General features: G+C 29.7%; 51 protein-coding genes, 1 tRNA gene and 1 rRNA gene (1 of these 53 running past the window's edge). 44 read left to right on the top strand and 9 right to left on the bottom strand.

Annotated elements, in window-relative coordinates; all coding sequences use genetic code 11:
• The first annotated feature begins 14 nt into the window (after positions 1-14).
• From rrf to fusA, 3 genes are all read left to right on the top strand, one after another.
• Positions 15-131 (top strand): 5S ribosomal RNA (rrf, locus tag OXH55_RS13455).
• A gap of 6 nt (positions 132-137) precedes the next feature.
• A tRNA-Asn gene (locus OXH55_RS13450) sits at positions 138-212 on the top strand.
• Positions 213-481: 269 nt separating this feature from the next.
• Positions 482-2554 (top strand): elongation factor G, encoded by a 2073-nt coding sequence (gene fusA / locus OXH55_RS13445; protein WP_268050492.1) that lies wholly within the window; start codon positions 482-484, stop codon positions 2552-2554.
• Positions 2555-2605: 51 nt separating this feature from the next.
• Here fusA and rbr read toward each other — a convergent pair whose 3' ends face one another.
• Positions 2606-3190 (bottom strand): rubrerythrin, encoded by a 585-nt coding sequence (gene rbr, locus OXH55_RS13440; protein WP_268050491.1) that lies wholly within the window; start codon positions 3188-3190, stop codon positions 2606-2608.
• Between the two features lie 411 nt (positions 3191-3601).
• On the opposite strand from rbr, the gene OXH55_RS13435 reads away from it, so the two are divergent.
• The 15 genes from OXH55_RS13435 (at position 3602) to OXH55_RS13365 (ending at position 16667) form a co-directional block, all read left to right on the top strand.
• Entirely contained in the window at positions 3602-3811 is a 210-nt protein-coding gene (locus OXH55_RS13435; protein WP_268050490.1) for a hypothetical protein, read from the top strand.
• A 156-nt stretch (positions 3812-3967) separates the two neighbouring features.
• Positions 3968-5233 (top strand): ATP phosphoribosyltransferase regulatory subunit, encoded by a 1266-nt coding sequence (locus OXH55_RS13430; RefSeq protein WP_268050489.1) that lies wholly within the window; start codon positions 3968-3970, stop codon positions 5231-5233.
• A 27-nt stretch (positions 5234-5260) separates the two neighbouring features.
• On the top strand, positions 5261-5899 hold the full coding sequence (gene hisG, locus OXH55_RS13425; RefSeq protein WP_418921841.1) for an ATP phosphoribosyltransferase: 639 nt from the start codon (positions 5261-5263) through the stop codon (positions 5897-5899).
• 56 nt (positions 5900-5955) lie between these two features.
• Positions 5956-7248 carry a histidinol dehydrogenase gene (gene hisD / locus OXH55_RS13420; protein ID WP_268050487.1) on the top strand — a complete coding sequence of 431 codons (1293 nt, stop codon included), beginning with the start codon at positions 5956-5958 and terminating at the stop codon, positions 7246-7248.
• Complete coding sequence (hisC, locus tag OXH55_RS13415; protein WP_268050486.1) at positions 7248-8300, top strand: histidinol-phosphate transaminase; 1053 nt, start codon at positions 7248-7250, stop codon at positions 8298-8300. Before hisD ends, hisC begins: the two co-directional genes overlap by 1 nt.
• 5 nt (positions 8301-8305) lie before the next feature.
• Complete coding sequence (gene hisB, locus OXH55_RS13410) at positions 8306-8893, top strand: imidazoleglycerol-phosphate dehydratase HisB (RefSeq protein ID WP_268050485.1); 588 nt, start codon at positions 8306-8308, stop codon at positions 8891-8893.
• A gap of 63 nt (positions 8894-8956) precedes the next feature.
• Positions 8957-9562 (top strand): imidazole glycerol phosphate synthase subunit HisH, encoded by a 606-nt coding sequence (gene hisH / locus OXH55_RS13405; protein WP_268050484.1) that lies wholly within the window; start codon positions 8957-8959, stop codon positions 9560-9562.
• Entirely contained in the window at positions 9559-10275 is a 717-nt protein-coding gene (gene hisA, locus OXH55_RS13400; protein ID WP_268050483.1) for a 1-(5-phosphoribosyl)-5-[(5-phosphoribosylamino)methylideneamino]imidazole-4-carboxamide isomerase, read from the top strand. The genes hisH and hisA overlap by 4 nt, the downstream gene beginning before the upstream one ends.
• A gap of 11 nt (positions 10276-10286) precedes the next feature.
• Positions 10287-11048: an imidazole glycerol phosphate synthase subunit HisF gene (hisF, locus tag OXH55_RS13395; protein WP_268050482.1), complete on the top strand. Its 762-nt coding sequence runs from the start codon at positions 10287-10289 to the stop codon at positions 11046-11048.
• Between the two features lie 33 nt (positions 11049-11081).
• Positions 11082-11426 carry a phosphoribosyl-AMP cyclohydrolase gene (hisI, locus tag OXH55_RS13390; protein WP_268050481.1) on the top strand — a complete coding sequence of 115 codons (345 nt, stop codon included), beginning with the start codon at positions 11082-11084 and terminating at the stop codon, positions 11424-11426.
• 3 nt (positions 11427-11429) lie between these two features.
• Complete coding sequence (gene hisE, locus OXH55_RS13385; protein ID WP_268050480.1) at positions 11430-11762, top strand: phosphoribosyl-ATP diphosphatase; 333 nt, start codon at positions 11430-11432, stop codon at positions 11760-11762.
• Positions 11763-11947: 185 nt separating this feature from the next.
• A complete protein-coding gene (locus tag OXH55_RS13380; protein ID WP_268050479.1) occupies positions 11948-12628 on the top strand; it encodes a GntR family transcriptional regulator in 681 nt (226 codons plus the stop codon).
• A gap of 340 nt (positions 12629-12968) precedes the next feature.
• The gene (locus OXH55_RS13375) at positions 12969-14093 is read left to right on the top strand and encodes a mandelate racemase/muconate lactonizing enzyme family protein (protein ID WP_268050478.1); all 1125 of its coding nucleotides are present in this window, start codon (positions 12969-12971) and stop codon (positions 14091-14093) included.
• 84 nt (positions 14094-14177) lie between these two features.
• Positions 14178-15506: an FAD-dependent oxidoreductase gene (locus OXH55_RS13370; RefSeq protein ID WP_272509063.1), complete on the top strand. Its 1329-nt coding sequence runs from the start codon at positions 14178-14180 to the stop codon at positions 15504-15506.
• 222 nt (positions 15507-15728) lie between these two features.
• Positions 15729-16667: a nitronate monooxygenase gene (locus OXH55_RS13365; protein WP_268050477.1), complete on the top strand. Its 939-nt coding sequence runs from the start codon at positions 15729-15731 to the stop codon at positions 16665-16667.
• 108 nt (positions 16668-16775) lie between these two features.
• Here the strand turns inward: OXH55_RS13365 and cls are convergent, their stop codons facing one another.
• Complete coding sequence (gene cls, locus OXH55_RS13360) at positions 16776-18218, bottom strand: cardiolipin synthase (protein WP_268050476.1); 1443 nt, start codon at positions 18216-18218, stop codon at positions 16776-16778.
• 246 nt (positions 18219-18464) lie between these two features.
• Between cls and OXH55_RS13355 the strand changes: the two genes are divergently transcribed.
• Complete coding sequence (locus OXH55_RS13355; RefSeq protein ID WP_268050475.1) at positions 18465-20492, top strand: methyl-accepting chemotaxis protein; 2028 nt, start codon at positions 18465-18467, stop codon at positions 20490-20492.
• A gap of 72 nt (positions 20493-20564) precedes the next feature.
• Here OXH55_RS13355 and OXH55_RS13350 read toward each other — a convergent pair whose 3' ends face one another.
• Positions 20565-20915 carry a hypothetical protein gene (locus tag OXH55_RS13350; protein ID WP_268050474.1) on the bottom strand — a complete coding sequence of 117 codons (351 nt, stop codon included), beginning with the start codon at positions 20913-20915 and terminating at the stop codon, positions 20565-20567.
• A gap of 172 nt (positions 20916-21087) precedes the next feature.
• Here OXH55_RS13350 and OXH55_RS13345 point away from each other — a divergent pair, with 172 nt between their 5' ends.
• Positions 21088-21504: a hypothetical protein gene (locus OXH55_RS13345; RefSeq protein WP_268050473.1), complete on the top strand. Its 417-nt coding sequence runs from the start codon at positions 21088-21090 to the stop codon at positions 21502-21504.
• A gap of 133 nt (positions 21505-21637) precedes the next feature.
• Positions 21638-22018, top strand: a complete 381-nt coding sequence (locus OXH55_RS13340; RefSeq protein ID WP_268050472.1) for a carbonic anhydrase — start codon at positions 21638-21640, stop codon at positions 22016-22018.
• Here OXH55_RS13340 and OXH55_RS13335 read toward each other — a convergent pair.
• A complete protein-coding gene (locus OXH55_RS13335; RefSeq protein WP_268050471.1) occupies positions 22002-22187 on the bottom strand; it encodes a uracil-DNA glycosylase in 186 nt (61 codons plus the stop codon). The genes OXH55_RS13340 and OXH55_RS13335 overlap by 17 nt on opposite strands.
• Positions 22188-22423: 236 nt before the next feature.
• Here OXH55_RS13335 and OXH55_RS13330 point away from each other — a divergent pair, with 236 nt between their 5' ends.
• Positions 22424-23335 (top strand): WG repeat-containing protein, encoded by a 912-nt coding sequence (locus OXH55_RS13330; RefSeq protein WP_268050470.1) that lies wholly within the window; start codon positions 22424-22426, stop codon positions 23333-23335.
• A gap of 14 nt (positions 23336-23349) precedes the next feature.
• Here the strand turns inward: OXH55_RS13330 and OXH55_RS13325 are convergent, their stop codons facing one another.
• The gene (locus tag OXH55_RS13325) at positions 23350-23487 is read right to left on the bottom strand and encodes a hypothetical protein (protein WP_268050469.1); all 138 of its coding nucleotides are present in this window, start codon (positions 23485-23487) and stop codon (positions 23350-23352) included.
• A gap of 303 nt (positions 23488-23790) precedes the next feature.
• On the opposite strand from OXH55_RS13325, the gene OXH55_RS13320 reads away from it, so the two are divergent.
• Positions 23791-23967, top strand: a complete 177-nt coding sequence (locus tag OXH55_RS13320) for a small, acid-soluble spore protein, alpha/beta type (protein WP_268050468.1) — start codon at positions 23791-23793, stop codon at positions 23965-23967.
• A 40-nt stretch (positions 23968-24007) separates the two neighbouring features.
• Here OXH55_RS13320 and OXH55_RS13315 read toward each other — a convergent pair whose 3' ends face one another.
• A complete protein-coding gene (locus tag OXH55_RS13315) occupies positions 24008-24760 on the bottom strand; it encodes a tetratricopeptide repeat protein (RefSeq protein WP_268050467.1) in 753 nt (250 codons plus the stop codon).
• A gap of 164 nt (positions 24761-24924) precedes the next feature.
• On the opposite strand from OXH55_RS13315, the gene pepV reads away from it, so the two are divergent.
• The 16 genes from pepV (at position 24925) to OXH55_RS13235 (ending at position 45924) form a co-directional block, all read left to right on the top strand.
• Complete coding sequence (gene pepV, locus OXH55_RS13310) at positions 24925-26313, top strand: dipeptidase PepV (protein ID WP_268050466.1); 1389 nt, start codon at positions 24925-24927, stop codon at positions 26311-26313.
• Between the two features lie 50 nt (positions 26314-26363).
• Positions 26364-27632 carry an MDR family MFS transporter gene (locus OXH55_RS13305; RefSeq protein ID WP_268050465.1) on the top strand — a complete coding sequence of 423 codons (1269 nt, stop codon included), beginning with the start codon at positions 26364-26366 and terminating at the stop codon, positions 27630-27632.
• A 145-nt stretch (positions 27633-27777) separates the two neighbouring features.
• A complete protein-coding gene (locus tag OXH55_RS13300) occupies positions 27778-28374 on the top strand; it encodes an ECF transporter S component (RefSeq protein ID WP_268050464.1) in 597 nt (198 codons plus the stop codon).
• Between the two features lie 136 nt (positions 28375-28510).
• Positions 28511-29473, top strand: a complete 963-nt coding sequence (locus tag OXH55_RS13295) for a P1 family peptidase (RefSeq protein ID WP_268050463.1) — start codon at positions 28511-28513, stop codon at positions 29471-29473.
• 338 nt (positions 29474-29811) lie between these two features.
• Positions 29812-31125: a sodium-dependent transporter gene (locus tag OXH55_RS13290; RefSeq protein ID WP_268050462.1), complete on the top strand. Its 1314-nt coding sequence runs from the start codon at positions 29812-29814 to the stop codon at positions 31123-31125.
• Between the two features lie 318 nt (positions 31126-31443).
• Positions 31444-31992, top strand: a complete 549-nt coding sequence (locus tag OXH55_RS13285) for an NADH peroxidase (protein ID WP_268050461.1) — start codon at positions 31444-31446, stop codon at positions 31990-31992.
• 230 nt (positions 31993-32222) lie between these two features.
• Positions 32223-32834 (top strand): hypothetical protein, encoded by a 612-nt coding sequence (locus OXH55_RS13280; protein WP_268050460.1) that lies wholly within the window; start codon positions 32223-32225, stop codon positions 32832-32834.
• A 207-nt stretch (positions 32835-33041) separates the two neighbouring features.
• Positions 33042-33494 carry a helix-turn-helix transcriptional regulator gene (locus OXH55_RS13275; RefSeq protein ID WP_268050459.1) on the top strand — a complete coding sequence of 151 codons (453 nt, stop codon included), beginning with the start codon at positions 33042-33044 and terminating at the stop codon, positions 33492-33494.
• Between the two features lie 108 nt (positions 33495-33602).
• On the top strand, positions 33603-36017 hold the full coding sequence (locus tag OXH55_RS13270; RefSeq protein WP_268050458.1) for a hypothetical protein: 2415 nt from the start codon (positions 33603-33605) through the stop codon (positions 36015-36017).
• Complete coding sequence (locus OXH55_RS13265; RefSeq protein ID WP_268050457.1) at positions 36017-36946, top strand: ABC transporter ATP-binding protein; 930 nt, start codon at positions 36017-36019, stop codon at positions 36944-36946. The genes OXH55_RS13270 and OXH55_RS13265 overlap by 1 nt, the downstream gene beginning before the upstream one ends.
• On the top strand, positions 36943-37833 hold the full coding sequence (locus OXH55_RS13260) for an ABC transporter permease (protein WP_268050456.1): 891 nt from the start codon (positions 36943-36945) through the stop codon (positions 37831-37833). Before OXH55_RS13265 ends, OXH55_RS13260 begins: the two co-directional genes overlap by 4 nt.
• A gap of 24 nt (positions 37834-37857) precedes the next feature.
• Positions 37858-39399, top strand: a complete 1542-nt coding sequence (locus OXH55_RS13255; RefSeq protein WP_268050455.1) for a hypothetical protein — start codon at positions 37858-37860, stop codon at positions 39397-39399.
• Positions 39400-39414: 15 nt separating this feature from the next.
• A complete protein-coding gene (locus OXH55_RS13250) occupies positions 39415-40401 on the top strand; it encodes an AAA family ATPase (protein ID WP_268050454.1) in 987 nt (328 codons plus the stop codon).
• 23 nt (positions 40402-40424) lie between these two features.
• Positions 40425-41300 (top strand): DUF58 domain-containing protein, encoded by an 876-nt coding sequence (locus OXH55_RS13245; RefSeq protein ID WP_268050453.1) that lies wholly within the window; start codon positions 40425-40427, stop codon positions 41298-41300.
• Positions 41301-41310: 10 nt separating this feature from the next.
• Positions 41311-43119: a vWA domain-containing protein gene (locus OXH55_RS13240; protein WP_268050452.1), complete on the top strand. Its 1809-nt coding sequence runs from the start codon at positions 41311-41313 to the stop codon at positions 43117-43119.
• Positions 43120-43179: 60 nt separating this feature from the next.
• Positions 43180-45924 (top strand): VWA domain-containing protein, encoded by a 2745-nt coding sequence (locus OXH55_RS13235; RefSeq protein WP_268050451.1) that lies wholly within the window; start codon positions 43180-43182, stop codon positions 45922-45924.
• A 42-nt stretch (positions 45925-45966) separates the two neighbouring features.
• Here OXH55_RS13235 and OXH55_RS13230 read toward each other — a convergent pair whose 3' ends face one another.
• From OXH55_RS13230 to OXH55_RS13220, 3 genes are all read right to left on the bottom strand, one after another.
• Positions 45967-46317, bottom strand: coding sequence for a hypothetical protein (locus tag OXH55_RS13230; protein ID WP_268050450.1), 351 nt, complete (start codon positions 46315-46317; stop codon positions 45967-45969).
• A 41-nt stretch (positions 46318-46358) separates the two neighbouring features.
• Positions 46359-47732 carry a PLP-dependent cysteine synthase family protein gene (locus OXH55_RS13225; protein ID WP_268050449.1) on the bottom strand — a complete coding sequence of 458 codons (1374 nt, stop codon included), beginning with the start codon at positions 47730-47732 and terminating at the stop codon, positions 46359-46361.
• Positions 47733-47890: 158 nt separating this feature from the next.
• Positions 47891-48349: a hypothetical protein gene (locus tag OXH55_RS13220; protein ID WP_268050448.1), complete on the bottom strand. Its 459-nt coding sequence runs from the start codon at positions 48347-48349 to the stop codon at positions 47891-47893.
• A 350-nt stretch (positions 48350-48699) separates the two neighbouring features.
• On the opposite strand from OXH55_RS13220, the gene OXH55_RS13215 reads away from it, so the two are divergent.
• The 5 genes from OXH55_RS13215 to radA all read left to right on the top strand — a co-directional run.
• Positions 48700-49158: a CtsR family transcriptional regulator gene (locus tag OXH55_RS13215; protein ID WP_268050447.1), complete on the top strand. Its 459-nt coding sequence runs from the start codon at positions 48700-48702 to the stop codon at positions 49156-49158.
• A 106-nt stretch (positions 49159-49264) separates the two neighbouring features.
• Positions 49265-49795, top strand: coding sequence for a UvrB/UvrC motif-containing protein (locus OXH55_RS13210; protein ID WP_268050446.1), 531 nt, complete (start codon positions 49265-49267; stop codon positions 49793-49795).
• Between the two features lie 15 nt (positions 49796-49810).
• On the top strand, positions 49811-50845 hold the full coding sequence (locus tag OXH55_RS13205; RefSeq protein ID WP_268050445.1) for a protein arginine kinase: 1035 nt from the start codon (positions 49811-49813) through the stop codon (positions 50843-50845).
• A gap of 20 nt (positions 50846-50865) precedes the next feature.
• A complete protein-coding gene (locus OXH55_RS13200; protein WP_268050444.1) occupies positions 50866-53310 on the top strand; it encodes an ATP-dependent Clp protease ATP-binding subunit in 2445 nt (814 codons plus the stop codon).
• Between the two features lie 184 nt (positions 53311-53494).
• Positions 53495-54709 carry the 5' portion of a DNA repair protein RadA gene (radA, locus tag OXH55_RS13195; RefSeq protein WP_268050443.1) on the top strand. It continues 144 nt past the right edge of the window, so the window shows 1215 of its 1359 coding nt (coding positions 1-1215); it begins with the start codon at positions 53495-53497; the stop codon falls past the right edge of the window.

Raw genomic sequence — 54709 nt, 5'->3', positions numbered from 1 at the left:
CAAGAACTATAGCATCTGGTGGTTATGGCTTGAAGGTAACACCCGTTCCCATACCGAACACGAAGGTTAAGCTTCAAAGCGCCGATGGTACTGCACTGGAGACGGTGTGGAAGAGTAGGTCGCCGCCAGGTAAATATTCCGCGATAGCTCAACGGTGGAGCACTCGGCTGTTAACCGATAGGTTGAAGGTTCGAATCCTTTTCGCGGAGCCATTTTTATTTTTTGAGTAAATTATTGGATTATTAAATATTGAATAATAAAAAAATCACCTTGTACTTATTTAAAGTACAAGGTGATTTTTTATTTGCATGAATAAGATTGGTAGTATATGAGTAATATATACATATGAGATAAAAATAGCTGGTTAAGTCAAATAATTCTGAATATTTAGCTTAATCAAGAGGAATTTTAAATTTAAAATAGAATATATTTATTAACCAATAAAAACCAATAAAGTTATACAAAATAAGGGGGAATTATTATGAAAAAATACAGGACCCAAAATTTAAGAAACATAGGCTTTATAGGACATAGTGGTGCAGGAAAAACTACACTTACAGAGGCATTATTGTATTATACAAAGAATAGTGACAGATTTGGAAAAGTTGAAGAAGGAACTACAATTAGTGATTACGATTCAGAAGAAAAGAAGAGAAAAATTTCTATATCTACAACAATATTACCGTGTGAATGGAATGACATAAAAATTAATATGGTTGATATACCTGGATATTTTGATTTTATAGGAGAAATGGTTGAGGGATTAAGTGCAGTTGATATGTCAATAATTGCCGTATCAGGAAAATCAGGAATACAAGTTGGTACAGAAAAAGCATGGAAATATGTAAATGAACATAATATGCCTAAGGCATTTTTTATAAATAAATTAGATAGAGAAAATAGTAATTTTGATAAAGTATTATCGCAATTGAAAGAGCAATTTGGAATTTCAGTAGTACCGATTCAATATCCTATAGGGAAAGAAAATGATTTCCGAGGAGTAGTAAATGTTATTTCTAAGAAAGCAAGAATATTCAATCCTAAAACTCATCAAATGGAAGAAGATGAAATTCCAAAAGAGTTATTAGAAAAAGTTGATGAGTGTAAAAATATGATAATGGAGGCTGTTGCAGAAACTGATGAAGTTCTATTAGAAAAATATTTTGCAGATGGTGAATTAGGTGATGAGGAAATATATGAAGGATTAATAAGAGGAGCAGAAGAAGGTGATATTGCACCTGTAATGTGTGGTTCTGCTTACCTTGGAATAGGTTTAGAAACATTTTTAGAAGATATATTAGAATGTTTCCCATCACCAAATGATGCAAAGCCTATAAAAGCTATAGATTTACAAAACAAAAAAGAAATAGAATTAAAGGTAGATGAAAAATCTAAGTTTTCAGCTTTTGTATTTAAAACAGTAGCTGATCCTTTTGTTGGTAAGTTATCTATGTTTAGGGTTATGACAGGAAAGATTAAAGCTGATAGTGTAATATATAATGCTAACAAAGAAAAACAAGAGAAAATTGGTTCAATGTATTTCTTAAAGGGTAAGGAACAAATATCTACTTCAGAAATAGTAGCAGGAGATATTGGTGCTGTTTCAAAATTACAATATACTTGCACAGGTGATACATTGTGTGAGATGTCAGCTCCTGTAGCTTTCGAAGAAATTAAATTTCCAAAGCCTTCAATGTCCATGGCGGTAGTTACTAAATCAAAAGGAGATGAGGATAAAATATCTTCAGGATTAAGTAAACTTTTAGATGAAGATCCTACTTTTAAAGTTAATAGGGATAAGGAAAATGCTGATACTATTATTTCAGGAATGGGTGCTACACATCTCGAAATAATTGCAAATAAATTAAAAAATAAATTTGGTGTTGAAGTAGCACTTCAGATTCCCAAAGTACCTTATAGAGAAACAATAAAAAAACAATCAGATGTTCAAGGGAAGCATAAAAAACAAAGTGGAGGACATGGTCAATACGGAGATGTAAAAATAAAGTTTGAGCCAAGAAATGATGGAGAAAATGATTTACTTTTTGTAGATAAAATAGTTGGAGGGGTTGTACCTAGACAATATATACCAGCGGTAGAAAAAGGATTAAGAGAATGTATGCATCATGGGGTTTTAGCTGGATATCCAGTTATAGGACTAAAGGCAACACTTCATGATGGGTCATATCATCCAGTAGATTCTTCAGAAATGGCTTTTAAGGTGGCAGCTTCCTTGGCATTTAAAAAGGGAATGGAAATGGCTGAGTCCGTTTTATTAGAACCAATTATGCATGTTGAAATACAAATTCCTGATGAGTATATGGGGGATATAATAGGAGATATAAATAAAAAGAGAGGTAGAGTTCTAGGAATGGAACCAGTTAAGGATGGTCAAAATGTTATAGCAGAAGTTCCAATGGTAGAAATGTTTAAATATGCTACAGATTTAAAATCAATGACTGGTGCTAGAGGTAGTTTTGAAATGAGAGTTGAAAGGTATGAAGAAGTACCTCCTAACGAAGCTCAAAAAATAATTAGTGAAGTTAACAAATAAAATTTAGTTATAATAAAAAACTCTGACTTTTTAAAAAGTCAGAGTTTTTTATTAATAATTTTCAATAAATAATTCAAAGTAGCTTTGAGGATGAGCACAGGCAGGACAAACTTTAGGAGCTTCAGTTCCTTCATGGATATATCCACAGTTGCCACATTTCCATAAAGTTTTAGCTTCTTTTTTGAATACACTATCATTTTCTATGTTTTCTAGTAGTTTTTTATATCTTAATTCATGTCTTTCTTCTACTTTAGCAATATTTATAAATACAGCAGCTATTTCTGAAAAACCTTCTTGTTCGGCAATCTTTGCAAATGCTGGATATAAGTCTGTCCATTCTTCATTTTCACCACCAGCAGCAGCACGTAAATTGGACTTTGTATCACCAAGTTGAACTGGATATGAAGCTGTAATTTCTAATGCTTCCCCATTTAAATCTTCCTTTAAAAATTTAAAAAATCTTTTAGCATGTTCCTTTTCATTTCTGGCTGTTTCAGAAAAAATATCGGATATTTGAACATAACCATCTTTTTTTGCTTGAGATGCATAATAATCATATCTAGTTCTTGCTTGACATTCCCCAGCAAAAGCTTTCATTAGGTTTTTAGCAGTTTTGGTATTTTTTAAACTTTTCATTTTATATTTCCTCCAATCTATATAGTAATATTTCCTCCAATCTATATAGTAATATTTACCAATAGTGTAACATTAATAGTTTGAAATATCAATTATTAAAAATGTTATTTAATTAATTATAATTATTGTTTAATAGAAGTCTATGTATACTAATGAATATTTTAAGCAAAAGTGCAAAAAATAAATATAAATAAACCGAAAGGGAGGTTATTATGTCAGAGTACCACTTAGATATTGTGGAGGATATTAATTTAAGTGATTATAGTAAAATACATGATTATCTAGGAATAGTAGGGTTAGATGACACATTCACAATAACATTAAGTAATAAAAGCATAAAAAATTCAGACATTATATACAACATGTTAGAAGATAACAATTTTATTATTAACTCTAAAGGAGGAAAGGAAAATGGCAAATTATGCATCTCAGCCTCAAGACACAAAAGGTAGTTCAATAAATATTCCTCACTTTTATCAAAATGAGGAAGCAAATGCAGTACAATATGGAGAGACTTTACAAGAAAATGCTGGACAGATTCCAACCCTTCATTCGGTTGCTCAAACTTATGAACAAAACCAAAAATTAAAGGAAATATTTAATGATAATGTATTAAAGTAAAAAAATATATATAACAAAAAGAAAATAAAGTCCTATAAATTTTATTAGGATTTTATTTTCTTTTTATGTTGACAATAGTAATAAGCGAATGATATTATTTATATAAATAATTTAATGAATTAAAGTGTTAAATCAATGAAGTGAAGGGTGTATGCGATGAGTAAATGGAAGAGATATATACCAGAAGGAATGAAAGATATATTATTTGATGAATGCAGTACTAAATTATTTATAGAAGAAAAGCTAAGAAAAATTTATAAATTTAGTGGATTTTCAGAAATAATTTCTCCTACTTTAGAGTTTTATGATGTTTTTAATTCTGAAAATCAGCCTATTTCTCAAGAAAAAATGTATAAACTATTTGATAATACAGGAAGAATATTAGTGTTACGACCAGATATGACAACTCCAATAGCTAGGATCACATCAACAAAAATCAAAGATACGACTTACCCATTAAAACTTTCTTATACTTCAAATATTTTTAGAATTAATGAAAATTTGAACGGAAAAATGAGCGAAATTACTCAATCAGGAGTAGAAATTATAGGAACTAATAATCTAAAGGCTGATGCTGAAATCATAATAACGGCAATAAAATCCCTTAAAGAGTTAGGAATTAAAAATTTTAAAGTAGAGTTAGGGCAAGCAAATTTTTTCAAAGCTCTAATAGAAGAAATACAGATAAATGATGAAGAGGCGGAAAAGCTTAGAAGATTAATTGAAAACAAGAATTATATTTCACTTGGCAATTTTTTAAGAGATAAAGAAGCTTATGTTTATAAAGAAAATATAGATATTTTAGAAAAGCTTCCACAATTATTTGGAGACATAAATATTATTAATAAGGCAAGAAGTCTTACTAGAAATTGTAAAGCATTAGAAGCGTTAGACAATATTTATGATATCTATAAAATTATTGAGAAAATAGGACTAAGCTCGTATATATCAATTGACTTAGGAATGGTTCAGAATATTGATTATTATACGGGTATAATTTTTAAAGCTTATGTAGATGAAGTTGGAGAATACATCTTAAGTGGTGGTAGATATGATAATTTGATAGAAGAATTTGGCCCTAAGCTTCCAGCTACAGGTTTTGCTATCAATGTTGATAACACAATGGTAGCACTTAAAAAGCAAGGTAAATTTAAGATAAGGGCTTATAAAAAGGTTTTGATATTCTATAGAGAAAATTTTTTACAAGATGCTTATAAATTGATGGATATTATTCATAGTAAAAACATGATATGTCAACTTAGTTTATATAAAGATGAAGAAGAATCTTTAGAATATGCAAGAAATAGTGAAATGGATAAGATGATAAGTATTATTGATGAAAAAAATATAAAAGTTTTTAGAGTAGACACAGGTGAATATATGATAGTAGGGTTTGAGAAGTTTATTAAGATGCTTAATTAGGGCTTAATAAAAAGCGGGGTGTGTGATGTGAAGAATATAAAGATAGCATTGACAAAGGGAAGATTGGAGAAGGCTGCAGTTAAAATCTTTGAATCCATGGGTGTAGATACAAAAGAACTTGAAGATAAAGGTAGAAAGCTTATTTTTCATTGTGAAAATGATTTATATAATATAGACTTTTTCCTTGTGAAGGCACCTGATGTTACAACCTATGTAGAGTATGGGGCTGCTGATATTGGTATTGTAGGAAAGGATACTTTACTTGAAAAAAATAAAGAATTTTATGAGGTGCTAGATTTAGAAATTGGTAAATGCAGATTTGCTCTTGCAGCTCTTAAAGGCTTTAAAATGGATGAAGGATATAGTAGAAAGAAAATAGCAACAAAATATCCTAATGTAGCAAGAGAATTTTTTAGAAGAAAAGAGCAGGATATTGAACTTATAAAAATAGAAGGTTCAGTAGAATTGGCACCTATAGTAGGACTTGCAGATGCTATAGTTGATATTGTTGAAACTGGGTCAACACTAAAAGAAAATGGATTAGTTATTATAGAAGAAATATGTGATATAAGTGCAAGAATGATAGTAAATAAAGCAAGTATGAAAACTAAAAGAGAAGAGGTTATGAAAATAATAGAGGAAACTAGCAAAATTATTAACAAGTAAATTTAAGTTATGAACTTATAAATTAGAAGGAAAAGCTAAAAAGGGGTGCTATTGAAATGATTGATATAGTTAGATTAGATGAGAATAATAAAAGCTATTATGTTGAAAACTTAAAAAATAGAGCAGAAGCTGTTCAAAGAGATGTTATTATCTCAGTAGAAAATATATTAGATGATGTAAGGCAAAATGGGGACATTGCTTTAATTAAATATACTAATAAGTTTGATAGTGAAAATATTAATTCACAAAATGTCAAAGTAACTGTGGATGAAATTAAAAAAGCATATGAAGTTGTGGATAAAAAATTTATAGATGCTATTAAGTTAGCTAAAGAAAATATATGGTTTTACCATGAAAAGCAGAAGCAAAAGGCATGGATGACAACAAAGGAGGATGGAATAATTCTTGGACAACAAGTAAGAGCATTAGAAAGTGTAGGAATTTATGTGCCAGGGGGAACGGCTGCATATCCTTCGTCTGTACTTATGAATACAATTCCAGCAAAAGTAGCGGGAGTTAGGAAAGTTGTAATGGTAACCCCTCCTTCAGAGGATGGAAGTATAAATCCTAATATTTTAGTGGCAGCAGATATAGCTAAAGTTGATGAGATTTATAAAGCAGGAGGAGCACAGGCAGTTGCTGCACTTGCATATGGGACAGAATCTATTCCTAAAGTTGATAAGATTGTAGGACCTGGAAACATATATGTAGCAATGGCAAAGAGAAGTGTTTATGGATTTGTTGATATAGATATGATAGCAGGACCATCTGAAATATTAGTTATAGCAGATAAAACAGGAGATGCAAAATATATTGCAGCAGATTTAATGTCACAAGCAGAGCATGATATTCTTGCCTCTTCTATTCTAGTTACTACATCTCAAGAGCTTGCGAAGAAGGTTAAAGAGGAACTAGAAAAACAAGTACAGTGCTTAGAGAGAAAAGATATTATATTATCATCTTTAAAGAACTATGGAGGTATTATAGTTGTAGATAATATAAAAGAAGCAATAGAAATGGCAAATATTATAGCACCGGAACATCTTGAAGTCATGGTAGATGAACCATTTTTATTATTAGGAGAAATTAAAAATGCTGGTTCAATATTCTTAGGAAAATATTCACCAGAACCTCTCGGAGATTACATTGCAGGGCCAAATCATGTTTTGCCAACAAGCGGAAGCGCTAAATTTTTCTCACCATTATCAGTAGATGATTATATAAAAAAATCTAGCTTTATATATTACTCACAACAAGGCTTAGCTAAAGTTAAAGATGAAGTTGTTACAATTGCAGAAACAGAAGGTCTTACAGCACATGCAAATTCAATTAAAGTGAGGTTTCAATAATGATTCAAAGCTTATTTAGAGAAGATATTAAAGACTTTATACCTTATGAAGTGGGAGAACAAAATTATAAGGTTAGATTAGATGCAAATGAAAGCTTTATAGGTTTTAGTGAAGAATTAAAAAATAAGATATGTTTAGCGGTAAGAAATATTGATTTTAATAGATATCCTGATCCAGATTCTAAGAAATTATGTAGTTTTTATAGTGATTATTGTGGTGTAAGTAAAGAGTATATGATGGCGGGAAATGGTTCAGATGAACTTATACAAATTATAGTAAATGCATTTTTAAATAAGGATGATAAGATAGCTGTAATAAATCCAGATTTTACAATGTATAAGGTTTATACAGAGGTTAGAGGAGGAAAAGTTATAACTCTATCTTCAAATGAAAATTTTAATTTAGATGTAGATTCTATAATTGAAAAAGTTAATAATAAAAAACCAAAGATTTTGATACTTTCAAATCCTAATAATCCTACTGGGGCAGTAATACCTAAAAAAGATATATTGAAAATAGTAGAAAAGTGCAAATGTATAGTTGTTATAGATGAAGCTTATGTTGATTTCTATGGAAAGACAGTAATAGATCAAATATCAAACTATGAAAATTTAATAGTTTTAAGAACTTGTTCCAAAGCATTAGGAAGTGCTGCACTTAGACTTGGTTTTTTAATAACAAATAAGCTTTTGTTGAAAGAGATAAAAAAGGTTAAACCACCTTTTAATGTTAACTCTGTAAGTCAGACTATTGGAGAAGTTATTTTAAAGAATAAAAAATATATAAAGGAATGTATTAATAGAATTATTCAAGAAAGAGACTATCTTTATGAAGTGCTGAGTAAAATTGACGGATTAAAGGTTTATCCTACAGAAGCTAACTTTGTTTTATTTGAAAGTGAAAATGCTGAAGAGATAAATAGATATTTACTAGAGAAAGGGATAAAAATTAGAAAGTTTAAAGATGGACGACTAAAGAATTGTTTAAGAATAACAGCAGGTACTAGAGAAGAGAATAGAGTTGTGATTAAAGAAATAGAAGAAAGAGGGTAAGTAAGGTGAAGAGGGAGGCAAAGGTAGTTCGAAGAACTGGGGAAACAGATATAGAAATAAGCTTATGTTTAGATGGTGAAGGAAATTATGATATTAGTACAGGAATAGGCTTTTTTGATCATATGCTAAATTTAATGACAAAACACGGACTACTTGATATTGCAGTAAAAGCTCAAGGAGATTTAGAAGTAGATGCTCACCATACAGTAGAAGATGTAGGAATAGTATTAGGTCAGTGTATGAATAAAGCTTTAGGAGAGAAAAAAGGCATAAAGAGGTATGGAACTTCCTTTGTACCTATGGATGAAACTTTAGCTTCCGTATCTTTAGATATTAGTGGAAGACCTTATATTGTGTGTAAATGTGAATTTACTGTGGATAAAGTAGGAAAGATGGATACGGAACTTGTGGAAGAATTTTTAAGGGCTTTTGCTTTTAATGCTGGTATAACTCTTCATGCAAGAATTATATACGGTAAGAATAATCACCATATGATAGAAGCTGTATTTAAAGCATTGGGCAGAGCAATTAGAGAAGCTGTAGGTATTGATGAAAGGATAAGCGGTGTTATGTCTACGAAAGGACTACTTTAGCACAATAATGGTCAGTAAATGAAAGCTGATGGATAAGTGCTAATGTTGAAAGGATGAGATTATATGATTGCAATTGTAGACTATGGAATGGGGAATTTGAAAAGTGTGGAAAATGCTTTAGATTTACTAGAGTTTAATTCAATTATAACATCAGATAGAGAGACTATATTAAATAGTGACGGAATTATACTTCCAGGGGTAGGAGCTTTTCCAGATGCTATAGATAATATTAAAGAAGCAGGTTTAGATAAAGTATTAATACAAGCAGTTGAAAAAGAAAAACCCTTACTTGGAATTTGTCTTGGTATGCAGCTATTATTTGAAGAAAGTGATGAAGGAAGATTGAGTAAGGGACTTGGATTTTTAAAGGGAAGAGTTGAAAAATTAAATGTGGATTTAAAGATACCTCATATGGGATGGAATAGTTTGAAGAGTGAAAAAGAAAGCCCTATACTAAATGGAATTGAAGAAGGAAGTTATGTATATTTTGTTCATTCATACTATGCTGTAACAGGAGAAGAAGGAATATTGAATGCTTATGCAGATTATGGAGTTAAAGTTCCAGGGGTTGTTAGCAAAAGAAATGTGTATGGTATGCAATTTCATCCAGAAAAGAGTGGTGACGTGGGATTAAAAATGCTAAAGAATTTTGGGGAGATGATAAAATGATAATTTTACCTGCCATAGATTTAAGAGACGGAAAATGTGTAAGACTGTATAAAGGAGATTTTAATAAGTCACAAGTTGTGGCAGAAAGTGCTGTAGATACTGCTAGAAGTTTTAAAGAAGCAGGAGCAGAATATATTCACATGGTAGATTTAGATGGAGCACTTAAAGGAAAAGGAGTAAATATAGATATAGTTTCAAAGGTTATAGAAGAAGTAAAAGTACCAGTTGAGCTTGGGGGAGGAGTAAGAGATTTACAAACGATAGGTTATCTCATAGAAAAAGGGATAGATAGAGTAATCCTAGGTACAGCAGCATTAAATAATCCAGAGTTTGTTAAAGAGGCTGTAAAAAAGTACAGTGAAAAAATTGCAGTAGGCATAGATGCTAAAAATGGATATGTTGCAGTAGATGGATGGCTTAATGTAAGTGAAGTTAATTATATAGATTTTGCGATGAAGATGGAGGATATAGGAGTTAAAAATATTATATTTACAGATATAAGTCGTGATGGAACACTAAAAGGACCTAATTTAGATGCGCTTAGAAAACTGAAAGAAAGAGTAACATGTGATATTACAGCTTCAGGTGGAATTAAAGATATTGATGATGTAAAAAAGATTAAAGAGCTGAATTTATATGGTGTTATTATTGGAAAGGCAATTTATTCTAAGACTATAGATTTAAAAGAAACAGTAGATTTGAGTAAAGAATAAGAGGTGATAATATGCTCACTAAAAGAATAATTCCTTGTCTGGATGTAGATATGGGCAGGGTAGTTAAAGGAGTTAATTTTATAAATCTAAAAGATGTAGGAGATCCTGTTGAAATAGCTGAATTTTATAATAAAGAAGGAGCAGATGAACTAGTTTTTCTAGACATTACTGCTACTCATGAAGGAAGAGCTACAATGATAGATGTAGTTAGAAGAACAGCAGAAAAAGTATTTATACCTCTTACAGTAGGTGGCGGAATTAAGACTCTTGATGATTTTAAGGAAATATTAAGGGCTGGAGCTGATAAAGTATCGGTTAATTCAGCAGCTATAAGAGAGCCTAAATTAGTAAAAAAAGCAGCAGAGAAGTTTGGGAATCAATGTGTGGTAGTTGCTATTGATGGAAAAAGAAGAGAAGATGGATCGGGGTGGAATGTATATATAAATGGAGGAAGAATTGATACAGGACTGGATGCTTTAGAATGGGCTAGGAAAGTAAAAGCTTTAGGTGCAGGAGAAATATTGTTAACTAGTATGAATGCAGATGGAACAAAAAAGGGATATGATATTGAGTTTACACAAGCTGTGTGTAAAGCTGTGGATATTCCTGTAATAGCATCAGGGGGCTGTGGAAAAATAGAGCACTTTGCAGAAGTGTTCAAGAAAAGTGAAGCAGATGCCGCACTTGCAGCTAGTCTTTTCCATTTTAAAGAGCTTACGATAAGAGAAGTTAAGAATTATCTACGGAAAAAAGGAATAGAAGTTAGAATTTAAAGAAGTTTATTAAGGTAATTAGGTGGTGAATTCATGAATAAGGAAGAACTTATTAAGAAAGTGAACTTTGATAAAGGTAATGGTTTAGTTCCTACTATTGTACAAGATTATGAAAATGGAGAAGTACTTATGATGGCTTATATGAATGAGCAATCTCTTAAAAGAACAATAGAGAGTGGAACTACATGGTTTTGGAGTAGATCAAGAAATGAGTTTTGGAACAAAGGTGCTACTTCAGGACATTTTCAATTTGTTAAGAGTATAAGTATAGACTGTGATTGTGATACTTTACTAATTAAAGTTAATCAAATAGGAGCGGCATGCCATACGGGAAATAGAAGCTGCTTTTATAGAAAAATAGAAATTAAAGGAGAATAGTATATGAGTAGAGTGGATGTTATTAAAGAGCTGTATTGTGTTATACAGGATAGAAAAGAAAATCCTGTTGAAGGTTCTTATACTAATTATTTATTCGAAAAAGGTTTAGATAAAATCTTGAAAAAAGTTGGAGAAGAGAGTACAGAAGTTATTATAGCAGCTAAAAACAAAGATAATGAAGAAATTACTAATGAGATTTGTGATTTGACATATCACCTTTTAGTTCTTATGGCTCAAAATGGAGTTAGTATAGAAAAAGTAAGAGAAGAGCTTGAAAAAAGAAGAGAAAAGATAGGCAACAAAAAGAAAGAGAGAAGAGAGATTGAACAGTTATAGGAGATGCTTATGTATCTCTTTTTTATTTGAGGAAATAATATTTTATTTTATGGTTATATTTACAGTATAACAAAGGGTATTATATACTAGATTATGTTGATATATTACAAATATATCACAAGCTATAGTAGCAAATGTTAGTTAGAGAATTTATAATAAATACAAAGATAGAAAGGAAAATATAAATGAAATTTGAAGGTAAAAAAAATACAGAAAGTCTTTCAGATATAGCATATAAAAAGTTAGAAACGATGATTATAACTCTTCAATTAAAACCGGGAAGTTTATGGTCTGAAAAAGAACTTAGTGAGCTATTGGGAATAGGAAGAATGCCAGTAAGAGAAGCGATTAAAAAACTAGATGCAGCTCATTTAGTTACTATAATGCCTCGAAGAGGAATAATGATAACAGAGTTTAAAGCGGAAGACTTCTTTCTACAGATAGAGGTATGTAGATTACTTGAAAGATTAATAGCTACTCGTGCAGCTAAATTTGCAACACCAGATGAAAGAACCAGATTTTTAGAATTAGCTGATGAATACGAAAAAGCTACTATTGAAAATAATGAGATGGAAGCAATTAAAATAGATAATGAATTTAATGAATTAGTGGCAGACGCAGGTCGTAATCCATATGCATCTAGTGCTGTTGCACCATTACATGCGTTGGCTAGAAGATTGTATTATATGCAATATAAAGCAGATACGGAGCTTACTAAGGATATAAATTATGCGCATTGTGATCTGATGAGAGCAATAGCATCTGGAAATGAAGAATTAGCAGCAGAAAAATCTGATTATTTGATAGATTGTGTTACAAAGCTTAATAGATTAAAGTTCGATGTATATTTTCAAGGAAAAATGTAAACATACATTCTAGTTAGAATTTTATATATAAATAAAGGTATTGTAGATATAATTTCTTACAATACTTTTATTTTTTATAAAAGTGATAAATTTATAAGGTATTTTCAAATAATATATAATAAAATTAAATTTTAAGAAAGCAAAAAAATTACAAAATGTGTTGAATAAAGGTGGAGTTGAGGTTATAATATACCCATGATATACAACTGATATATCAGTTGTATATCAACAAAGTGTTTGGAGGAAGTTTGAAGTTTGAAGTTTATTATTAATATATTTTATTTTAATGATATGTAAAGGTTTACTATATTTTTAAATATGTAAAAAGAGGTGGGGAAATATGAAACCATTAGAAATATCTAAAATTGAGGTTTTTATTACTGGAGATGAAAAACAGGAGAGACCTAGATGGGCAAAATACTTGGAGGAAATTTTTACAACTAACACTATTGTAAGGATTACTACAAAAGATGGCTATATAGGAATTGGTGGAACAATAACTTATACAGAAAATCATTTTGATAAATCAATTGGTGAAACTATAAGATTATATGTTCCTAATTTAATTGGAAAGTCAGCTCTTAATACTGAAAAAATATGGAGTTGGATGAGTAAAAGACCAACTGTAATTGCAAAGCCTGCTATGTCAGTAATTGATATTGCTCTTTGGGATTTAAGAGCTAAGTATGCAGGAATGCCTTTATATCAGATGCTAGGAGGAGCTAGGGATAAGATTTTATCATATGCTTCCACACCACTTTTAGATTCAAATCAAGAGTATATGGAATTTATCGATAGATGCATTGCTGAGGGATTCAGAGCTATTAAGATTCATCCATATGCAGTATTCAAGGATGACTATCCACTTGTTAAGGAGATTCAAAAAAAATACAGAGATTCTGGAATTAGGTTCAGCTTCGATCCTGATCAGCAGTATAGCAGAGAAGAAGCTTATAAAATGGCTAAGCTTTTAGAAGAATATGATTGGGATTGGTTTGAAGCTCCTTTACCTGATACAGATTTAGAAGGATATGTAAACTTAAAGAAAAAAACCAATATACCTATATCATGTGGTGGAAACCATTATTTATCACTTGCTGAAATACAACACGGAATTAAACTAGGAGCTTGGACGGATATTAGAGTAGATACTACTGTTTGTGGAGGAATAACTCCAATGAGAAAGCTTGTTGCACTTGCTGAAGCAAATAATATGAGAATAGAAATTCAGTCATGGGGAATGACTCTTACTCAAGCAGCGAACCTTCATATTATGCTTTCTACAAATGCTTGTACTTATTTTGAACAAGCGTATCCTTATAAACCTTTTGAAGTAGGGGCTTTAGATGTGATTAGAACGGATGAAAATGGATATGTACATGCACCAGAAGGGAACGGATTAGGTGTGAGAATGGATTGGGATGCTATAGAGAACATTACAATAGAAAAATTTGAGTATAAATAGAATTATGGAAAATGGATGTTTAATCTTTTTAAAAAGATTAAATAAAAATATGGTATTATAAAATATTTGCTAAGGAGGGATATCATGAATTTTAATATTTATAAAGAAATGACAAAAGAAATTCCAATAATCAAAGAAATAGATGTAGTAGTTGTAGGGGGAGGTCCAGCTGGAGTTGCTGCTGCAGTAACCTCCGCTGAACAAGGAATGAAAACTTTAATTATAGAAAGATATGGTTTCTTTGGAGGAGCAAATGTTGCAGGATTTTCTGCTACAATAGGAGGATTATATAGTTCTACAGAAAATGGGGAAGTAGAACAAATAGTACAAGGATTTGCAGGAAGATTTACTGATTTATTAAGAGCAAAAGGTGGCTTAATTGGACCAGTAAAATTTGGACATACTGCCTTAGCTCCACATGACCCATTTATTTGGAAGGAAACCGCTGATGAATTAATTAAAGGTGCTAATGTTGAAGTATTATTCCATACATCTTTTGTTGATGTAATTATGGAAGATAATAAGATTGTTGGAGTAGTTATAGAAAATAAAGATGGACGTAGTGCAATTAAGGGAAAAGTATTCATAGATGCTACAGGTGATGGAGATGTAGCGGCTAAAGCAGGAGCGCCATATGTTTATGGTAAAGATGGAGTTATTCAATCTACTACTATGACTTTCAGAATGGGTAATGTAAATTGGGACAAGGCATCTAAATATTCTTTAGAAGATATTTGGGAAAAGGCTGAAGAAGCTGATACAACGGGAAAATATAATTTACCCCGTAAACATCCATTTATTTTCCCAGCACCACGCAAAGAACAGGCAATTATGAATGCAACTAGTATTATAGCAACAGATAATAGAGTACTATATCCAACAAAGACAGAAGATTTAACTTACTGTGAGTTTGCTGGAAGAGAGCAAATTAGAGAGTACGAAAAATTTGTAAAAGATTATATTCCAGGATTCGAAAATGCATATATTATTGATAATGCTCCGCAGATAGGAATTAGACAATCGCGTACAATAGAAGGAGAATATACATTAACTAATGAAGATGTAGTTAATGCACGAAAATTTGATACAGCAATTGCACGTAGTGCATGGCCAATAGAAATACATGGTGGAGCAGATGGAGTAAAGGTAGTTAATCTAGATGATGACTATTATGAAATTCCGTTTGAAGTAATGCTTCCAAAGAATGTGGAAGGTATTATGACAGCAGGCAGATGTGTTTCATGTGAACATGAAGCTTTAGCTTCAGCTAGAGTAGTAGCTCAGTGTTTTGAAGAAGGTTCTGCAGCAGGTTTTGCAGCAGCATTAGCTATAAAAGAAGGCATAATGCCAAAGCAGGTAGATGTTAAAAAAGTACGAGAATGTATGATTAAAAACGGGAGTATTTTATATTAGGTGATTAAATGAGTTAAAAAAATTATTGGAGTGTGTTTTGTTATATTATCCATATTTATAATTACTTTTAATTCTTCATCAATAGAAAAAATACCAAGTACGAAAGAGAGATTAAGAAAAATATCTTAAGGTAAATATTGTGAGTATTATAGGTAATAATATATAATTAATATTATTATTTGTAAAATTAACACAAAATTACACGAAATATGGAGGGTTAAAATGAAAACTAAATTAACAGAACTACTTAATATTAAGTATCCAATAATTCAAGGAGCTATGGCTTGGGTATCAGAATCTAATTTAACTGCAGCTGTATCTAATGCAGGCGGTGCTGGAACTATAGCATCAGGAGGAAGAACTGCGGAGTGGGTAAAAGAAGAAATACAAAAAACAAAAAAGCTTACAAATAAGTCTTTTGGAGTAAATATAGCCATAATAGAGGGGAATTGTGATGAAATTATAAAGGTTATTTGTGAAGCTAGAGTAGCTTATGTTACAACAGGTGCAGGAAATCCTATTCCATATTTTGAAAAGTTACATAAAGCAGGAATAAAAGTAATACCTGTTGTTCCTAATTTAAAATTAGCAAAAAGAGTTGCTGAAAAGGGGGCAGATGCAGTTATTATAGAAGGTATGGAATCCGGAGGCCACATCGGAACTATATCATCAATGGCACTTATGACTCAAGTTATACCACAAGTAGATATTCCTGTTATTGCAGCAGGAGGTTTTTCAGATGGAAGAGGATTAGCGGCAGCTTTAACTATGGGAGCAGCAGGAGTTCAAATAGGAACAAGATTTTATGCATCAAAAGAATGTACTGCTCATATTGATGTAAAACAAAGAATTGTTGATGCCATAGATACAGATACAGTAGTTACAGGAAAGTCAATTGGGCATAGAGTAAGAACTTTAAGTAACAAACTTTCAGATAAATATTTAGAACTTGAAAAGAATGGTGTATCAGAAGAAGAACTTATCAATTTAGTAACAGGAACATCCCAAAAAGCACCTCAAGAAGGGGATGTAGAATTTGGATCAGTTTATGCAGGACAAAGTATTACTGTTATAGATAAAATTGAAAGTTGCCAATCAATAATAGAAAAAATTATAACTGATGCAAAAGAAGCTATCCAATATACACAAAAGTATATATAATGTAAAAAATAAACTTCAACAATAAAAAACTTGTATATGTTGAAGTTTATTTTGTGCTTTGTTATAAAGTTTAGTGATTAAAATTTACACTTTTTTATTACAACACAATTATAATACAGGAGAAAGCAATCTAGATATAGATTCTTTGAACTTTATTATATGTGATCTTTTTTCATAGAATTCTTTAGTTATTTCTGTACAGTTTAAGATATCTTGTTCAAATATTTTTTCAAGTTCTTGTGCAATAGTACTATCATATAAAAAGGCATTTACCTCGAAGTTCAATTTAAAGCTTCGTACATCCATATTTGCTGTACCCACAGAGGCGACGTTACTATCAATAACTACCATTTTACTGTGAAGAAAACCTTTATTATAAGTGTAACATTTAACACCTGCTTTTAGTAATTCACCTACATAAGATAAAGATGCCCAATATACAAATGGATGGTCGGGTTTATTAGGAATCATAATTCTTACATCAACTCCAGATAGAGAAGCTATTTTTAAAGCTTCAGTTATACTATCATCAGGAACTAAGTAAGGACTATGAATATAAACATTTTTTTTAGCAGATTGAATCATTTTAAGGTATCCATTTTTAATCTGTTCCCATTCAGAGTCGGGACCACTAGATACTATTTGAGTGCCCACTCCTTTGTAAAGAGGTTTACTTGGAAAATATTTTTTATCAAAGGTTATTTTTTCATTCGATGCATGGCGCCAATCAAGTAAAAATCTCTGCTGAAGAGAATCAACAGCACTTCCCACAATTTTTAAATGAGTATCTCTCCAATAACCAAATTTTTTACTTTTGCCTAAATATTCATCTCCTATATTAAATCCTCCTATAAAGGCTTCCTTCCCATCAATTACTGCTATTTTTCTATGATTTCTAAAATTAATTCTAATATTTACGTGGGGAAGTACAGAAGGAAAGAAAATAGCTACTTTACCACCAACCTTTTTTAAATCATTGAAAAAACGTTTAGGTAATTTTCTACATCCCATTTCATCATATAAAAATCTTACTTCTACTCCTTCAGATGCTTTTTTTATAAGAGCATTTAATATTTTATTTCCTAGGGTATCATTTTTTACAATATAATAAACCATATGAATATGATCTTGAGCATTTTCAATGGAATGAAGTATAGAATCAAAAGTAGAATCGCCATGCGTATAAATTTTAACATTATTATCTTGGGTAAAAATAGCTTGACTGTTATTAAGATGCAGATACATCATATCTTTATACTTTACCATTTCCTTATCATGAAAATCTATATGATTTTCCGTCAGTTGTTTTCCCTGAGATAACAATTCTTTATGAAATCTATCTTCCTCAGCTTTTAAATCAAATATTTTTTCTCTACTAAGATTTTGACCTAAAAGTAAATATAAAACAAAGCCAATACCAGGAATGAGAACTAAAACCATTAACCAAGCCCAAGTAGTAGAAGCGTTTTTCCTTTCAAAGAATATTACTGCTAGGGCAAATAGAATATTAATATAGGATAATATCCTAAATATTTCAAATAGACGTTCCATAGATTATATATCCTCCCTGTAATATAAAATCTTCATTTGTTTATATTACAATTTTATATTTTTAATCTTATTATACAAATATGCATATATCAATAGTTTGGTCAAAAGATTAATAATTAAGTTGTTTGATTTCAGGACAAAATGTATTATATTATATATAAAGGAAGTTTTATAAAAAGTTTAAATGAATTATATATTTCATAAAAATATATGATTTGATAATCAATAAAACTTAGGAGGAATAATATGAAAAAGGCAAAAGAGGTTAAAGGGCAATTATCATTAAAATTAAAAATCGCAATTACATCTTTAATGGTATTATTTGCTGCTCTATTAGTTTTTTCAACTGTTTCATTAAAAATTGTCAATAAAAAAATTGAACAACAAATGAAAACAGATGGAAATATGATAGTAGAGCAAATTAGAGATCAAATATCGACTAATTTTGTAATTGAACAGGAAATTGAGAAGGTTTTAGAGGATAAAATAGTAGGTACGGCATATTTGCTAGGAAAAATACCTAATATTTCAAATGCATATCTAACACAAATTTCAGAAGAACTTGGTGTGGAAGAAATAAATATTTCTGATTCAAATGGGACTATTATTTATTCTAATTTATCAGAGAACATAAACTATAAATACCCAAATAAGCATATGGTTCAGAGTATTCTAAAAAATAAAGAGAGTAAAATAGTTGAGGATATTCGAGAAAGTAGTGTTAAAAAAGGAGAATTTTATAAATATGGAGCAGTTGCCATGAGCAACGGAGGATTTGTACAAGTAGGAATACTTGCAACAAACATAAATAAAGTATTACATAATGTGAATACCCAAACTATTATTGATAAATTAGGAGAAAATGAAAATCTGGTATATGCTCTAACAATAGGAAAAGATGTAAAGGTAAATACTCATACAGATAAGGCGAGAATAGGAAAAGTTTTAGACGATGCAGGAAGTATAGCAGCTGCAAGAGATGGTAAAGTATATTCATCAACGTATACATATAAGGGAGAAGAAGTATATGATGTGTTATTACCTACATATAAAGGAGACAAGCATATTGGTGCTGTTAACATAGGGCTTTCAATGAAGAATGTAAGAGCAGCTAAAAAAGATTTGATGTTTAATTCTATATTTATAATAGTAATATCATTTATTATAGGGGCAACCTTATTGATTTACTTAATTTCAAAGCTTATGAAACCTTTAAAAGAATTAGAGATGGTTGCTAAAGAAGTAGCACAAGGGGATTTAACTAAAAAAGTAAACATTAATAGCAATGATGAAATTGGAATATTGGCCCATAGTTTTAATGAAATGATAAATAATCTTAAAAATATCACTGGTAAAATAAATAGTATTTCAGAGCAGCTATTAACTTCTTCAGAAACTTTATTGCAGTCAACAGAACAATCATCAGCAGTTTCACAAGAAATTGCAACAGCAACTCAAGAACTTGCTGAAGGAAGTGAAAAGCAAGTAAAAGCTACAGAAAAAATATCATTTAATTCTACTGAATTAGTGAATAATATGGGAGATATATATGAAGAGGTAAAAAGTGTTGTAAAAATGGCAGATGAGACTAATTATCTTGCCAAAGATGGAAAAAATAAAATGAATGATATGGTTAGACAAATAAATGTTATAAAGGATAAGGTTATTTATTCAAATAATGTGATAGAAGAGCTGCAGGTGACTTCATCACAAATTGGTAATATAGTAGAGATAATAGATAGCATAGCAAGTCAAACAAATCTTTTAGCTTTAAATGCATCTATTGAAGCAGCACGTGCAGGAGAAGCTGGTAAAGGTTTTGTGGTTGTAGCAGAAGAAGTTAGAAAGCTTGCAGAAGAAACAATGAATTCTTCTAATAGCATTAAAGAACTTATAGAAACTACTCAAAGTAATACTAGGTTGGCTATAGAGGCAATACATGAAGGGACTGAAGAAACTGACAAAGGAGAAGCTACCGTTCAAAATGTAGAGCTATCTTTAGGTCAAATATTAGAAGGATTTGAGTTAACAAAAAATAGGCTAGATATAGTAAATAAGAAAATAACAAATTCTAACGAAAAAATAGAATATATGGCTAAGTATGTTGATAATGTTGCCGCTATATCTGAGGAATCAGCAGCGTCTACAGAAGAAGTTACAGCTTCAATTGAAGAACAAACAACTACAATAGAGGAAATTTCTTTTGCTGTTAAGGATTTAAAACAAATGGCTGAAGAACTTCAACAAAGTGTAAAAATATTTAGGTTATCATAGATAATATATACAAGGATAGTGGAAGAAAAATATTAAAAGAGCAAGCTAATAAAAAATCTATTAGCTTGCTCTTTAGTGTTTACATCCGTTACATCCTCCATGACAGCTAGAGCAATTATTAGAAGGAGGGTTTAGTGGAATGGTCTTTATCATAAAATTAGAATTTTTATAAATTAGTTCAACTTTTTTTATATTTTCTATAACTTTATTATTATATATAAATGTAATATCTTTAAAGTTTTGAGTTGTATATCCTTTTTTATTTTCAAAATCATCTAGAAATATTTCTATACCAGGAGTCTTACAGCAAGTTCTATTATAAGAAAGTTTTATACATGAGTACTCATCACTGTGAGATGAAAGTAATGTTTTTAGTTTATTATAAGCAGTATCTGATATTTTTATTTCAAGTTTATTATCCAAATTATCACCTTCTTAATATTTGATTATTATGATTTAAATTTTATTAGTATATATTATTATAAGCTATTTTAATTTTAAATTATACTAAAAGTTTAAACCGATTATTTAACAAATTAAGATTGTATGCATAATATATAAAGTGAGTTAACAAGGTATAATATTAGGAGGTTCTATGTATAATATGTATTGCATGTATTGCATGCCTATGATGGCAATGGAATGTATGGAAGAAGATGACAGAGAATTAAAGAAAATGTATCCTAAAATTTATTACAAAATACATCCTTGGATAAAATATCACTGCCATACAATGGAAAGAGAATATGGAGAAATGTATATTCCTACAGAAAAAGAGTTAGATGCAATGTGTAAAGATATCTATGATAAAATAAAAGATGAATTAGAAGAAGAGGATGAAGAGAATAGAGATGGAACAAGAAGACGACCTTATGGGAGAAGAGATACTGTAGATGATTTATTAAAGATATTACTTATAAGAGAGGTAAGACGTAGAAGAAGAAGGCGTAGAAGAATACGTAGAAGGAGAAGAAGACCATATTACGATTACGGATATTATTATTATTATTAAAATAAAAGTCAATGAAGCTTTAGAATAGGGCTTCATTGACTTTATTTATAACTTGTAATGTGAGGAATATATAGATATAATTTTTACTAACTAATTAATAAATAATAGATATAAATTAAGGAGGAGAAGTGAAATGAAGAAGAAGTTTGCTGCTGCTATTAATTGTATGGATGGTAGAGTTCAAATTCCTGTTATTCAATATATTACAAAGAAGTATCATGTAAAATATGTTGATATGATAACAGAAGCAGGTCCCAATAAAATATTAGCAGAAAATAAAGATAGTGAGACTGTAGATTCTATTAAAAAAAGAGTGGAGATTTCTATAGATAAGCATGATTCAGATCTAGTTGCAATAGTGGGACATTATGACTGTGCTGGAAATCCTGTGGATGAAGAAAAACAGATAGAAGATATTAAGCTTGCAATTAAAACTGTTGAAGCATGGAATCTAGACGTAAAAATTATAGGATTATATGTTAATGAAAAGTGGAGTGTTAAGAAGATTTGTTAGTGTTTTTTTCATTAAAGTATAAACAATTTTTACCTGTTGATTGAAACACTACAAGAGAAGGCATTAGTTTTGTCTTAAATCCCATTGCTCTACAACCATAAGGAGATTTTGCATCCCAAGTAATATAAAAATATTTACATTTTCTACAATTTATTTTTTTAGTATCCATTATATACACAAGTCCTTTCAGTATAGTTTATTTTCAAGCTTATTTTAACATAATATATATTAAACTATTAATTTAATAATGTAAACAGCTGTTTATATTAGCAAATAACTAGCAAAAATTGAAAAAAAGATATAGCAATGTTATATTATAAACATGTAATATAAGAGTTTAGGAATTCATTTACAAAGAATTAATAACCAGCAATAGATTATTAGATTATAAAGGAGAAGATTAGTATGAGTAAGGAAAGTACGCTTTATCCAGTAGTAGTAAAAGGTAAATATGGATATATTGATAGGAATGGTGATTTAATTATAGATACACAATTTGATTATGCAGAAGATTTTAGTGATGAACTTGCTATAATAGGCATTAAAGGCACATATGGATTTATAAATAAAAATGGAGAAGTTGTTATAGAACCAAAGTATAAAGAAGTAAATTCTTTTAAGGAAGGATTAGCTGCGGTTCAAAGAGGATATAGCTGGGGTTATATAGATAAAAAAGGCAATGAAGTAATTCCGCTTACTTTTTTAGATGCCTATGATTTTAATGATGGAGTAGCTTTAGTTCAAATTGGTGGTAAACAAGGGTATATAAATAAAGAAGGTAAGATTATTATTGAACCAAAATATGATTATGCCCATAGTTTTAGTGAAGGATTAGCAGGAGTAGATTTGAATGGTAAATATGGATATATAGATAAGGACGGTAATTTGATAATACAACCAAAGTATATTGCTGTTAGTGATTTTTCAGAAGGATTAGCAGCTGTAGAAGTAAAAAATGGCTGGGGATATATAGATAAACAAGGAGACATGGTTATAGCTCCTAAATATGAAGAAGCAGATGATTTTTATGATGAATATGCAGTAGTAGGAAAAGATGAAGTGTACGGATATATAGATAAAGAAGGAAAAGAAATAATTCCTATAAAATATAGTAACATAGACATTATTGCAGGAGACTTAATAGGTGTTGAAGCTGGAAATAAATGGGGATATATAAATATGAACGGAGAAATGGTTATAGAACCTAAATTTAGTGAGGCTTATGAGTTCAATGATGGTATAGCTGCTGTAGAGATAGGAAGTAAATTAGGTTATATAAATACAAAAGGAGAATATATTTGGAAACCTCAAAAGTAATTTTGAGGTTTCTTTTATCCAAAACATGTTTCAAGACATTCTTCAATAACATCTTGAGTAATTTGAAATGTTTTTTTTACCTCCACAGTTTCATTAGTTTTAGTTGTAACTTCAGTATTTTTAGTTTTTTTCATTTCGTATGATTTTTCCATAGCATTTATGCCTCCTTATTTTTGATATTAAACTTATATTGTTTAATGATTAGTATATGTTAAATAATATATTTGAATGATAGGAAATTTATTACAATTATATCACAATGAATTGTAAAAATATACAAAATTTATATAATTTTTTTGAAATATATTACAATAATAAGGTCAATTTTAATTAAAAGTGCTACATAATTATTAAAAGAAAATTATTATTGAATAACGCAGAGATTCTATTATATATTTTGAAATTCTGGCTAAAATAATATAGAAAATTTTTAAATATATAATGGAGGTATTAAAATGTCTCATAAGGATAATAAGAATAATAAAGAAAATAAAAAAGCTAACAAAAAAGCCAAAAAAGAACTAGCGAAAATGAAGATGGAAACATCTAATGAACTAGGATATTCAAGTGAGTCAAGAAAATTAGGAAATGATAAAGAGAGACAAAATAAACAAAGAAGTAAAAATCAATAAAAATTAAGCTAACAGAGATTAATTTCTGTTAGCTTAATTTTTATAATTTAAAGGGTATAACCAGGCCATTATTATTAGATATATTTTTTGATTTTTTTAACATATCTTTTATTATAATATAATAGCATCTAGCCCATTCATCTGAAGGGTTTAAATTATAAGCTTTTTTAGCAAGGGGTAAGGCTTTCTCATAATCCTTCAAATCCATATAAATAATGGCTTTAGATGTATATGCTTCACTTTTTTTATTATCTACTTCTATTGCTTTAGAGTAAACATTTAATGCTTCTTCATGTCTACATAAAGTAGTTAAAATTTCGCCTTTTTCACAGTATGCTTCATAAAAGTCAGGTTTTAGTTCTATACATTTGTTTAAGCAATCAACAGCATCTAGTAATCTACTAAGTTCTGTTAATATGCAGGCTTTTCTATAGTAAATATAGGAATCGATTTTTCTTGTTTCTAATACTTTATCGCAAAATTCAAGTGCTTTTTCATATTTCCCGCTTATGTCATATATTTCTATCATATTTAAGTATCCTCTGCATGTATCTGAGCTTATTTTAAGATAGTTTTTTATACATTCTTCAGCTTTTTCCATTTCAAACATTTGTATGTATGCTTCACCCTTAACTAAATAAGTTTCTGCATAATTGCTGTCAAGCTGTAATGCTTTATCAAACATTTTAAAAGCTCTATCTATCTCATTTCTTTCAAATAAATGTCTTCCCTTTGAGATATATTCTAAAATTTTTTTTTGTAACATTTTATTCATATCAAGATCATTTTGCATATACATAGCTCCTCTACTAAATAATTATATTGTAATTATTGCCATTAGTTTTTATTTTTAGAACTATATATATGCATAAAAGTATAAGTTGATAATAATAATACAAAAAGTTTATAATTATATAATGGATTTAGAATTAATGTAAACAGTTGGGAGAGATATATATGGAATTAAACAGAAAAATAGATGAAATGAGAGAGGAGATTATAAAATCTACTCAAGAAATAATAAAAATAAAAAGTGTTGAAGAACAACCTAAGGAAGGAATGCCTTTTGGAGAGGGTCCTTATAATGCACTTAAATATGCTTTGGATTTATGTGAAAAGCTTGGTTTTAAAACTGTAAATTTAGATAATTATGTAGGGTATGCTGAATATGGTGAAGGTGAAGAATATGTAGCAATTCTTGGACATTTAGATGTTGTGCCAGAAGGAGATGGATGGATTCATCCACCATATGCTGCTGAAATACATGATGGAAAGATGTATGGACGTGGTACTATGGATGATAAAGGACCTATGATATCAGTACTTTATGGACTTAAAGCAATGAAGGATTTAGGAATTAAACTTTCTAAAAAGGTAAGAATTATTTTTGGTACAAATGAAGAAAGTGGTTGTGGAGAAATAGAACACTATTTTAAAACCGAAACAGCTCCTGTATCAGGATTTACTCCAGATGCAGAATATCCAATTATAAATGGAGAAAAAGGACTTACAATATTTGATTTTGTTAAAGATTTAAAAGTTAAAGGAAACAATACAGTAATTAAATATATAAAAGGCGGTCAAAAGGCAAATATGGTTCCAGATTATTGTGAAGCAGCAGTGATAACTAATGAAGCAGAAAAAGTATTGTTATATGCACGTAACTTTAAAGAGATAACTGGATATGATATAACTGCAGAAGTTAAAGATGATATGGCAATAATAAAATCAGTTGGAGCATCGGCTCATGGTAGTACACCAGAGCTTGGAAAGAATGCTATAATGCAATTATTTGGGTTTGTAGAACAATTGGGTTTTGAAGATAGTGATATATTAAATCTTATAAAGTTTTTTAATAAGCACGTTGGATTAGAAACAGATGGTGAATCTTTTGGCGTAGGGCTTAAAGATGATGTTTCAGGAACGCTTTCATTTAATGTTGGAACAATAGATATAAACGAAGAAAAAGCGAGAATGACTGTAAATCTTAGATATCCTGTAACATGCACTTTTGAAGAAATGATGAATGGAATAAATGCTACCCTTGAAGGAAGTGAAATAAGAGTAGAAAATATGGAACACCAAAAACCTCTATATTTTCCACAGGATCATCCAACTATCAAAGCGCTTTCAAAGGTTTATGAAGAACAAACAGGAGAAAAAGTTGAACTTTTATCAATTGGAGGAGGTACATATGCAAAGGAAATGCCTAATATAGTTGCTTTTGGGCCATTATTTCCTGGTGAACCTGAATTGATTCATCAACCAAATGAATATATAGAAGTTGAGGATTTAATTAAAAATGCAAAAATTTATGCACATGCAATTTATGAGCTTGCTAAATAATTTTGCCGTCCTTTAGGGCGGCTTTTAAATTTAATAAGGGGGAGATACAAATGGGGCTATTCAAAACTTTTAGAAGGTATTCTAACCTTCCAAGAAGCATTATTATATTATTTTTTGCGAGGATAATAAATAGTTTAGGAAATTTTATATATCCTTTTTTAACTATGTTTCTTACAGATAAAATGGGAATGAGTACTGATAAGATAGGAACTTTTATGATGATGTCTGCTGTTGCTTTTGTTCCAGGGTCTATAATTGGTGGAAAACTATGTGATCATCTAGGAAGAAAAAAAATATTAATAATTTTTCAATCTCTTGCAGCTATTATGCTAATACCATGTGGTTTTTTAGGAAATTCAATATTAATACCATGGCTTTTAATTTTATCAAATTTTTTTGGTGGGGCAGTACAGCCAGCAAGTTCGGCTATGGTAGGAGATTTAACTAATGAGGATAATAGACAAGAGGCATTTTCACTTTTATATTTAGGAATAAATATAGGAGTAGCTGTAGGTCCATTAATAGCAGGATTTTTGTATAATAATTATCTTCAATGGATATTTTGGGGAGATGCTTTAACAACTATAGCGTCATTGATATTAGTAGCTATATTTGTTAAAGAAACAATTCCTGATGATCATGAATATGATGATAAAGAAATTACAAATGAAAAAGAAAAAGGTGTAAGTGGAAGTTTAATTTCTGTTATTATAAATAGACCTGCTCTTTTAGCTTTTTCACTAGTTTCAGCTATATATTCTTTTGTGTATTCTCAACATGCTTTTTGTATACCGCTACAAGCAAAAAATATGTTCGGAGAAAGAGGTGCTGTGATTTTTGGATCTATAATGTCAGTAAACGCTTTGGTAGTTGTATTTTTTACTGTTTTGATAATTAGATTAACTAGAAAAAATAGACCTATTTTTAACATAGCTATGGCAGGAATTTTTTATTCCTTAGGATTTGGAATGCTGTTTTTTATAAAAAGCTACTTTTTACTAATAATTTCAACAATAATTTGGACTATTGGAGAAATCTTAGCTTCCACTAATAGTGGAGTATATGTTGCAAATCATACACCTATGTCTCATAGAGGGAGAGTAAATTCAATATTACCTATTATATCTGGGGCAGGATTTGCTATTGGACCTAAGGTTATGGGAACATATATAAAATATAGAGGTGTAAGAAGTGCATGGCCGTTAATGGCAGTTTTAGCTTTAGGAGCTTCTATACTTATGTATGTTTTATACTTACAAGAGAAAACTTCTGCAGCATCAAGAGAAGTGAATAAAAAAGAAAAAAAATATATGGTATAAAAAACTATTTGAATTTACTCCAAAAAGTTGTTAAAATATTTACAAAGTCGGTATTTCATTTGGAAACTGAACTTAAAATTAAATGATTAAGGAAGTTTAGGAATTCGACTTATATCCTAGAAGGAATAAGAACGGAGGTAAATTTATGGAAAGAAATTTTGAAGTAGGTTCAAAACGTAGAATGGGTACAAGAAAACTTACTACTCTTGCAATGTTGTCTGCAATAGCAGTAATACTTGGGTTTACACCACTGGGGATCATTCCTATACCACCAGTGGGAGCTACAATAATGCACATACCTGTTATTATTGCAGCTGTTTTAGAAGGACCTGTAATTGGTGCAATTATGGGACTTATATTTGGTGTTTTAAGTATTATTCGTGCTGTAACAACAGGAAATATACTTTTGGTAGCATTTCTTAACCCATTAGTATCAGTAGTTCCTAGAATACTTATAGGAGTTGGTGCTTATTATGCTTATAAGCTTGTGCCTGGTAAGAGTGAAAGTATCAAAGTTGGAGTAGCTGCTGCATTAGGTACTTTAATTAATACTCTTGGATTTTTAGGAATGATGTTCTTATTGTATGCTGAGCCATTTGCAAAAGCTAATAAGATTGCAGTAGATACTGTAGGAAAAACAATATTGGGAATTGGTATTACTCATGGAATTCCAGAAATTATTGTTGCAGTTATAATAACTGTTGGAGTTATTATGGCAGTTAAAAAAGTAAGAAAAAATTAGTTTAATTGATGATTTAGCAGTAAAAGCGTAAAAAGTTTTTACTGCTTTTGTTATATAAGCAATAAAAAAATAATGTATAATTGTTTTAAGGTTATATGAATTTTGAAAGTACTAAAAATAAATTAGAGGTGGAAAAATGGAGATTATAAATTTTACTGATATAAAGGGAATTAAAGTAGGACATGAACAAAATTTAGAAGCAGCTACAGGTTGTACAGTAATTCTTTGTGAAGAAGGTGCAGCAGCAGGAGTAGATGTAAGAGGAGGAGCCCCAGGAACTCGTGAGACAGATCTTTTAAATCCAGTAAATATGGTTGATAAAATACATGGAGTTTTATTAACTGGTGGAAGTGCTTTTGGGCTTGATGCTGCATCGGGTATAATGCAATACTTAGAAGAGAAAGGAATTGGCTTTGATGTAGGAGTTACAAAGGTTCCTATAGTTTGTGGTGCTGCACTATTTGATTTAGTAATAGGAAATCATAAAATTAGACCAGATAAGGAAATGGGATATAAAGCTTGTATCAATGCAAATAATACAGAATCCCTAGAAGGAAATGTAGGGGCAGGTACAGGAGCCACAGTTGGTAAAATTTTAGGACCAGAGTTTTCTATGAAAGGTGGTCTTGGAAGTTTTGCACTTAAAGCAGGAGATTTAACCGTTGGAGCTATTGTAGCTGTTAATGCTCTTGGCGACATTATAGATCCTGAAGAGGGTAAAATAGCAGCTGGAGTTTTAAATAAAGATAAAACAGCATTTAGAAATACAGAAGACATTATGGTAGCAAAGTATGATGATAAAACAAATGTATTTAATGGAAATACTACTATTGGGGTTATAGCTACTAATGCAAAGCTTACTAAAGCGGGAGCAAATAAGGTCGCTTCTATGGCCCATAATGGTTTCGGTAGAACAATTTATCCAGCACATTCTATGTATGATGGTGATACTATATTTGCACTTGCAACTGGAGAAATTGAAGCTGATATTAATGTAGTTGGACTTTTGGCTGCAAGAGTTATGGAAAGAGCAGTTGTTAGAGCAGTGAAAAACGCTGAGAGTCTTTGTGGGCATAAATGTTATAAGGATTTAAAGTAAATTTGATAATAATTTTTTTACAAAACATTAAAAATAACTTGAAATATTCAGTATATTATGTTATCATTTAAAAAATTAATTATTAGGAGAAATTATTATGAATTATATAAATAACAGCAACATTAAAACAGAAATATTTTTTAATAGCCATTTTAGATAGGGTTTGTATATATGATATTTGAATAGTTTATCATAGATACAGGCCCCGTAAGAGATTATTTTTATAGGGTTTGTATCTATGATGGTTATTATATAATGATATATTTTTGCCACATAGATATTGTCTATGTGGTTTTTTTGCATTTAAATTTACTTAATTTAAAAAGGGGGAAAGACTAATGAAAGAAAGAGAAAATTTTTCAGGAAAATTAGGATTTATACTGTCATGTATAGGTTCAGCAGTAGGATTAGGGAACATTTGGATGTTCTCATGGAGGCTTGGGCAATACGGAGGGGCAGCTTTTCTTATTCCATATTGTTTATTTGTATTAATTTTAGGTACTACAGGTCTAATGGGGGAATTTGCTCTTGGTAGAAGTAGAAAAAAAGGTTCTTTTGGTGGAATTAAAGAGATTTTTGAAGAAAAGAAATTGCCTTTTGGTTCTCTATTTGCAAGTATACCTACAATAGGACTTGCTGGAATATTTGTTTTTTATACTATAGTAGTAGGCTGGATACTTAGATATTTTTTAGCAATTATAGGTGGTACTTTTAATAAAGTAGATATACCAGCTTACTTTACTAGTTTTGCAGGTACGTCAACTAGTATAGGATGGCACGCTTTAGCTGTAATAATTACGGCAAGTATAGTTATTGGTGGGGTTTCTAAAGGAATAGAAAAGATAAATAAAATTATAATGCCAGCGCTTTTTATAATATTTGTTGCACTAATGGTAAAATCTTTAACTCTTCCAGGAGCTGCAGAAGGTATAAAATATTTATTAATACCTAAGTGGTCTTATTTACAAAAACCTATAACTTGGGTTATGGCACTTGGACAAGCATTTTTCACAGTATCACTAACAGGTTCAGCTTTAGTTGTGTATGGAAGTTATTTAAATGATGAAATTGATATACCTAATTCTGCTATTAACACTGTAATTTTTGATACAATGTCTGCTTTGCTTGCAGCATTTATAATAATACCAGCAGCATTTTCATTTGGATTAGATCCAACAGCAGGACCAGCTTTGTTATTCATTACTGTACCATCAATTTTTAAGATGATGCCAGGTGGACAGGTATTTGGAGCGTTATTTTTCTTAAGTATAATTTTTGCTGCCATTTCTTCAGCTATAAATATGTTAGAAGCACCTGTAGAGGCTGTTATGTATAGATTAAAATGGACAAGAAGTAAAAGTGTACTAATAATTTCTATTTTAGCTTTCATTTTAGGTATTCCACTAGATTTAAGTTTAGAAAAGTTTGGGGCTTTTTCAGATTTCATAACAATATATCTTTCACCTTTAGGAGCAATATTAGCAGCAGTAGCTTTTTTCTGGATATTCGGAATTGGTAAAGCAAGAGAAGAAATAAATAAAGGTGCAGTTAAACCTCTAGGAAAATGGTTTGAGCCTGTAGCTAAATATGTATTTACAATTGTAGCTATAGTAGTTTTGATTTTAGGTGCTGTATATGGAGGCATTGGTTAAAAAGAAATAAAAAATGTTGGAGTTTATCCAACATTTTTTTTATTTTAGTCTTATTTTAGATATAAGTTAATAAAAACAACCAAAAATCACTTAAATATAAAAACAATTAGTAATTCATAAAAATTAAGAGCAATAAAGAGTTAATTTAGCTAGATTAACTATAATGATAAGAGAATAAATTGCTAAAAAATAAAATATAGTATATAGTATAAATATAGCAACGGAAAATAATTATTAACAAATAATAATTATTTAAATAACAAAAAATATAATGTAAATATTAAATAAAAATATATAAATAATTAGGAGGAATATAAAATGAAAAAATTTGTTTGTACAGTATGCGGATATGTTCACGAAGGAGCTGAGGCACCAGAATTTTGCCCACAATGTAAAGCGCCAAAGGATAAGTTTATAGAAAAGAAAGAAGATGACAATTTACAATGGGCAGATGAACATAGAATAGGTATAGCTAAAGATGTAGATGCTGAAGTATTAGAAGGATTAAGAGCTAACTTTGTTGGAGAATGTACTGAAGTAGGTATGTACTTAGCAATGAGTAGACAAGCAGATAGAGAAGGATTCCCAGAAGTAGCAGAAGCATATAAGAGAATAGCTTTTGAAGAAGCAGAACATGCTGCTAAATTTGCAGAACTTTTAGGAGAAGTAGTAACTGATAGTACTAAGAAAAACTTAGAAATGAGAGTTGAAGCAGAGCATGGTGCCTGTCAAGGAAAGAAAGACCTTGCTACACTTGCTAAAAAATTAAACTATGATGCAATTCATGATACTGTCCATGAAATGTGCAAAGATGAAGCTAGACATGGTTCAGCTTTCAGAGGTCTATTAAAGAGATTTTTCGGATAATATACTAAACGATTATATATTTAATAAAATGTAAATGATAAAGCTGCTGGGATAGAATTAAAAGTTCTATTCTTGTGGCTTTTTTTATTGAAAACTATTAATGTATATAAATATATTACTGTAAAACTAAGCTATATATAGAAAAAATTAATTATGATTGAAAATAATGTCGAATAAAGGTATAATAACAAATAGTGAAAGTTAACTAATTATTGAAAGGAGAGTTTAATATGAAAATACTTAAAATATTTAGTGTAATAATTGTTTTATCATTAGGGTTCTATGGATGTGGTTCTAATAATGTTAGTAGCACTAATTGGAATTCTACTTCACAAGAATCAAATTCTCAAAATACAAACGTCACTAGTAAATGGAATAATGAAATTATAAAGGAAACAGTTTCTCTTATAAAAGAAGGGATTAATACAGGAGATTTTGATATAGGGAAAATTTACATTAATTTAAAAGATTGCAAAATCCAAGGAGCAGAAAACCTAAAATATTATACACAAGCTATGCATAACATTTATACTAATGATGATAGGATAAAAAAATATAGTTTAGAAATTAGAATAAGAGATGCAAAAAGGAAAATAAAAAGAATAGAGTCGGATTATGATGGGCCATTTTCAGAACAAATAAAAAGATTACAAAATTATTTAGAAGATAGGAAATATGAGCCGGAAATTGGTATGAATGAGTTGGAATTATTATTTGCATGTGGTATACCTAATGATATAAATACAACTAAAACAGCTAATAGTATATCTAAACAATATGTTTATGATAATAATTTATATGTTTATGTAAAAAATGGTACTGTAACTACTATTCAAAATTAATATAAGAAGTTAAGCCTCAGGCATTAAGCCTGGGGTTTTTTTAGGTGAATTTTGGCGAAAAATATGAACTTGTATTTTAATTGTTGATACATATTTAGATTTTATTACATTAAAGGTATTCGAAAAGCAAGTTGAAGAACAATTACACATAGTGTAAAATTACACTATGTGTAATTGTTTATACTATAGAAGATGGAGGCAAATAACGTGGATAAGGAAAAAATAATAGAAATAATATCTAGTAAATTAAAATTAATAAGAACAGAATATAATTTTTCTCAAGAAAAAATGGCTGAAGTTTTAGGATTATCAAAGAAAACCCTAGTACAAATAGAAAAAGATAGAACTAAGTTAAGCTGGACAGCAGCAGTTGCTTTGTGTGCCATATTTAGAGAAAGTGAAATTCTTCAGATGGCTCTTGGAGATAATCCTGTAGAAGTAGTTGAGATTATAGCTCTTGATAATTTATATACTCCTAGAAATAAAACCATGGGAGGATATGTATGGTGGGACAATGTAAAAAGTACGGAAAATTTTAGATTACAGCAGAATAGAATAAGCGGTCATTACAGAATTTTGGATAATGAAAATAGAAGATGGTATAGTTCTTCTAATAAAGAATATATTGAAGAAAAATTTCAATTACTTAATGAAAACTAAAGAAAGTTTAAGATTGATTTAAGGTTTATGTTACGTGATTGTTACAATTTTGTTAATACTAAATGTTATCATAATATTAAAAATATGCAGATAAGAGAGGGAATTTTAATGAAAATAAGATTAAAAGGATTTCTAGTAATTTTTTTAACCCTATTTATAATATTAGCTACTTTTCCCATAACTTCATATGCTAGTGAAGGAAAAGTAGATTTGAATGTTAAAGTAGGGTTTAATGGCAGTTATAAAGTTGGATATTATGTACCTATAAATGTTGATATAAATAATAAATTAAAGGATATAGATGGAGAAATACAGGTAGAAACAGAAAGTGGTAATGGAAAAGTAACTATTTTTGCCAAGCCAATAAATTTGCCTATAAATTCAACTAAACAAGTATACATTAGTGTACCTATAATGAAGATAACATCAAAGCTAAACATAAAGTTGGTGCAAGGAAAGAAAGTTGTTTATGAAGAAGAAAAAACAATAAGTACAGGATATAATTCTGAGAGTTTTTTTACAGGAATACTAAGCGATGAATTTGATAATTTGAATTATATTAGTTCAATTGGTTCAATGTCATTTTTAAATTCAGTTACTATGCAGAATAAAACATTAAAATTAAACGAAAAGATTTTTCCACAGGATTATAATACAATTCGTATGTTTGATGTAATTGTTATAAACGATTTTGACACATCTAAGTTAAGTAATAAGCAATATGATGTATTAAAAAAGTGGGTAAACAAAGGGGGCACTTTAATTATAGGAACCGGTTCAGCATATAATAAAACTTTTTCAATATTTAAGGATGAATTTTTATCTGGAAAAGTTGGAGAAACTACAAAGAAAAATACTGACGGGTTATACTCTTTATTACAAAATAATAAGAATAGAACTTCTATGGATTTAAATATTCTTGATATAAAGTTACAGAATGGCACTTCAATTCTTAAAGATAAAGGTGTAGAGATTGTAAAAAAAATACAAAATGGAAAAGGAAGTATTGTTGTAGCTGGTTTTGATTTTGGGGTAGATCCAATGCCAAGCTGGAATTATAATTCTCAATTTGTAAAGAACTTAATACAAAAGGTGTTACCATCAGATTATTATTCAGGCGGTAATTTTAATAATATGCAAAGTAATGAAGGGAGAAAACATGATTTTAGACGTGCTTTAAATATAATACCAGAGCTGCCTGTTCCTAGTGAGTCCAAGCTTATAATTATATTTATTATTTACATAATATTAATTGCACCAGTTAACTATTTAATTTTAAAGAAGAAAGACAAAAGAGAATATATGTGGATAACAGTTCCTGTTATATCATTGGTTTTTGTGGTGATTATGTATGTTTCAGGAATTTCTACGAAAATTACAGGCTCAATAGCAAATGTAATTAATATTATTGAGGTAAATAAAAGTGGAAACTTAAATATTCAAACATATTCTTCTATATTTACGCCTAATAAAGGAGATATGAAGATTGAAAGTGCAGATGGAATGGACATAGAACCCATATTTAATCTCATACATGATAACTATCCACAGTCAAAGGAGAAAATTATAGAATCTAAAATTATCTGGGAACCTAAAACTTCCGTTGAATTTTATAATAATTCAGTTTTTGAAAATAAAATACTTAAGCTTAATGTAAATGAAACTAAAAAAGGAATCTTGGAAGGAAAACTAAATTATATTAACGGAGAATATAATGGAGAAATTAAAAATAATTTAGGATTTGACTTAGAAGATTGCTATTTAATTACTTCTAGCGGTTGTATAAAAATTGGTGAGATAAAGAAGGGAGAAGTAAAAAAAATTAATCAAGCTACAAAAATATACTCTAATAATGTAAGGAATAACAATATATATGATCTTGTGGATAACATTTATAATGATTATAACCTTCCAAGAAGTCAGCATGAACAAATCAAACTTAATAATCAAAAGAGACGATTATTGTTAGGATATTTTAAAGATAATGATAGAGATAAGACAATTGAACCAACTATATTTGGATGGACCAAAGTGCCTATAACAAAGAATTTACTTGTAAATGGTAAAAAAATTGATAAATATGAAAAAAGCTTAGTTACAGCTCCTATAGAGTTAAGCTATAGAAATGGAAATATAATCGAAATTCCTTTTGATGTTATAAGACCTAAGGTAGAAGTTTTAAATGGAATAAGAGATTTGGATAGCACATCTCAATGGATAGATGCTAGTGGAGAATATGAGATTAATTTTAATTTTGATAAAAAAGTTAAAGTAGAAGATATAAAGTTAAAATACAAATTAGAAACGAGAAGTAATAATAATAAAGATAAAGAAGTGATTCAATATATTTGGAATAACAAAACTGCAAAGTGGGAAGAAGGTATATATCAAAATTTACACATAAAGAAAGAAGATACAAGTAAATATGTTGATAATAATAATAAACTTAAGCTTAAACTTGTAGTAAAGAAGCATGCTTCTGTAGAAATTCCTAAAGTTTCTGTAAAGGGGAGTGTTAAGTAATGCTAGAAATTAAAAATTTAAAGAAAAGTTATGGAAAATTTACTGCTGTTGATGATTTAACTTTGGAGATACCTGAAAAAGAAATTTTAGGATTTGTAGGGCCTAATGGAGCTGGAAAAACAACAACCATGAAAATCGTTTCAGGACTTTTAAGTGCTACCTCTGGAGAAGTTAGAATAGATGGAATAGATGTTTTTAAAGACAGTAGAAAGGCAAAGGAACTTATAGGATATATGCCAGATTTCTTTGGAGTATACGATGATCTAAAGGTAAGCGAGTATTTAGATTTTTATGCTTCAATTTATGATATATATGGTGAAGATAGAAAAAAAGTATGCTCAGATCTTTTAGAATTGGTTAATTTAAGTGATAAAAGGGATGCGTATGTAGATGGCTTATCAAGAGGGATGAAACAAAGATTATGTTTAGCTAGAAGTCTTGTTCATAATCCTAGATTTTTAATTTTAGATGAGCCAGCTTCAGGGATGGATCCAAGAGCTAGATATGAAATGAAAGAAATTTTGAAAACTCTTAAGGATATGGGGAAAACAGTATTAATTAGCTCGCATATATTATCAGAGCTTTCAGAGATATGCACAAGTATTGCTATTTTAGATAGAGGAAGAAAAGTAATTAGTGGGACAGTAGATGAAGTTATGGATAGAATTTACAAAAATAAAACATTGAGAATAAAGGTTAAGGATAGAGTAGAAAAAACTATAACTATATTAGAAGAATCACCCAATATAGGTACAATTAATAAAAATGAAAACACATTAGAAGTAGCTTTTGAGGGAAATGAAGAAGAAATGAGTAAAGTTCTTATAACCCTTGTTAAAAATGAGATTCCTGTTATTACATACTCACAGATAGATGGAAATCTTGAAGATATATTTATGAAGGTTACTAATAAGGGGGAAGAAGTATGAAGATAAATCCAGTGCTTCTTAAAGAAGCAAAAGTTAGAATGAGAAATTGGAAAGCAGCAGGTATGATTGCTATTTATGTTGGTATTCTTTCATTTGTAGCTTTATTTATTTTAATGAATACCTTATTAGATCCATATTCTTCTGGTATTACTAAAGAACATTTTATGATTGCTTATATGTTTTTAGCTGGGATACAAATTACTATTATATCTTTTATAGTTCCATCTTTAACATCAGGATGTATTTCAGGGGAAAGAGAAAGACAAACCTTAGATTTATTACTTTGTACTAAATTATCTCCAAGTTCTATTATAATAGGGAAATTGTTCACATCAATAAGTCAAGTGTTACTATTAATAGTAGCTTCACTTCCTATATTTTCAATTATATTTTTATTTGGAGGAATATCTATAGGGGAGCTTTTACAGTTACTTTTATTTTATGTCGTTCTTACAATAATGATAGGGAGTATTGGAATTTTCTTTTCTACACATTTAAAGAGAACTACAGCTTCAACAGTTTTAACTTATGCAGTTTTGTTCTTTTTAGTAGTAGGAACACTTATTGTTACTGTATTTTATTATGAATTTTATATATATCGCTTGCCAGGTAATCCAGTACAAAAGCCAACTTTCCCACTATTATATATAAATCCAGCAGTAGCTTTTATAGAAATGATGGCAGGACAATTTGGAATTCATAATGGATATTTACTTCCTGGAATAAATTTAGGTAAGCTTTCGGTTTTTAAACATATAAAATTTTGGCATGTGAATCTTATTATAAATTTTGTTACGTCAATAGTATTACTTACTTTATCTTCTATAAGATTAAATCCAATAAAGAGAAGAGATAATAAAGGAAAAGCTTTTAAAAAGAAGAAATAATATATTAATTTCGGAGGTGAATTTGTGAGTGTAATAGATAAGGAAATTACCGATATTTTAAAGAAAATAAAAATGAGGATTCACCTAAAAAACATATTGAATTTGACAATTGTAGGGAGTGGCTTAGGCTGTATTTTAGGTATATTGTTAGTTTTATTATCTAAAATAATCCCAATTTATGCTGTTTACTACAAAGCGTGGATAGTTATTTTTGTATCTATTTTAATTTTTATAGTATACTCTCTATTTAAAGCTCCTAAGGAAATATATTCAGCTCTTAAAGCAGATTCTTTAGGACTTAAAGAGAGAGTTGTTACAGCAGTTGAACTTAAAGAAGATGATTCCACATTTGCACAGTTACAAAAGAAAGATGCTTTAAATCATTTAAAAAAGTTAGATTATAAAAAGAGTTTGTCTATAAAACCTAGTAATAAATATATCATTACCATGTTTGTGACTTTGTTATGTTTTGGATTGACTACATTTTTACCAAAACCTTTAGAAAATAAGGCAGCAGAAATTCATAAAACTAAGGAAATGAAAAAAACTGCTATAAATGAGATAAAAAAAGTTGAAAAGAAGGTTGAAGATAATAAAAAGCTTTCAGAATGGCAGAAGATGAAAATAAAAGATAATCTTAATAAACTGCAGGATGAAATAAAAGCAGCAAACAGTAAGAAAGATATAAAGAAGGCAGTACAAAAATCAGATAGAAAGCTAGAAATAGTTAAAAAAGAATATACAAATGAAGAATTAGAAAAAGTTGCAGAAACTTTAATGAAAAATAAAATCACAAAAGAACTAGGACAGCTTGTAAAGAATGGAGATACAGATAAACTATTAAAGTCTATGGAAATGCAGGCTAAAGCACTTAAAAATGCTTCGCAAGAACAAATCAAACAGCTATCTAAGGACCTTCTTAAAATGGCTAGAGAACTTAAAAATAATCCTGAGCTTGCAGAGGCTATTAAGAATTTATCAGAGCAACTTGTAAAAGGTAATTCTAATATGTGCTCTCAATGTATTAAAGAAATGGGGGATACTCTAGCTAAACTTATGAACGATGCAGAGTTTAGAAATGCTATGTCACAGGTACAGCAAGCATTAAAAAATTCAGTAAATGGTACTGAAGGCAGTGGACAACAAGGTGAAAATAAAGATGGGAATGGAAATGGGAATAGTAATGGTAATGGAACTGGAACAGGCAACGGAAGCAGCGAAGGTTCTGAAAGTACAAATTCCCCAAATACCAATAATTTAAGTTCAGGAATAAGAAAAAAAGATGGAAATAAGGGAAATGATGTTAAGGATTATGAGAAAATTTTTACTCCTAAAACTATAGGTGGAGAAGGTAAAACTTCAGTACTTGGAGGAAAAAAAGGAAGCTCTGGTTCTTCAGATTCAACGTTAACAGAAAGAGGTGTGTCTGTTAAAGGAAATAATATTCCGTATAATCAAGTCATAGGAGAATATAAAAGTAAAGCTTATGATAATATAAATAATTCTTCAGTTCCAGAAGGAATGAAGGAAGTGGTAAAAGATTATTTTTCATCACTAGAAGAATAGAGTGGAGGATGAAGTATGGAAATTAATGAGAAGGATATATTAGAAATTTCCGAGATGGTTAAGAAGATAGAAGAAGAAATTGGAAAGGGAATTATAGGACAGAAGGATATAATAAGACAAGTTTTAATTGGAATATTTTCAGGGGGAAACATTCTACTAGAGGGGGTACCGGGACTTGGGAAAACTCAATTAGTAAAGACTTTAGCTAGAGTTTTAGATTTATCATTTGCAAGAATTCAGTTTACTCCAGATTTAATGCCAGCAGATGTTACAGGGACAAATATTATAGTTAAGGATGATGAAGGAAGAAGTAAATTTGAATATCAAAAGGGTCCTGTTTTTGCAAATTTAGTTTTGGCAGATGAGATAAATAGAGCAACTCCTAAAACGCAATCTGCTTTGCTTGAAGCTATGCAGGAACAGACTGTTACAGTTGGAAGAGAAACGTACAATTTACCACAGCCTTTTATGGTACTTGCAACTCAAAATCCACTTGAGATGGAAGGGACATATCCATTACCAGAAGCTCAGTTAGATAGATTCCTTTTTAAGCTTCATGTTAAATTTCCTAATTTAGAAGAACTTAAAAAAATAATCGATTTAACAGTAAGTAATGAAGCAGTAGATATAGATAAGATAATAGATGGAGAAAAAATTCTAAGTATTAGAAAAATCATAAGAGAAGTTCCAATTTCAAAACCAGTACAAGAATATGCCCTTAAGGTAGTTCTTGCAACTCATCCAGAAAATGATGATTTACCAGAAATATCTAAAAAATATATAAGAGTAGGAGCAAGCCCAAGAGCAGCGCAGGCAATAATAGCTACCGCAAAGGTTCGTGCTTTGATGGAAGGTAGATATAATGTATCTTTTGAGGATATTAAGTATGTAGCTTATCCAGCATTAAGACATAGGTTTTTCTTAAACTTTGATGCTATGGCAGATAAAGTTACTGCTGATGAAATTGTAAGTAATTTATTGGAATCAGTTAGAAATAACTAAAGCCTAAGGGAAGGATATAAAGTATGAAGGGTAATATATTTGATACGGAATTTTATAAAAAATTAGAGAATATATCCTTAAATGTTAGAATGCTTATGAATGAGGGAGCTGCAGGTGGACGTAAATCCAAAGCTAAGGGTAGTTCAGTGGAATTTTCTGATTATAGGGAATATGCAAGAGGAGATGACTTTAGAAGAATAGATTGGAATGCCTATGGTAGGTTTGGCAAGCTGTTTATAAAGCTTTTTATGGAAGAAAGAGAAGCACTTATAAATATTTTTATAGACAGCAGTAAGTCTATGGATTTTGGAGAGCATAAAAAAAGTGAAATGGCATTAAAGCTAAGTGCAGTTTTAAGTTTTCTTGCTCTTAATAATTTAGATAGAGTATGTATTAATGATATAAGTGAAGAAAATATAAAAATATCAAAAAGTATGATGGGAAAAAATATGTTTAGTTCCTGTATTGAGCATTTACAAAATATAGAGTTTAGCGGTAGTACTGATATAAACAGATGTATAAAAAAGAAAGCATTGAATGGTAGAGGTGTTTCTGTTATTATTTCTGATTTTTTTACTGAAGGAAACTTGGAAGAAGTAATAAAATATTTAGTTTATAAAAAGCAAGAGGTTATCTTAATTCACTTATTATGTAAAGAAGAGTTAAAACCAGAGCTGGAGGGCCAGATACGCTTAATAGATAGTGAAACAGGAGAAGCTAGAAATATTGCTGTAACTTCTCAATTATTAAAGAGATATGAAGCTAGTTTAAATGAATTCACAAATAATATAAAGGAACTTACAAGGAAAGTTGGAGCACATTATATGCTTATAGAGTCTAGTGATTCTATTGAAAAAGTAGTCTTTGAGAAATTTATTAATACAGGAATTATAAGATAGGAGGGAGAAGATGACTTTATTTTCGCCAAAGTTTTTATGGTTTTTATTGTTTATACCTCCTGTAATTCTAATGTATATTTTAAAACAGAAGTTTGAGGAGAAAAAAATATCTAGTATTTATTTATGGAACAACGCGCTTAAAGATATTGAGGTAAATACGCCTTGGCAAAAGCTTAAGAAAAATTTACTTTTATTCATGCAGATTTTATTAATACTTTTAATAATTTTTGCTGCTGCAAATCCTTTTCTAAATTTATGGGGAAAAAATTACAATAATTTAATTATTGTCATAGATAATAGTGGAAGTATGAATGCTGTATATCAAAAGACAACAAGGCTTGAAGAGGCAAAAAACAGAGCTGAAGTTTTGGTTAAAGGAACAGCTTCAGGAAGTAAAATAAGTGTTATTTCATCAGGAAAAAATCAAAAGGTTGAGATAAGTGGAAGTAGTAATAAAGATGAAGTAATAAATAAAATAAAAGCTATAGAATCTTCTAATTCAAGAGGAAATATAAATGATTCAATATCACTTGTAAAATCTATAGCTAAGCAGTATGAAGATTACCAAGCAGTTTTTTATAGTGACAGCAATGTAGAGTTGAAAAATATTAATGGAGAGAATATAAGCTTAGCTTCAAGAGGGGAAAATGTAAGTCTTGATTATATTTCAAATAGTTTAGCAGATAACAAAATTAAGAGCTTAGTTAGAATTACAAATAGAAGTGATAAAGAACTTCAGAGAGAAGTATCTTTGTTTGGAGATGAGGATAGTAAGCTCATTGATGTAAGAAGTATAAAACTTAAACCTAAGGAAACGGTAACTATAGTTTTTGATAATTATGATTCAAATTACAAGTCTGTATATGCTGAAATTACTGAGAAGGACGCTTTGGTAGAGGATAATATTATTTATAGTATTGTTAAACAGCCTAAACTAAAAAAAGTTCTTTTAGTTTCAGATAGAAATATATTTATTGAAAAGGCATTACTTCCTATAAACAGCATTGAGTTATATAAGGCAAAAGAGGTTCAGGATATAGAAGAAGGATATGATTTATATGTTTTTGATGGAAAAGCTCCTGACAAGATGCCGGAGAAAGGAAGTATATTATTTATAAATCCTTTAAAAGATAATGAAGCAGTAAAGATAAAAGGTGAAGTACAAGGTGGAAAAGTTCAAGTAGCAGACCATCCAATTACTAAATATATAAGAGATGCTAAATTTGCAGTTTCTAAAGTTCGGGATATAAGTATTCCATATTGGGGAGAAACTTTACTAAATGTAAATTCAAAGTCAATAGCTTTTGTTGGAGAGCACAGTGGTAGAAAGATAGGAGTCATAGGTTTTGATTTACATAATAGTGATTTCCCTTTAAATGCTGAATTTCCTATATTCATAAATCAGATTTCTAGTTATTTTTTAGGAGATAATTCAATTCAAAACAATAGATATTTTTGTGGTGAAGAGGTAAATATTAATCCAAGCCCTAATTCAAAAAAAATATATATTAAGACTCCAGATAATAAAAAAGAAGAAATTGAGAATAAGTATCCAATTAGGCCTTTTGAGAACACTATAAAGTCTGGAATATATACTTTAACACAAAAAAATGATAGTGGAGAAAGCAAAAATATGTTTGCAGTTAATTTCCCATCAGAAAGTGAATCAAATATAAACGTAAAGGTTGAAGGTACTCGAAATTCTGTGATGAATAATAGTAGTGTTAAATCTATGGGAATAAGCATACAGTGGATTTTAATATTATTTGCTCTTGTTTTTATGATGATCGAATGGTTTATATATGCTAAAAGGGTGTAGAACCTAACAAATTTATTATTGAAAGTACAAAATATATAATTCTGTTAAGGAGTGATAGCGTTGAAATTAGAAGTTTTACATCCTTTAATCTTGATTTTTATACCTTTGGTAGTTATATATGTGGTGTATATGTCAAAATATATAAAGACAAATAAGCTTAGAAAAAAATTAATAGTAGTGCTTAGAAGTATAATTTTAACTTTAATGATACTTTCCTTGTCAGGAATAAGTATGGTATGGAAGGCACAAAATACTACAACTATATTTTTAGCTGATACCTCTCATAGTATGAATCAAAATAAAGATAAAGTAGAGAGTTTTATTAAATCAGCAGTAAGCAAAAAATCTGCTAATGACTTAGTTGGAGTTGTATCTTTTGGTGAGGACGCTGTTGTTGACAGTTTTGTATCACCTAAAAACTCATTTGCAAAACTCGAAGCTCAAGCAAATGGTACATATACGAATATAGAAAATGCACTAACTACTTCTCTTTCACTTATGGGAGAAAATACAAAAAAAAGAATTGTATTAGTAAGTGATGGAGAAGAAAATGAGGGGAAAAGTGAAAAATTAGTACCTTCATTAAAAGAACAGGGAATAGATTTTAAAGTTTATAAAATAAAGAAAACTTTAGGTGAAGATGTTCAAGTTGAAGATATTTCGGTACCTCAAACTTTAAGGATAGGTCAGAAATTTAATGTAGGGGTAAATATAAAGAGCAATGTAAATACTTCTGCAAAAATTGTTTTATTTAGTGATACACAAAAAAAAGTTGAGCAAAAAGTACAGCTAAATAAGGGGAATAATAGATTCGTTTTTAGAGATATTGCGGAAAATGGTGGTTTTAAAACTTATAAAGTAATAGTAGATGCGGATAAAGATAGTGAAAGTAAAAATAATGAGAGTTCTACTTTTACAAATGTTAAAGATAAGCCAAGAATTCTAGTGATTACAGATAAACAAGGTGAAGCTTCTGAAATAGTTAAGATGCTTAAAGCTTCTAATATGGATTATGATATAGTAGCTGCAGTGGGAGCACCTACTACTATTAAGAGTTTATCAAAGTATAAAAGTATAATAATGTGTAATGTTTCAGCTGAAAACTTGAATGATGAATTTTTAAATATATTAGAGTCTTATGTAAAAGACTTAGGGGGAGGACTTATTGCTGTGGGAGGAAACAATTCCTATGCCCTAGGTGGATATTTTAAAACTCCTTTAGAAAAAGTACTTCCAGTATATATGGATATGAGAGGAAAAAAAGAAATGCCAGATATGGCTTTAAACTTAGTTATCGATAGATCAGGAAGTATGGATGGAGCCAAAATTGATCTGGCAAAGGAAGCTGCTGCAAGGTCTTTGGATGCTCTTCGTGAAAAAGATGAAATAGGAGTTTTAACCTTTGATGACAGTCAATACTGGGTTGTTGAAAGACAAAAGGCTGCAGATAAGAAAAAGATAAGGAATGATATAGGAACTATAAGATCAGGAGGTGGAACAAGCATACTTCCAGCTCTTGAAGAAGCTTATCAGTCTATCAAACAGAGTAATGCAAAGATAAAGCATATTATTCTTTTAACAGATGGACAGGGTGAAAGAAACGGATTTGATGAGCTTATAGATAGAATGAATAAGGATAATATTACAGTGTCTACTGTATCAGTAGGACAGGATTCGGATAGATTGCTTCTTGAAAATATAGCGAAAAGAGCAAAAGGAAGGTTCTATTATACAGATGAGGGGACAAATATACCAAGAATATTTGCAAAAGAAGCTTTTATGGCATCAAGAACCTATTTAAATAACAAAGAATTTACTCCTATAATTCAAAGTTCTCATACCATTTTACAAGGAGCAGGAGAAAATGGACTTCCATCATTACTTGGATATATAGGTGCATCTCCTAAAAATACGGCAAAGGTAATACTTAAAAGTGATGAAGAAGACCCTATTCTTACAGTATGGAGATATGGTCTTGGAAAAACCGTTGCATGGAATTCAGATATGAATGGTAAATGGAGTGCCAATTATATTGGATGGAACAAAAATATAACACTGTGGCAGAACATGATAAATTGGACTATTGAGAATTATGATGATGATAATGTAATGTTAGAAGCTTCTATTAAAGATGGAAAGGGAGAAATTCATCTAACTAATAAAAATTCAAGTGAAGTTTTAAATACAGAAGCAGAAATTATAACACCTTCTATGAAAAAATTAAAGGTAAATTTAAATCCTTCAAGTCCAGGAGAATATAGTGGAGAATTTAATCTTAAAGAAACAGGAGTATATATCATAAAAGCAAAGCAGTTAAAGAATGGAGAGATGGTAAGTGCAGCAATGACAGGTGCCAATCTTCCTTATTCTCCAGAATACAAAATGTATAATGAAAATAATTCCTTAGATTTATTACTGAAGGAAAGTGGAGGAATATATATAAGTACGCCAGATGAAGTTTTTAAAGGTAAGATAGAAGATGTTTTAGGAAAGAGGTATCTTACAGAAATACTTCTGATAATTGCTTTGATTTTATTTGTATTGGACATTGCTCTAAGAAGACTTAATCTTCCTTTTGAAAGAATTGAGGAAAAACTCTCTAAGATAAAAAAATATCATGTGAAAGATAAGAAGAAAATAGTTAAGTCAGATGATAAGAAAGTTAAAGTTCATGAAAATAATGATATAAATAAACATCATACTGATGAAAGTAAGGTGAATAAAAAAGTTAGAGAAAAGGGTAAAGAACAATCTCAAAAGGAAATGTTAGATACTACAGCTTTATTAAAAAACAAGAAGAAATAAATATGTAAAACCACAGTCATAAAGGCTGTGGTTTTGTTATTACTAAATTTTTATCATATAGCTCAACATACAAAGTATAAAACCGCTTATTGCCATGAAAGCCATAAACTTTAGAGACGAATCTCTTAGCCGAAAATCATCTTCGGTATTTTCAAAGGATTCTCTATAGCCAGCACTACGAGCTTGTAAAAATTTCATATTACCCATAAAAGAAGCACTACCAAGATTGCTTAAAAGGCCAACAAGCATGTAGACAAGACCGGTAAACCTTAAAGCATTGTTTAAGTTAGAGTGTTTAAAGTAGCTTATGGCAAAACACATTACAAAGGTAGCAGTAATTAAAATAATCATCTTTAAAATAGTTTTTAATAAGGATATAAAAAATTTTTTCATAAGATGTCTCCTAATATTGTATTAAAATTTTTAATATCTTATTATATCATATGTTTGTTTCTGAATTTTTTAATTTTCTCATTGTAATCGTTAATTTTAACGTATTCTCTATCCCAAAAATTCATAGTTCTCATAGAATCTAAATATTCTTTTGAATGACCAAAGTGAAGCCAATCTTTTTCCTTTTGTTTGTATAATCTTTCTTTTGCTTCACTGCTTCTAAAATCATAAATTTCATTTATATCTTGATTTAAAAATACATCTTTTATCCATTGTTTTACTGTTGAATTATTATCTTCTTTGAATTCTTTATTTAATTTTTTTAGAACGGAACCATACCTATCAAAACCGTCAGTAGCTATTGTTACAACGTTATCATCAGATCCTAAATTTAAATATTTAGCCATTTTTATTGCACCAAGAATATTACAAATTCCAGAAGGACCAAAAATGTTTTTCATATATTGAGCAAGCTTACTACTAACACCTACTTCTTCAAGAGCTTTTCCATAGTCATGAAGAATCTTAAAGCCAAGCATAGCCTCTTTTTCCTTAATGCAGGCTATATAATCTGTATTTAATACATTGTGAATTAAAGTACACATTTTATCTCCTATGCCTTCAATTCTATGCTGACCTCTGCGTCCATTTGAAAGGGTTGAACATTCAAAAGGTTCTACAGCTGTAACTTGACACTGAGAAAAGACTTTTTTGATTTCATCTCCAGCAGCTAAAGTGCCACCAGAACCAGGAGCAGAACAGAAACAGGCGATTTTACCATTTCCTATATTTTTAGCAGCTTCTATTGCAGAATTTCCTGTAACATATCTATGAAATCTATAATTTGAGAAAAACTCAAATTGAGCTAATACTCTATAGTTTGAATTATTTTTAGCAAGTTCATAGGTTTTTTCTAACGTAAATATAACATCAGATTCACTTGGTGGAGTTAGAGAAAGTTTTCCACCGTATTTTTTTATTCTTTCATGTCTTTCGTTACTTACATTTTCAGGCATAACAACTATGGAGTCATATCCCATAAGTTTGCATATATAGGCTGCTCCTATACCAAAGTTTCCTGTGGATGGAGCTAATAAGGTGTGTTTTCCAGGTATCATATTGCCATCTAAATAGCTTTCTATTAAAGTTGCATAGGCAGGTCCAACTTTATGAGAACCTGATGGAAAATCATTTCCAAGTAAAACTAGTATATTTGCGTTAACTCCAGTAAGTTCTTTTGGAAGAACTAGCTTTCTAACTTTATTACTTTTATCTTTCCATGTAATATTAAATAAATTTATAGAATTTAATTCATCCTTTTTTAATGCTTTGATAGCCTTTTCTCTACAAGAGTTATCTATCTTTTCAGGATATAGCATTTCTTCGTAGGTTGGATAATAACACATACTATTCATAAATATTCCTCCTAGGTAATTGAATATACTAAGTGTTGATTTATCTAATAAATTATATATTGTATATATTTATTTATCCTTATTAAATTTTATTCACCTAAGCCTTATTCAGTGACTAATAAAGAATTTTCCCATTCATTTTTTAATAAATCGGTGTATTATTTAGATACATAATATGAGTCATTTTTCTCTGTTAGTGGATATATAACATTTTTACTATTGAAAGTAATATCAGGTAAATCAAAAGTTATTAAATGAAAATTTTTTTCATTCAAAGATATCTCATAAATTCTAAATGCTTTGCTTCGTATAAGCTGGATAAATTTGTTCTTTTTCAGAGTTAATTCTATGCCTGTTATATATCCATCATTATCTATATCATTACCATATTCTGAATCTATATCTGCATCTGCACCATATAATGCCCTTTTATAAGTTTTATTCATTAATTTCATATTTTCTAGCTTTTTTGATAAATGATTTCCTTTAAGAATAGGAATTTCTAAATCAATATCTTTATAATATTGATTCAAATTACTTTTATAATTACCAAAATGTCTTGAGGGCATTAGAGTAATATAACCCATGTTACAATCCACATCACAAGTAATACGCATAATATACCACTCCTATATATTTTTCAAATATTGTTTTAATATCAATTTGGAAAATTTTGATACAAATTATAAATACAATATTAAGTTATAATATTATATCTAGGCAATAAAATATCAGTTTTGGGGAAAACTATTTTCACAAATAAATGAATCATTAGTAAAATAAATTTAAAATACTATGAAAATATTAGTAATTTTGAGTAATGTAAAGAAATATTAAGATAAATTTGAATATAGCTTAAATAATCTAATCAATAATAAATTTTCAGAATTGAATAAAAAATATATTAGTAATAATATAAAAGTAAGTCAAAGGTCAAAGAAAGACAAAGTCAGTTAGGGGTGAAAAGATGCCGAGGCTTTCAGATATTATAGAAGAATTTATAAAAGAACTTTTAGAAGAAACAGGAGAAAAAGAACTTGAAATTGGAAGAAATGAGCTAGCCAATCACTTTAGTTGTGCTCCCTCACAAATAAATTATGTTTTAACTACAAGATTTTCAACAGATAGTGGATACTATGTTGAAAGCAGAAGAGGGGGAGGAGGATGCATAAAAATAAGAAGAATACAGTATGAAAATAATGAACCTTTAAGAAGGATTATTAACGAAAAAATAGGTGGCAGTATTACTTATGGTACTTCTAAAATAATTATACAGGGATTAGTTGATAGGAAGATAATAAATATAAAAGAAGCAAATATAATGAAAGCTGCAATTAACGATAGAAGCCTACTAGTTCCACCAGAAAACAAAAATAACATAAGAGCAGAGATTTTGAAGGCAATGCTAAGGGTTATATTGTTATAATATTAGAAAAATATGGTAAAATATTAAAAGGGGAATTTAATGAAAAGTTTTATAGCAACAAAAACTACTACAACTGTAAATTGTAAAATAATAAAGAGGTGATTTTATGTTATGTGATGTTTGTAAAAAAAATGAAGCTACCATTCATATAACAAAGATAATTAATGGGGTTAAACAGGAAATAAAGCTATGTCCAGAGTGTGCTGGGAAAAGTGAAGAGTTTAATATAGTTCCAGATATGGATATAATCACTCCATTTTCATTCCAAAATATATTGAGTGGTCTTATGGATTATGTGAATATACCTTCTAAAAACAACAAATCAGTTGTCTTAACTTGCAAAAATTGTGGGGCAACATATAGAGAATTCAAGGAGAAAGGATTGTTAGGATGCAGTCAATGCTATGAGAATTTTAAACCAACAATTATGTCAGTTATTAAAGGGGTTCAGAGTAATGCTGAACATGTAGGGAAAATACCTAGAAAATCAGGTAAAGATATAGTTCAAAGGCAAAGGCTTTTAAAGCTGAAAGAAGAGCTTCAAAAAGCTGTTGCTATGGAGGAGTATGAAAGAGCAGCAGAAATTAGAGATGAAATAAGAGAAATAGAAAAAGATAAACTTGAAAATGATAAATAGGATGGGGGTGCTGTTATGAAAAATTGGTTAGAAACTAAAAGTGAAAATGATAATGTTGTAATAAGCAGCAGGATAAGACTTGCAAGAAATATTAAAAACATTCCTTTCCCTAATAAGCTTAATGTAGAAGAAGCAAAGGATGTAGTTAAAAAGGTTGAAGATGCTTTTTATTCAGTACCTTATATGGAAGAACAATATAAGACTATTTATTTATGGCAGAGTGATGATATATCTAATATATCATATTTAGAAAAACATTTAATAAGTAATAAACTTATAAGTAATAATCAAGAATCAGCTTTTATACTAGGCAATGATGAAACTGTAAGTATTATGATAAATGAAGAGGATCATATAAGACTTCAAAGTATAACTGGTGGTTTAAATTTAAAAGAAGCTTATGAATATACAAATAAATTAGATGATTTATTAGAAGAAAAGCTTGATTATGCTTTTCATGAAAAACTTGGTTATTTAACTTCATGTCCAACAAATCTTGGAACGGGGTTACGTGCTTCTGTTATGGTACATTTACCAGCTCTAACTATGAATAAAGAGATAACAGGCCTTTTTAATGGTTTAACTCAAGTAGGAATGACTATAAGAGGATTGTATGGTGAGGGTTCAAAAGGAGAAGGAAATTTATATCAAATTTCAAATCAAGTTACTTTAGGGCTTAGTGAGGAAGAAATTCTAACTAATTTAACTGGGGTTATAAATCAAGTAATTAATCAAGAAAAAATAACGAGAGAGAGAATTTTCAGTAAAAGGAAATATGAAGTAGAGGATAAGATATTTAGATCAGCCGGAATATTGAAATCAGCTGTTATGCTTAATTCAAATGAAGCATTAAATTTACTTTCTAATGTAAGATTGGGAGTAGAAATGGGAATAATTAAAGATATTGATAATACTGTTTTGAATAAACTTCTGGTGGATATTCAACCAGCAACTATTCAGAAAGGTTCTCAAGATAAACTTACAGAAAAGCAGAGAGATTTAAAAAGGGCTCAACTAGTTAAAGAAAGACTAAAAATAATGAGCTTATAAACTAAGGAGGTGCGTTTATTATGATGTTTGGAAGATTTAGTGAAAGAGCACAGAAGGTATTATATTATGCTCAAGAAGCAGCTCAAGCTTTTAAACATGGCTATGTTGGAACAGAGCATATATTACTTGGTATTTTAAAAGAAAATGAGGGTGTAGGAAAAAAATTATTAAATGAAAATAAAATAACTGAAGAAAAAGTAAAAGAACTTGTTGAAGAATATGAAGGCAAAGGTGAAATGAATTTATATAGAAATGAAATTCCACTAACACCTAGAACTAAAAGACTACTAGAGCTAAGTTTACTAGAAGCTAGAAAGCTAAATCATAATTACATTACACCTGAACATATTTTATTAGCTTTAATAAGAGAGTCAGAAGGTGTTGCATATACTATTTTAAGTAACTTAGGACTAGATTTTGAAAAAGTTGAAAAGAATTTGTTAAAGGGATTTAATCCAGAACATCAACAAGGAGGAGCAGTTCCAAGTAAAGCAAAGGTAAATAATAATACTCCAACTTTAGATCAGTATGGAAGAGATTTGACTGTTATGGCAGAAGAAGAAAAGCTTGATCCTGTAATTGGAAGAGATAAGGAAACACAAAGAGTACTTGAAATTCTTTGTAGGAGAATTAAGAATAATCCTTGTTTAATAGGTGATCCAGGAGTAGGTAAAACTGCTATTGCAGAAGGTTTGGCACAGAGAATAGTAAGTGGAAACATTCCAGAAATATTAAAAGATAAACGTGTTGTAACATTAGATCTTTCATCAATGATTGCAGGATCAAAATATAGAGGAGAATTTGAAGAGAGACTTAAGAAGGTTATGGGAGAGATAAATAAAGCTGGAAATGTAATTTTATTTATTGATGAAATCCATACAATGATAGGAGCTGGAGGAGCAGAAGGTGCTATAGATGCTTCAAATATATTAAAGCCAGCTCTCGCAAGAGGAGAAATACAGTGTATAGGTGCTACAACTATAAATGAATATAGAAAGTATATAGAAAAGGACTCAGCTCTTGAGAGAAGATTTCAGCCAGTTACAGTTGGAGAGCCTAGTAAGGAAGAATCAATCCTTATTCTAAAAGGATTGAGAGATAAGTATGAAGCTCATCACGGAGTTAAAATTACAGATGAAGCTATAGAATCTGCAGTAAATTTATCAGATAGATACATTACAGATAGATATTTACCAGATAAGGCTATAGATTTAATTGATGAGGCTGGAGCAAAAGTAAGAATTCAGAATTTAACAGCACCACCAGACCTAAAAAATTTAGAAGAAGAGTTAGAAAAAACTAAGGGAGAAAAAGAAGATGCTATAAGAGTTCAAGATTTTGAAAAGGCAGCAAGTCTTAGAGATAAAGAGAAAGAATTGAAAGAAAAATGGGATAGCTTTAAGAATGATTGGAAAAAGCAAAATCAAGTTTCAACGCAAGTTGTTTCGGAAGAGCAAATAGCACAGGTAGTTGCTAAATGGACGAATGTTCCCGTTGAAAAACTTACTGAAACTGAAGCAGAAAGATTATTAAAATTAGAAGAAATTTTGCATAAGAGAGTTGTAGGTCAAGATGAGGCAGTTAAGTCAATTTCAAGAGCTGTAAGACGTGCTAGAGTAGGACTTAAGGATCCAAAACGACCAATAGGATCATTTATTTTTTTAGGACCTACAGGAGTAGGTAAGACTGAACTTTCAAAAGCTTTAGCAGAAGCAATGTTTGGAGAGGAAAATAATATAATTAGAATTGATATGTCGGAATATATGGAAAAACATGCTGTATCAAGACTTATAGGTTCTCCTCCAGGATATGTAGGGTTTGAAGAAGGTGGTCAGCTAACTGAAAAGGTTAGACGTAATCCATATTCAGTAGTATTATTTGATGAGGTTGAGAAAGCGCATCCAGACGTATTTAATATTTTACTTCAAATTCTAGAAGATGGAATACTTACAGATGGAAAAGGAAAGACTGTAAATTTTAAAAATACAATAATTATAATGACTTCAAATATTGGTGCATCTACAATTAAAAAACAAAAATCACTTGGGTTCTCTGTATCAGAGAATGAAAGTGAAAGTGAATATGAAAAAATGAAGGAAAATGTTATGGAAGAGCTTAAGAGGTCTTTTAGACCGGAATTCTTAAACAGAATAGATGATATTATAGTATTCCATTCACTTGTAGAAAAAGATTTAAGACAAATAGTTAAATTTATGCTAAGAGAAGTAGGAAATAGATTAAGACAGCAGAATATAAATATTGAATTTGACGAAGGAACAGAAAAAATACTAGCAGAACAAGGGTTTGATCCAACTTATGGTGCTAGACCACTTAGACGTACCATAACTAAAACTGTAGAAGATAAACTATCAGAAGAAATTTTAAAAGGAAATATTAAAAAAGGAGATAGAATAATAGCTAGAGTTAAGGAAAAGAAACTAGTATTTGAAGGAATAAATGGTTAATAAACTAAAATGTAAAGCCGACAGAATCAGCTTTAAGCTGTACTGTCGGCTTTTAAAATTTAATTACAATATATTACAAAATTGACTAATGTAAATTTGTATAAAAAAATTTTGTATTTAATACAAATTTATTTTAATATGTTGTATAATATTATTCTGTATGATGAAATAGGAGTGATAAAATATGGCAAAAAGTAAAAATGTATTTATATGCCAAGAATGTGGATATGAAGCTCCTAAGTGGTTTGGAAAATGTCCAGGATGTGGTAAATGGAATAGTATGGTAGAGGAAAGAAAAGAAAAACCAGTTGTAAGTAGAAGTACTGGAATTAGTAGTAATAATAAACCAGAGAGTATATTAAACATAAAATCTGGAGAATTTGAAAGATATGATACTGGTATTAAGGAGTTAAATAGAGTACTTGGTGGAGGAATGGTAAAAGGATCTCTAACTTTAATATCAGGTGCTCCCGGAATAGGGAAATCTACTATATTATTGCAAACTGCAAATAATATTTCACACAAAATAGGTAAAGTACTATATGTGTCTGGAGAAGAATCAGCAGAACAAATAAAAATTAGAGGAGATAGAATTGGAAATATATCATCGGAATTATTTATTCTTTCAGAAACTAATTTAGAAATCATAGAACAGCATATTAATAGTATGAATCCTGTATTTGTCATTATAGACTCAGTTCAAACTTTATTTAAGCCTTCAATAACATCAGCTCCAGGAAGTGTTTCTCAAGTTAGAGAATGTTCAAATGAGCTTATGAGAATTGCTAAGACGAAAAACATACCTTTATTTATAGTTGCACATGTTACAAAGCAAGGTGAACTTGCTGGTCCTAGAGTTTTAGAGCATATGGTTGACACAGTGCTTTCTTTTGAAGGCGAAAGGACCCAAGAATTTAGAATACTTAGAACTTTAAAAAATCGTTTTGGCACTACCAGTGAAATTGGAGTTTTTGAAATGAGACAAGAAGGTCTTAAAGAAATATCGAATCCATCCGAAGTATTTCTTGAGGAAACTAATTTTAATTCAGAGGGTTCTGTAGTTATAGGTATAATGGAAGGGACACGTCCGATTTTAGTAGAAATTCAAGCTTTGGTAAGTGAAACTAAAGCTGTTATGCCAAGAAGAACAGCCGTTGGAGTAGATAATGCTAGATTAAATTTAATTCTAGCTGTTCTAGAAAAAAAGCTTAGAATACCTTTTTACAATTGTGATGTTTATGTAAATGTAGTAGGTGGACTTAACATAGAAGGAACTTTTGGAGACTTAGGATTAGCCATTGCATTAATATCAAGTGCTAAAGGGAAAAATTCCAAACTGAATAAAATGTTAGTTTTTGGAGAAGTTGGACTTACTGGAGAAGTTAGACCGATTTCACTT

Origin of the sequence: Clostridium ganghwense (assembly GCF_026735165.1) — a bacterium.
GTDB classification, from domain to species: Bacteria; Bacillota; Clostridia; order Clostridiales; family Clostridiaceae; genus Clostridium_H; species Clostridium_H ganghwense.
This window is presented reverse-complemented; position numbering and strand designations above follow the sequence as displayed.

Bases quoted from the DNA above. Each gene is read 5' to 3' on its own strand.
- hisI (WP_268050481.1), top strand. From the start codon at position 11,082: ATGAATAAGGAAGAACTTATTAAGAAAGTGAACTTTGATAAAGGTAAT.
- hisC (WP_268050486.1), top strand. From the start codon at position 7,248: ATGATTCAAAGCTTATTTAGAGAAGATATTAAAGACTTTATACCTTAT.
- fusA (WP_268050492.1), top strand. From the start codon at position 482: ATGAAAAAATACAGGACCCAAAATTTAAGAAACATAGGCTTTATAGGA.
- OXH55_RS13270 (WP_268050458.1), top strand. From the start codon at position 33,603: ATGAAAATAAGATTAAAAGGATTTCTAGTAATTTTTTTAACCCTATTT.
- hisF (WP_268050482.1), top strand. From the start codon at position 10,287: ATGCTCACTAAAAGAATAATTCCTTGTCTGGATGTAGATATGGGCAGG.
- OXH55_RS13280 (WP_268050460.1), top strand. From the start codon at position 32,223: ATGAAAATACTTAAAATATTTAGTGTAATAATTGTTTTATCATTAGGG.
- OXH55_RS13290 (WP_268050462.1), top strand. From the start codon at position 29,812: ATGAAAGAAAGAGAAAATTTTTCAGGAAAATTAGGATTTATACTGTCA.
- hisD (WP_268050487.1), top strand. From the start codon at position 5,956: ATGATTGATATAGTTAGATTAGATGAGAATAATAAAAGCTATTATGTT.
- OXH55_RS13330 (WP_268050470.1), top strand. From the start codon at position 22,424: ATGAGTAAGGAAAGTACGCTTTATCCAGTAGTAGTAAAAGGTAAATAT.
- OXH55_RS13220 (WP_268050448.1), bottom strand. From the start codon at position 48,349: ATGCGTATTACTTGTGATGTGGATTGTAACATGGGTTATATTACTCTA.
- pepV (WP_268050466.1), top strand. From the start codon at position 24,925: ATGGAATTAAACAGAAAAATAGATGAAATGAGAGAGGAGATTATAAAA.
- OXH55_RS13340 (WP_268050472.1), top strand. From the start codon at position 21,638: ATGAAGAAGAAGTTTGCTGCTGCTATTAATTGTATGGATGGTAGAGTT.
- OXH55_RS13285 (WP_268050461.1), top strand. From the start codon at position 31,444: ATGAAAAAATTTGTTTGTACAGTATGCGGATATGTTCACGAAGGAGCT.
- OXH55_RS13260 (WP_268050456.1), top strand. From the start codon at position 36,943: ATGAAGATAAATCCAGTGCTTCTTAAAGAAGCAAAAGTTAGAATGAGA.
- hisH (WP_268050484.1), top strand. From the start codon at position 8,957: ATGATTGCAATTGTAGACTATGGAATGGGGAATTTGAAAAGTGTGGAA.
- OXH55_RS13265 (WP_268050457.1), top strand. From the start codon at position 36,017: ATGCTAGAAATTAAAAATTTAAAGAAAAGTTATGGAAAATTTACTGCT.
- OXH55_RS13215 (WP_268050447.1), top strand. From the start codon at position 48,700: ATGCCGAGGCTTTCAGATATTATAGAAGAATTTATAAAAGAACTTTTA.
- OXH55_RS13345 (WP_268050473.1), top strand. From the start codon at position 21,088: ATGTATAATATGTATTGCATGTATTGCATGCCTATGATGGCAATGGAA.
- OXH55_RS13300 (WP_268050464.1), top strand. From the start codon at position 27,778: ATGGAAAGAAATTTTGAAGTAGGTTCAAAACGTAGAATGGGTACAAGA.
- OXH55_RS13430 (WP_268050489.1), top strand. From the start codon at position 3,968: ATGAGTAAATGGAAGAGATATATACCAGAAGGAATGAAAGATATATTA.
- OXH55_RS13210 (WP_268050446.1), top strand. From the start codon at position 49,265: ATGTTATGTGATGTTTGTAAAAAAAATGAAGCTACCATTCATATAACA.
- OXH55_RS13205 (WP_268050445.1), top strand. From the start codon at position 49,811: ATGAAAAATTGGTTAGAAACTAAAAGTGAAAATGATAATGTTGTAATA.
- OXH55_RS13200 (WP_268050444.1), top strand. From the start codon at position 50,866: ATGATGTTTGGAAGATTTAGTGAAAGAGCACAGAAGGTATTATATTAT.
- OXH55_RS13245 (WP_268050453.1), top strand. From the start codon at position 40,425: ATGAAGGGTAATATATTTGATACGGAATTTTATAAAAAATTAGAGAAT.
- hisE (WP_268050480.1), top strand. From the start codon at position 11,430: ATGAGTAGAGTGGATGTTATTAAAGAGCTGTATTGTGTTATACAGGAT.
- hisA (WP_268050483.1), top strand. From the start codon at position 9,559: ATGATAATTTTACCTGCCATAGATTTAAGAGACGGAAAATGTGTAAGA.
- OXH55_RS13315 (WP_268050467.1), bottom strand. From the start codon at position 24,760: ATGCAAAATGATCTTGATATGAATAAAATGTTACAAAAAAAAATTTTA.
- OXH55_RS13335 (WP_268050471.1), bottom strand. From the start codon at position 22,187: ATGGATACTAAAAAAATAAATTGTAGAAAATGTAAATATTTTTATATT.
- OXH55_RS13320 (WP_268050468.1), top strand. From the start codon at position 23,791: ATGTCTCATAAGGATAATAAGAATAATAAAGAAAATAAAAAAGCTAAC.
- cls (WP_268050476.1), bottom strand. From the start codon at position 18,218: ATGGAACGTCTATTTGAAATATTTAGGATATTATCCTATATTAATATT.
- OXH55_RS13365 (WP_268050477.1), top strand. From the start codon at position 15,729: ATGAAAACTAAATTAACAGAACTACTTAATATTAAGTATCCAATAATT.
- OXH55_RS13305 (WP_268050465.1), top strand. From the start codon at position 26,364: ATGGGGCTATTCAAAACTTTTAGAAGGTATTCTAACCTTCCAAGAAGC.
- rbr (WP_268050491.1), bottom strand. From the start codon at position 3,190: ATGAAAAGTTTAAAAAATACCAAAACTGCTAAAAACCTAATGAAAGCT.
- OXH55_RS13295 (WP_268050463.1), top strand. From the start codon at position 28,511: ATGGAGATTATAAATTTTACTGATATAAAGGGAATTAAAGTAGGACAT.
- OXH55_RS13380 (WP_268050479.1), top strand. From the start codon at position 11,948: ATGAAATTTGAAGGTAAAAAAAATACAGAAAGTCTTTCAGATATAGCA.
- OXH55_RS13370 (WP_272509063.1), top strand. From the start codon at position 14,178: ATGAATTTTAATATTTATAAAGAAATGACAAAAGAAATTCCAATAATC.
- OXH55_RS13325 (WP_268050469.1), bottom strand. From the start codon at position 23,487: ATGGAAAAATCATACGAAATGAAAAAAACTAAAAATACTGAAGTTACA.
- OXH55_RS13240 (WP_268050452.1), top strand. From the start codon at position 41,311: ATGACTTTATTTTCGCCAAAGTTTTTATGGTTTTTATTGTTTATACCT.
- OXH55_RS13250 (WP_268050454.1), top strand. From the start codon at position 39,415: ATGGAAATTAATGAGAAGGATATATTAGAAATTTCCGAGATGGTTAAG.
- OXH55_RS13230 (WP_268050450.1), bottom strand. From the start codon at position 46,317: ATGAAAAAATTTTTTATATCCTTATTAAAAACTATTTTAAAGATGATT.
- OXH55_RS13375 (WP_268050478.1), top strand. From the start codon at position 12,969: ATGAAACCATTAGAAATATCTAAAATTGAGGTTTTTATTACTGGAGAT.
- OXH55_RS13225 (WP_268050449.1), bottom strand. From the start codon at position 47,732: ATGAATAGTATGTGTTATTATCCAACCTACGAAGAAATGCTATATCCT.
- OXH55_RS13435 (WP_268050490.1), top strand. From the start codon at position 3,602: ATGGCAAATTATGCATCTCAGCCTCAAGACACAAAAGGTAGTTCAATA.
- OXH55_RS13355 (WP_268050475.1), top strand. From the start codon at position 18,465: ATGAAAAAGGCAAAAGAGGTTAAAGGGCAATTATCATTAAAATTAAAA.